The 48673-nt window shown below is 63.3% G+C and carries 43 protein-coding genes (1 of these 43 running past the window's edge); 22 read left to right on the top strand and 21 right to left on the bottom strand.

All coding sequences use genetic code 11. The features are described from left to right. Positions 1-1282: autotransporter family protein (locus D7S89_RS27985; RefSeq protein ID WP_245983194.1), on the top strand; the 1282-nt coding region annotated here is incomplete at its 5' end. A gap of 173 nt (positions 1283-1455) precedes the next feature. On the opposite strand, the gene D7S89_RS23510 is transcribed toward D7S89_RS27985, so the two are convergent. Continuing rightward, entirely contained in the window at positions 1456-2586 is a 1131-nt protein-coding gene (locus tag D7S89_RS23510) for a branched-chain amino acid ABC transporter substrate-binding protein (protein ID WP_245983210.1), read from the bottom strand. A gap of 240 nt (positions 2587-2826) precedes the next feature. Here D7S89_RS23510 and D7S89_RS23505 point away from each other — a divergent pair, with 240 nt between their 5' ends. Beyond that, complete coding sequence (locus tag D7S89_RS23505; RefSeq protein WP_121281272.1) at positions 2827-3810, top strand: LysR family transcriptional regulator; 984 nt, start codon at positions 2827-2829, stop codon at positions 3808-3810. Between the two features lie 17 nt (positions 3811-3827). Here D7S89_RS23505 and D7S89_RS23500 read toward each other — a convergent pair whose 3' ends face one another. Genes D7S89_RS23500 through hflK form a run of 4 tightly spaced genes read right to left on the bottom strand, consistent with a single transcriptional unit; the run spans position 3828 to position 9807 of the window. Next, positions 3828-5807: a heavy metal translocating P-type ATPase gene (locus D7S89_RS23500; protein WP_121281271.1), complete on the bottom strand. Its 1980-nt coding sequence runs from the start codon at positions 5805-5807 to the stop codon at positions 3828-3830. Further along, the gene (locus D7S89_RS23495) at positions 5804-6853 is read right to left on the bottom strand and encodes an SPFH domain-containing protein (RefSeq protein ID WP_121281270.1); all 1050 of its coding nucleotides are present in this window, start codon (positions 6851-6853) and stop codon (positions 5804-5806) included. The genes D7S89_RS23500 and D7S89_RS23495 overlap by 4 nt, the downstream gene beginning before the upstream one ends. Next, positions 6850-7899: a protease modulator HflC gene (hflC, locus tag D7S89_RS23490; RefSeq protein ID WP_121281269.1), complete on the bottom strand. Its 1050-nt coding sequence runs from the start codon at positions 7897-7899 to the stop codon at positions 6850-6852. The genes D7S89_RS23495 and hflC overlap by 4 nt, the downstream gene beginning before the upstream one ends. 9 nt (positions 7900-7908) lie before the next feature. After that, a complete protein-coding gene (gene hflK / locus D7S89_RS23485; RefSeq protein WP_121281268.1) occupies positions 7909-9807 on the bottom strand; it encodes a protease modulator HflK in 1899 nt (632 codons plus the stop codon). A 255-nt stretch (positions 9808-10062) separates the two neighbouring features. Here hflK and D7S89_RS23480 point away from each other — a divergent pair, with 255 nt between their 5' ends. From D7S89_RS23480 to D7S89_RS23400, 17 genes are all read left to right on the top strand, one after another. Continuing rightward, positions 10063-12177 carry a TonB-dependent receptor gene (locus D7S89_RS23480; protein ID WP_245983192.1) on the top strand — a complete coding sequence of 705 codons (2115 nt, stop codon included), beginning with the start codon at positions 10063-10065 and terminating at the stop codon, positions 12175-12177. Between the two features lie 25 nt (positions 12178-12202). Next, positions 12203-12403 carry a hypothetical protein gene (locus tag D7S89_RS27595; protein ID WP_183085331.1) on the top strand — a complete coding sequence of 67 codons (201 nt, stop codon included), beginning with the start codon at positions 12203-12205 and terminating at the stop codon, positions 12401-12403. A gap of 215 nt (positions 12404-12618) precedes the next feature. Then, the gene (locus D7S89_RS23470; protein WP_121281266.1) at positions 12619-13659 is read left to right on the top strand and encodes a LacI family DNA-binding transcriptional regulator; all 1041 of its coding nucleotides are present in this window, start codon (positions 12619-12621) and stop codon (positions 13657-13659) included. Positions 13660-13810: 151 nt separating this feature from the next. After that, entirely contained in the window at positions 13811-15772 is a 1962-nt protein-coding gene (locus D7S89_RS23465; protein ID WP_147426751.1) for a hypothetical protein, read from the top strand. A gap of 72 nt (positions 15773-15844) precedes the next feature. Then, positions 15845-17035, top strand: a complete 1191-nt coding sequence (locus D7S89_RS23460; protein ID WP_121281264.1) for an ABC transporter ATP-binding protein — start codon at positions 15845-15847, stop codon at positions 17033-17035. Continuing rightward, positions 17032-18273 (top strand): ABC transporter substrate-binding protein, encoded by a 1242-nt coding sequence (locus D7S89_RS23455; protein WP_121281263.1) that lies wholly within the window; start codon positions 17032-17034, stop codon positions 18271-18273. The genes D7S89_RS23460 and D7S89_RS23455 overlap by 4 nt, the downstream gene beginning before the upstream one ends. Before the next feature lie 41 nt (positions 18274-18314). Beyond that, positions 18315-19226: a carbohydrate ABC transporter permease gene (locus D7S89_RS23450; RefSeq protein WP_245983208.1), complete on the top strand. Its 912-nt coding sequence runs from the start codon at positions 18315-18317 to the stop codon at positions 19224-19226. Beyond that, positions 19227-20078, top strand: a complete 852-nt coding sequence (locus tag D7S89_RS23445; RefSeq protein WP_121281261.1) for a carbohydrate ABC transporter permease — start codon at positions 19227-19229, stop codon at positions 20076-20078. Positions 20079-20081: 3 nt separating this feature from the next. Continuing rightward, a complete protein-coding gene (locus D7S89_RS23440; RefSeq protein WP_121281260.1) occupies positions 20082-22223 on the top strand; it encodes an alpha-galactosidase in 2142 nt (713 codons plus the stop codon). A 99-nt stretch (positions 22224-22322) separates the two neighbouring features. Beyond that, positions 22323-23543, top strand: coding sequence for an NRAMP family divalent metal transporter (locus D7S89_RS23435; protein ID WP_121281259.1), 1221 nt, complete (start codon positions 22323-22325; stop codon positions 23541-23543). Positions 23544-23904: 361 nt separating this feature from the next. Further along, positions 23905-24159: a BufA1 family periplasmic bufferin-type metallophore gene (locus D7S89_RS23430; RefSeq protein WP_121281258.1), complete on the top strand. Its 255-nt coding sequence runs from the start codon at positions 23905-23907 to the stop codon at positions 24157-24159. Between the two features lie 46 nt (positions 24160-24205). Beyond that, positions 24206-25087, top strand: coding sequence for an MNIO family bufferin maturase (bufB, locus tag D7S89_RS23425; protein WP_121281257.1), 882 nt, complete (start codon positions 24206-24208; stop codon positions 25085-25087). Continuing rightward, positions 25071-25940, top strand: coding sequence for an HvfC/BufC N-terminal domain-containing protein (locus D7S89_RS23420; protein ID WP_121281256.1), 870 nt, complete (start codon positions 25071-25073; stop codon positions 25938-25940). Before bufB ends, D7S89_RS23420 begins: the two co-directional genes overlap by 17 nt. 226 nt (positions 25941-26166) lie before the next feature. After that, positions 26167-26622, top strand: a complete 456-nt coding sequence (locus D7S89_RS23415; protein ID WP_121281255.1) for a four-helix bundle copper-binding protein — start codon at positions 26167-26169, stop codon at positions 26620-26622. 293 nt (positions 26623-26915) lie between these two features. Then, positions 26916-27308 (top strand): DUF2946 domain-containing protein, encoded by a 393-nt coding sequence (locus D7S89_RS23410; RefSeq protein WP_121281254.1) that lies wholly within the window; start codon positions 26916-26918, stop codon positions 27306-27308. Between the two features lie 101 nt (positions 27309-27409). Then, complete coding sequence (locus D7S89_RS23405; RefSeq protein WP_245983190.1) at positions 27410-28309, top strand: transporter family protein; 900 nt, start codon at positions 27410-27412, stop codon at positions 28307-28309. A gap of 44 nt (positions 28310-28353) precedes the next feature. Then, entirely contained in the window at positions 28354-29259 is a 906-nt protein-coding gene (locus tag D7S89_RS23400) for a CopD family protein (protein WP_121281253.1), read from the top strand. Positions 29260-29341: 82 nt separating this feature from the next. Here D7S89_RS23400 and D7S89_RS23395 read toward each other — a convergent pair whose 3' ends face one another. The 3 genes from D7S89_RS23395 to metE form a co-directional block, all read right to left on the bottom strand. Then, positions 29342-30082: an SDR family NAD(P)-dependent oxidoreductase gene (locus D7S89_RS23395; RefSeq protein WP_121281252.1), complete on the bottom strand. Its 741-nt coding sequence runs from the start codon at positions 30080-30082 to the stop codon at positions 29342-29344. Positions 30083-30240: 158 nt separating this feature from the next. Continuing rightward, positions 30241-31149 (bottom strand): LysR family transcriptional regulator, encoded by a 909-nt coding sequence (locus D7S89_RS23390; RefSeq protein ID WP_121281251.1) that lies wholly within the window; start codon positions 31147-31149, stop codon positions 30241-30243. 343 nt (positions 31150-31492) lie between these two features. Next, complete coding sequence (gene metE / locus D7S89_RS23385; protein WP_121281250.1) at positions 31493-33787, bottom strand: 5-methyltetrahydropteroyltriglutamate--homocysteine S-methyltransferase; 2295 nt, start codon at positions 33785-33787, stop codon at positions 31493-31495. 127 nt (positions 33788-33914) lie between these two features. Between metE and D7S89_RS23380 the strand changes: the two genes are divergently transcribed. Beyond that, positions 33915-34823 carry a LysR family transcriptional regulator gene (locus D7S89_RS23380; protein ID WP_121281249.1) on the top strand — a complete coding sequence of 303 codons (909 nt, stop codon included), beginning with the start codon at positions 33915-33917 and terminating at the stop codon, positions 34821-34823. A gap of 22 nt (positions 34824-34845) precedes the next feature. On the opposite strand, the gene D7S89_RS23375 is transcribed toward D7S89_RS23380, so the two are convergent. Then, the gene (locus D7S89_RS23375) at positions 34846-35565 is read right to left on the bottom strand and encodes a CbtA family protein (protein WP_121281248.1); all 720 of its coding nucleotides are present in this window, start codon (positions 35563-35565) and stop codon (positions 34846-34848) included. 13 nt (positions 35566-35578) lie between these two features. Next, complete coding sequence (locus D7S89_RS23370) at positions 35579-35788, bottom strand: CbtB domain-containing protein (protein WP_121281247.1); 210 nt, start codon at positions 35786-35788, stop codon at positions 35579-35581. Between the two features lie 225 nt (positions 35789-36013). Here D7S89_RS23370 and D7S89_RS23365 point away from each other — a divergent pair, with 225 nt between their 5' ends. Then, the gene (locus D7S89_RS23365) at positions 36014-36616 is read left to right on the top strand and encodes a histidine phosphatase family protein (protein WP_121281246.1); all 603 of its coding nucleotides are present in this window, start codon (positions 36014-36016) and stop codon (positions 36614-36616) included. Here D7S89_RS23365 and D7S89_RS23360 read toward each other — a convergent pair. After that, positions 36606-37865, bottom strand: coding sequence for a glycosyltransferase (locus tag D7S89_RS23360; RefSeq protein ID WP_121281245.1), 1260 nt, complete (start codon positions 37863-37865; stop codon positions 36606-36608). The genes D7S89_RS23365 and D7S89_RS23360 overlap by 11 nt on opposite strands. Before the next feature lie 99 nt (positions 37866-37964). On the opposite strand from D7S89_RS23360, the gene D7S89_RS23355 reads away from it, so the two are divergent. Then, the gene (locus D7S89_RS23355) at positions 37965-38606 is read left to right on the top strand and encodes a TetR/AcrR family transcriptional regulator (protein ID WP_121281244.1); all 642 of its coding nucleotides are present in this window, start codon (positions 37965-37967) and stop codon (positions 38604-38606) included. 130 nt (positions 38607-38736) lie between these two features. On the opposite strand, the gene D7S89_RS23350 is transcribed toward D7S89_RS23355, so the two are convergent. The 10 genes from D7S89_RS23350 to D7S89_RS23310 all read right to left on the bottom strand — a co-directional run. Next, complete coding sequence (locus D7S89_RS23350) at positions 38737-39822, bottom strand: DUF3466 family protein (protein WP_245983188.1); 1086 nt, start codon at positions 39820-39822, stop codon at positions 38737-38739. A gap of 440 nt (positions 39823-40262) precedes the next feature. Beyond that, positions 40263-40448: a hypothetical protein gene (locus tag D7S89_RS27265; RefSeq protein ID WP_147426750.1), complete on the bottom strand. Its 186-nt coding sequence runs from the start codon at positions 40446-40448 to the stop codon at positions 40263-40265. After that, positions 40448-41602, bottom strand: a complete 1155-nt coding sequence (gene nudC / locus D7S89_RS23345; RefSeq protein WP_220702199.1) for an NAD(+) diphosphatase — start codon at positions 41600-41602, stop codon at positions 40448-40450. The genes D7S89_RS27265 and nudC overlap by 1 nt, the downstream gene beginning before the upstream one ends. Before the next feature lie 45 nt (positions 41603-41647). Beyond that, positions 41648-42484, bottom strand: coding sequence for a carboxylating nicotinate-nucleotide diphosphorylase (gene nadC, locus D7S89_RS23340; RefSeq protein ID WP_121281242.1), 837 nt, complete (start codon positions 42482-42484; stop codon positions 41648-41650). 63 nt (positions 42485-42547) lie between these two features. Continuing rightward, the gene (locus D7S89_RS23335; protein ID WP_121281241.1) at positions 42548-43852 is read right to left on the bottom strand and encodes an MFS transporter; all 1305 of its coding nucleotides are present in this window, start codon (positions 43850-43852) and stop codon (positions 42548-42550) included. Between the two features lie 50 nt (positions 43853-43902). Next, positions 43903-44637: a bifunctional nicotinamidase/pyrazinamidase gene (gene pncA, locus D7S89_RS23330; RefSeq protein ID WP_183085329.1), complete on the bottom strand. Its 735-nt coding sequence runs from the start codon at positions 44635-44637 to the stop codon at positions 43903-43905. 58 nt (positions 44638-44695) lie between these two features. After that, positions 44696-45409 carry an ABC transporter ATP-binding protein gene (locus D7S89_RS23325; protein WP_121281239.1) on the bottom strand — a complete coding sequence of 238 codons (714 nt, stop codon included), beginning with the start codon at positions 45407-45409 and terminating at the stop codon, positions 44696-44698. Positions 45410-45464: 55 nt separating this feature from the next. Beyond that, positions 45465-46265, bottom strand: coding sequence for an ABC transporter ATP-binding protein (locus D7S89_RS23320; RefSeq protein WP_121281238.1), 801 nt, complete (start codon positions 46263-46265; stop codon positions 45465-45467). Further along, on the bottom strand, positions 46262-48181 hold the full coding sequence (locus tag D7S89_RS23315; protein WP_121281237.1) for an ABC transporter permease: 1920 nt from the start codon (positions 48179-48181) through the stop codon (positions 46262-46264). Before D7S89_RS23315 ends, D7S89_RS23320 begins: the two co-directional genes overlap by 4 nt. A gap of 33 nt (positions 48182-48214) precedes the next feature. Next, a protein-coding gene (locus D7S89_RS23310) for an ABC transporter substrate-binding protein (protein ID WP_121281298.1) crosses the window boundary here: on the bottom strand, positions 48215-48673 show its end. Its footprint extends 747 nt past the window's final position; 459 of the gene's 1206 nt are visible here — the last part of the coding sequence; its start codon lies off the right edge, out of view; it ends in the stop codon at positions 48215-48217.

Raw genomic sequence — 48673 nt, 5'->3', positions numbered from 1 at the left:
TGGCGGGAGCGCGACGGGCTCCACGACGCTGGCCATCACGAACGTCGGCGGCACGGGGGCCGCGATCACGAGCAACGGCATCGAGGTCGTTCAAGCCGCCAATGGTGCGACGACCAATGTCGGCGCATTTCAGCTGGCCGGTGGGACGATGAAGGCCGGTGCGTACCAGTACTACCTGACGCGAGGCGGGGTCACGGGTGCCGATACTTTGCAGAACTGGTATTTGCGCGATACCGCCATCAATCAAGGCATAGGTGCGGGCGCAGGCGCTGGAGCTGGAGCGGGCGCTGGTGCCGGCAGCGGATCCGGCGTGGGCGATGCCACCCCGCTGTACCGTGCCGAAGTGCCGATTTATGCGGAAATTCCCGCGGTGGCCCGCCTGCTCGGCAGATTGCAGGTCGACAACTTTCACATGCGGCAAGGCGATCAATCGCTGTTGACCGAAGACGGCACCCTGCCCGCGGCATGGGGGCGCGTATGGGGCGGCCATACCGTGCTGTCGCAGAGCGGCGATGTCAGCCCCGAATTCGACGGCTCCGTGACGGGCATGCAGGTCGGTCACGACATCTACGCCGATACGAGCGCCAGCGGACATCGCAATCACTACGGCTTCTTCCTCGGCTTTGCCCGTGCCACGGGCGACGTCACGGGCTTTGCAGGCGGCGTGCCGAACGCGGCGGTCGGCGAACTGGCGATGGACGCCTACAGCGTGGGCGGCTATTGGACGCACGTCGGCCCGGGCGGATGGTATAGCGATGCGGTCGTGATGGGCAGTTCGCTGGTCATCAGTCCGTCATCGCGCGACGGGGTCAACACGTCGACGCACGGCAAGGCGCTGACCGCTTCCGTCGAAGGCGGCTTGCCGTTCGCGATCGGTTACGGGCTGACGCTCGAGCCGCAGCTCCAGTTGATCTGGCAGTACAACACGATCAACGACTTCAACGACGGGATTTCGAACGTCACGTTCGACCACGGCAGTAGCTTGATTGGACGCTTGGGTGCGCGTCTGGCCGGCCACTATGATGTGATCGGCACGACGTTGCAGCCTTACGTGCGCCTGAACTTGCTGCGCGAATTCGGTAGTGACAACCAGACGACGTACGGCGACGGCACCATGATCGGCACGCACGTCGGACAGACGATGGGGCAAGTCGATGCGGGTGTCGTCGCGAAGCTCACGAAGCACGGCAGCGCATTCTTGACCGTCAGCTACTTGACGAACCTGGGCGGCGATCATCAGCGGACGGTGACCGGCAACGCCGGCGTACGCTGGGCTTGGTGATCGGATGATGGGGTAATGCGGTAGGCCAGTAACGGGCACAAGCGCGGGTACAAACACGGGTACAAGCGCTGCCATAAGCGGAATCGTTCGCTTCGGCAGCGCCCTTCCCTTTCCTGCTGGGCAATCGCCGGGCCAGCAAAATCGATGCAGGCCCGGCTCGACGAGCGACGCAGTTACATCTTGACTTCGTCGAGGAAGGTCTTCTTGCCGCTCTTATAGCCGTACAGCGAAATCACGCCGTGCTTCAGATCGCCCTTCGAGTCGAAGGTCGTTTCGCCGATCACGCCCTTGTAGTCCGTCGCCGGCATGGCAGCGAGGATCTTCGCCGGATCGGTCGAGTTCGCACGCTTCATGGCGTCCACGAGGATGTACACCGAGTCATAGGCGAACGGTGCATTGAACTTCACACCCTGGCCGAAACGCTGCTGGTATTTGGTCACGAACGCTGCGCTGCCCGGCATCTTCTCCATCGCCGCGCCTGCTTGCGAGCACACGACGTTTTCGGAAGCCGCGCCAGCGAGGTCGGACAACTGCTCCGTGCAGACACCGTCGCCCGCCAGGATCTTCGCCCGCAGGCCGAGCTGCTTCGCTTGCTTCGCGAACGGGCCGCCCGTTGCATCCATGCCGCCGAACATGATCGCGTCGGGGTTCTCACCCTTGATCTTCGTCAGAATCGCGCGGAAGTCGACGGCCTTGTCGTTGGTCGCGTCGTGCGACACCACCTTCAGGCCGAGCGCTTTCGCCTTCTTCTCGAACTCGTTCGCGAGGCCCTGGCCGTAAGCGGTCGAATCGTCGACGATGGCGAGGCTCTTGAGGCCCTTCGATTGCGCGTATGCTGCGAGCGCCGGGCCCTGCTGCGCGTCAGTCGCGACGACGCGGTAGGTCGTCTTGAAGCCCTGTTGCGTGTAGGCCGGGTTGGTCGCTGCCGGCGAGATCTGGACGATGCCCGCATCGCTGTAGATCTTCGAGGCCGGGATCGAGGTGCCCGAGTTCAGGTGGCCGATGACCGCGACGACCTTGTCGTCGACGAGCTTCTGCGCAACCTGGGTCGCGGTACGCGGGTCGGCTGCGTCGTCGAGCCCTTCGAGTTGCAGCGTGATCTTCTGGCCGCCGATCGTGAGCCCCTTCGCGTTGATTTCCTCGACCGCGAGGCGTGCGCCGTTTTCATTGTCCTTGCCGAGGTGGGCGATCCCACCCGTCAAAGGCTCAACGCTGCCGATCTTCACCGTTTGATCAGCCATTGCATCCGTTGCCGCGGCGACCGACATGATTGCCGTCGCGCCGATCAGCATCTGCCTGAGCATTTTGACTTTGGCTTTTTGTTCCATCTACTCAATCTCCTAAAGGTGAAACGCGTTTTCTAATACGCATCAAGGGACTTGCTAGGGAAACCGTCCAAACTGATGGGCGCGTCGCGCATCTAATAGGACGGAATTGTACGCATGCCAGCGATCGGCAACAACTTGGCCGAAAGAGAGAGGATATTCGAGAAACGGTAAGGCTTGCCGAAGTCATCGATAATCCGCTATCGAATCGGAGCGAGCATGGATAGATTGACGAGCATCGGGATCTTCGTCGCCGCCGTGGAGGAAGGTAGCCTGGCGGGCGCGGCGCGGCGTTTCGGGCTATCGGCGGCGATGGCCGGAAAACACGTGAGCGCGCTCGAAGCGCAACTGAGCGCGCGGTTATTGCAACGGACGACGCGCCGCTTGACGCTGACCGATGCCGGGCACGGCTACTACGAACGCTGCAAACGCATTCTCGACGCGCTCGACGAAGCGGATCGGGACGCCAGCGATGCGCACCATACGGCGCGCGGCATACTGCGAATCGCCGTGCCCGTCGCGTTCGGCGCGATGCATCTCGGCGGTGTCGTGGCGCGTTATCTGGAACATCATCCGAACGTCAACGTCGAGGTGTCGCTCAGCGATCGTTACGTCGACCTGCTCGACACCGGTGTGGACGTGGCGATTCGGATCGGGCGCCTGCCCGATTCCGAACTGGTCGTGCGCCGCATCGCGCCGTGTCGAATGGTCGTGTGCGCCTCGCCCGAGTTTCTCGCCAGACATGGGGCGATACGCACCCCCGACGATCTGCAAGGCGTACCGCGTCTCGCATTCAGCGACGCCGTGTCGGTCGGCGACTGGACGCTGATCGATTCGAAACAGCGCGTACACGTGATCGACGGGCCCTGCCGGATGGCGGCCAACAATACGCAGATGTTGCTGTCGGCCGCTCTCGCCGGCGCCGGCGTGGCTTATGGCCCGACATTCGTGTTCGGCGAACCGATCGCGCGCGGCGAATTGGTCGCGCTGTTGCCGACGTATCGTACGTCGGAGCTCACGATTCAGGCCGTCTATCCGAGCGCGCGTCATATTCCGCTGAAGGTGCGGCGGTTCGTCGACTACCTGATCGACGAACTCGGCGACGAGCCGCCGTGGGATCGGCTACCCGCGCGGCGCACGTCGTCCGCTAAGTCGAAGGTGGCAAGCGCGCGTGAGAAAGCGAGTCGCCGCGTCGGGTTTTGACGGCGCCCGCCTCTGCGCTAACGCTGTCGACGAGGTGCCTGCGACATCTCGTCTTCGTCGATACGCAGCAGCTTGCCCGCGTTGGCGATCACGATGAAGGTTCCCAGGTTGTGCAGCAGCGCGACGGACACCGCGCCGAGCACACCGATCGCGGCCAACGCGATCACGGCGACGGTCCACCCAAGACCGATCGCGGCATTGATCGTTGCCGTGCGGCGGCAACGCCGCCCGAGCCGGACGCAGGTGGCAATACGCCGCAAGTCATCACTGAGCAGTACCACGTCGGCGGAAGCGACCGCGATGTCGATGCCGCGCTCGCCCATTGCGATGCTCGTTGCGCCAGCCTTGATCGCGAGCAAGTCGTTGAGGCCGTCGCCGACCACGAGCGGATGATATCCGGCTTCCATCTCGTGCATCACGAAGTCGAGCTTGTCGTGCGGCAGCGCCTGCGACACCACGCGCTCGATCCCAACCCGCGCGGCCAGTTCGTCGGCCACCGAAGCGCGATCGCCGGTCAGCAGCGCCTGCCGTCTGAGCCCGACTTCGCGCAGACTGGCCAGCGCTTCGGGAGCTTCGGCACGCAACGTGTCGGCAAACTCGAACCACGCCAATAGCTGACCGTTCAGCGCCAACCCCACCGAAGGCCCACGTGTCGACTCGGGCGGCGCAGGCAACGCAGCGATGTGTTCGGCGAGCAGCGCATGACGCCCCAGCACAGCCATGCCGTGCGGCGTCTCGCCGAGCACGCCTAAGCCGCGCAACTCTCGCGTTCGCTCGAAAGGTGTCTTGTCGACCGGGTGCGTCGCGCTTTCGTCCGCATAGCGCACGAGGGCGCGGCTCACAGGATGCGCACTGCTTTCGCCGAGCCGCGCCGCGAGCCACACGACCTGTTCGAGGTCGGCCCCCGGTTGCAGCAGCACGTTGGAGACGCGCAACTCGCCGTACGTCAGCGTGCCGGTCTTGTCGATCACGAGCGAGTCGATTTCGGCCAGCTTGTCGAGGAATGCGGCGCTCCTGAACAAGATGCCGTGCCGCGCGCCCACGGCGATTCCGGCAATGGCCGTGGCGGGCGCCGCAAGCACGAGCGCGCACGGACACGCTGCTACGATCACGGCCAGCATCGCCATGGCATTGGACGACGTGAACCAGACGATCGCGGCGATCAGCAGCACGAGCGCCAGATAGCCGCCCATATAGCGCTCGAGGACCTGCGTCACGGGCGGCTTGGCCCGTTCGGCGCGTTGCATGAGCTCGATGATCTTGCCGAGCGTCGACTGCTTGCCGACCTGCGTGACCTCGATGCGCAGCGGGCCGTCGAGATTCATTGCTCCGCCGAATACGGTACTTTGCGCTTGAACGTCGACTGGCACCGATTCGCCTGTAATCGGCCCGTTATCGACACTCGACAGGCCGTGCCGCACGATGCCATCGGCCGGGATGCGTGCACCGGGCACGACTTCCACGATGTCGTCGACTCGCAGTGACGAGAACGGCACTTCCTCGACCTGCCCCGCCGGTCCGACACGGCGCACCCTGGTGTCGGTCAGACGGCCCAGCGCGCGGATCGCTTCCTGCGATCCCAATACGCTGCGCTCCTCCAGCGCGTGGCCGAGTGTCATGACGATCGGCAGCAACGCGGCCGTCGTCATGTCGCCGGTGGCCCATGCGGCCAACATCGCCAACGCGATCAGACGGTCGGTCACGCCATGCAGGCTCGGCGATGCGAGGCTGCGCCACGCCCCCACGAAGACAGGCCCTGCGACGATCAGCGAAGCGAGTCCCGCCAGCATCTGCGAAATCGCCTCACTGTCCTGGTTCAGATAGCGCCACAGCATCGACAGCACGAGCAGGCCGCCGGCCGCTAGCGCGATCGCGATCTGCCGCGTCGCGGCCCGTTGCTCGTCGGCCGACAGCGAGATCGACGACGCATGAGAAGGCTGAACCTCTGCCTCGTCCGCGCCCAATTCGACATCGATCGGTTCAGACCTGGTGTTCATTTGGCGTTTCCTGGCAGGATCAGGCTCGACGTATCGCGCGGATCGATAGTCGTCACGCGCGCCTTCGAGAGAATTTGCTGCATGCGGTCCCGATACAGGCGAGCGACGAGGCCCGGATCGTCATGGCCCTGCTGCGTCTGCACGAACTGCCGGATATCGGCGGTGCTCGCCTGCGCTGCCGCGAGACGTTCGGCCGCGCTTGCCCTTGCGTCCTCGAGGATGCGATCGGCATCCTGTGCTGCCTCCTGACGCCGCCGTTCAGCGAAGGTCCGCGCGTCGGCAATGCCGCGCTGCGCGTCTTGCAGCGACGTCAGCACCGAATTGAAGGCATTCATGGCGGCTGCCGGAAACGCCGTCTGCAAATCGACACGCACGACTTCCACACCAAGGCCCGCATGCCCTGCCTCGAGCGCGGTCAGATGACGCTCTACCTCACTCGCGAGATCGTCGCGCAATTGCTCGCGCTTGAGCGCCATCGTCTGATCGGAAGCGAGTTGTTCGGGCCGCGCGACGAGAATCGCATCGAGCTCGCGCTTGGCGGCGACGTCCACGGCCGATGCGGACACAATGCGTTCAAGCGCGGCGTCGAGCCGGTCCCGCTGCAACATGTAGGCATACGGATCGACGACGCGGTAGTACAACGTCGCGCTGAGCTGCACGACTCCGTTGTCGCCAGTCAGCACATAACCGGAGCCGGCCAAGGCGTCCGGCAGAACCTTCTCGCTTGCAGGAGCCGGATCGGCCGCCCGTGCTCGCACGTCGCGTTGTAGCGATTGGATCGGCAAGGCAAGCACGCTCGCGCTGCCGGGGACGAGTTGCACCGTTTCGAACGGCCTAGGCCAGGCGATCAGCAAGCCGGCGTCTTGCGTGCGCACGAACGCACCGAAGCGCATGACCACGGCACGACTCTCGGCCGGAATGCGGCGCACGTTCGAAAACGCCCAGGCGCAGGCCGCCAGTGCGGCAATGGCGGCAACGAACCAGAACGACAAGCGCACCGCCTGTGCGGTAGGGCCAAGCGAAGCAGTCATATCGCGGCGTGTCATGGCGCATGCCTGCCGCGTTTGGGCGAAGACGAGGCTGCCGGGGCCGCGCCCGTGTCGGCACCGGCAGGTCCGCGCACGAGTGCGCTGAACGGTGCCGCATCCGTTCGCAGAATCAGGTTGGTGTTGCCGTTGACGATGGAATCGAGCGTATCGAGCGAACGCAGCATGGTGTAAAGCTGGGGATTGCCGGCATACGTCTTGCCGTAGATCTCGGCGGCATCCTTGCGCGATTGCGCTTCGATGTCGGCTGCTTTGACCGTCGCGTCGGCGATCTGCACGCGCGCCTCACGATCGGCATCGGAGCGGATCTGCGCGGCCTCGCGTTTGCCGTCCGCCATGCGTTGCGCGGCCACGGTCTCGCGCTCGGCACTCATGCGCTCGACCGTCGCGGAGAGCGTCACGGCCGGCAACGTGAGCCGCTCGAGGCCGACCTGCACCACGTGAGCCCCATAGGCGGCATGCAATTGCGCATCGACTTGCCGGCGCAGCGCATCTTCGAATTGCGCGATCTTGACCTGTGAAGGGTCCGTGTTGACGAGCGAGGACAGGTCGAAACCGGCCGACGTCGTCTGCAAGGCGGAACCCACCAACGAACGGATTTGACGCGCGGCTTCGTCGGGCTCGTTGCGAACGGCTTTTACGAAGTGCACGACATCGTTCGGCTCGGCATCGACGCGCCATGCGACATACGCTTGCACGATGACGCGCAGGCCGTCGCGCGTGCCGACATCCTGCAGGCCGCTCGACGTGGTATGCAGACGCAGGTCGACCGGCATCGCTGCCTCGATCGGCGCGGGCAGCCGCCAAGCGAGGCCGGGCTCGAGCAGGATGCGCACCGGTTGTCCGAAGCGCGTGATGACCGTGGCCTGGCCTGCGCCGACCTGCACGAGACTCGCCACTGCGGCAGCGACGACGACGCACAGCAGCGCCAGGGTCACGCGCAGATAGAAGCGCCCGGGAGGCTGCGGCGCGCCGTGATGCTCGTGCCGATGGCTTCCGTGACCGTGATGTTCATGGTCATGAGCATGCGAATGGAAAAGACTCACGATATCGGCTCACTTGTTGCGCTGAATGCCGGCCAGGTCGCCGGTCGGATAGGAACGAAGATCGAGCGTCGCGCGGCCGCCCGAGGCGAGTCTGTCGTCGATGACGGTGAGTTGTGCATGACGAAGCCCATTTTGGAGGTGACGCAGGTAGTACTCGAGCGCGAACGCCGGGCCGCCAAGGCGCGATGCGCCGACATCGGCGTCGAACTCGATCTGTTGTGCCTGCGCGCGGGCGAGCGTTTCGGCGGCCCGCCCCCCCGCTTGCCCTACGTCTTCCAGCGCCTCTCGCTGCGCGTCGCCGAGCTCGCCCGCCGCATAGGCCTGTGCTTTGGCCACGCTCGCCTGCGCGCGAACTTGTGCTGCCTGGACGCCGTGATAGGCTGCCGCGGCCCCTGCGGGCGGATGAATACTTTCGATCACGACCGCCAACACGTCGACACCGGCCCCGAGTTGGTCGAGCCGCTGCTGAACCGCACGGCGCACGGCGTCCGCCATGACCGTCTGCCTTGTCTCCAGCAGCGATTCGAGCGTATGCGAAGCCAGGTAATGGACAACCTCGCGGTTGGCGATCGAGCGCACCATGCCTTCTAGGTCGTCCGCGCGATACAGTGCCGCGCGCGCGTCGGCGTCCGCCGTTCCCACGCGATAGTCGAGCCGCACGTCGGCATTGACGATCTGGAAGTTCTGTTGCCCACCGCTCGCGCCGGCAATGACCTGCGTGGTTTCCCAGGGATGGGCGATGTCCCAGAGGCGATTCAGTTGATCGGGCGTGCTGCCGTCGGCCGGCACCGTCGGGCCGGTTACGCTGCTGTTGTCGGCATTGCCCGAGACGATCAGTTGATGGACTGCTCCGTTGTCGACGGGGCGCGCCTTGCCGAAGGGCCAGGGCAACCCCACGTGAGGACCGCTCTGCCAGACCGCGACCGGTTTGCCGAAGCGCTCGTAGACCGCGCGCTCGTTCGGCCCCAGTATCGATACGGACGTGAGCAGCCACCCGCCTACGACGACGGCGGCCACCGCCATCGGCAACAAGCGCACGACGGTTTGCAGGACCCAGTTCTGCCGCAAATCGATGCCGTATTGCGTGCGCAGCGCGTCACCGAGCGCGGTGATCGGCGACGGCTGCCAACGCACGATGCTGGCGATCGCGCTGCTCGCGACGCGCGTGGCGCCGGTTCGTCTCGCGGGCGGAGCAAACCACAGCAAAGCGGCGCGCACTGCGAGCTCGACGGCGATCGCCCCACTGAACAGCGCGCTAGCATGCAGCAGCCAGTCGGGTGTCGTTCCCGCATACAGCAGCCACGCGGCCGAGGCCGCCGCGACGAGCGTAGTCAGCAAGACGACGCGCAACAGGCGGGCAAGTGAAGCCGCGGCCGCTGAACGATCTGCCTTCGCGTCGTGATAGCGCTCGGCAATCAGCGTGAGGAACGCGAGCGTCAGCAGCACTACCGCGTTGCTGGCGAGCGGCACCGGTGACACCATCGCGCGGATCAGCGTGGCAGGCGCGATCGGCTGCCACACCGAAGCGGTCGCCGCAACGGATGCAAGTGCGCAGGTGACGATTCCCCAGGGCTCCCAGGGGATCACGCGCATGACGACGAGCACGATCGCCCCGCTTCGTCGGCGCCGCATGCTGTGCCATAGCGTACGAACCAGCATGCGCCAATTGCGCTGACGAGCAGGCCTGGCCGGTCCTCGAAGCACGAGACGAGCGCTGTTCGCCACGATGAACAAGTCTAGCCAGGCACTTGCGAGCGGCGCATACCAGCGAACGTCGACAGGGAGCCCGGGCACCGCGCTCAGGAACGCGAACGCGGCGGCGAGCCCTGCGGCAATGGAGCCGATCCAGGCGAGGCCCACGGATTCCGGCCGCACGTCATCGCTTTCGCGACCCGCGAGATATGACATCGCGCCCTCTTGTTTGCCTTGTTTGAATAGTGAAAGCCGTATGTCCGAGCCGCATCGATCCGGCCAGCCATCATGGCAATGTGGGAGCCGAATGTAGCCCGTCGACGGGTGAAACTCAAGGTGGTGGTGCGCAGGTGCGACTTGTGATGCATAAATGATATGTTATATCATTGCGCCGCCATTGACGGCGGCAGAGCTTTCGTTCCCCTCGGGGCTTTTGTGAAAGATACGTTATATCGTTGCGTTGAGAAAAAAATGAACCGCCTGATACCACGCACCAGCGCCTTGCTCATCGGCCAATTGTTTTGCACCCACGTGTTCGCCGCGGACACAAGTGATGCCTCGTTACCCCCTGTCGAGCTCGAAACAGTTACGGTTCAGGCACAACGGCTCGATCGAGCGCGCAACGGGCTCTCGCCTGACGTGGGCAGCAGCGTCTACCGGTTTTCTCAAACCGACATCGATGCGTTGCCGCAAGGCGCCGACACGCCGCTCAATCAGGTTTTGCTGCAGGCGCCCGGCGTAGCGAACGATTCGTTCGGCCAGCTGCATGTGCGCGGCGAGCACGCGAATCTGCAATACCGCCTGAATGGCATCATCATTCCCGAGCCGATCAGCGGCTTCGGGCAATCGCTCGATACGCGCATCATCGATCAGGTCGATCTCGTGACGGGCGCATTGCCGGCGCAGTACGGCTATCGCACGGCAGGTGTCGTCGACATCCGCACGAAGTCCGGCAATACAGGCAACGGCGGCTCGATCGATGTCTACGGCGGCAGCCATGAGACGATTAAAACCACCGCCGATGTCTTCGGCTCGAGCGGGCCGCTCAGCTATTACTTCGCCGGCACGCTCGGCGAAAACAATCTCGGCATCGAGGCGCCCACCTCCAACGGCAATCCGCTTCACGACCACACGCGGCAAGGCAGCGGATTCGGCTATCTGTCGTATCTGATCAATCCGCTCACGCGCATCGGGCTCATGTTCGGCGCCACGAGCAACCGGTTCGAGATCCCCAACACGCCTGGGCTGCCGGGCGCGTTTACGCTGAACGGCAGCGCGTCGTTCGATTCCGCCCGCCTCGACGAATCCCAGGCCGAACTGACGAACTTCGCCGTGCTGGCGCTGCAAGGGACGAACGGTGCCGCGCTCGACTATCAGGTCGCGTTGTTCACGCGCTATACGCGCACGAAGTTCAATCCCGATCCGACCGGCGATCTGATCTTCAACGGCGTGGCATCGAACGATTTCCACAGCAATCAGGCGAACGGCGTGCAGGCCGACACGACGTACCGCCTCAACGACAAGCACACGCTGCGCGCGGGCGCCATGTTCGAGCAGGAGCATGCCGTCTTCGACAACAGCGTGGCCGTGTTCGCGACCGATGCGTCGGGCAACCAGCTGTCCGACCAACCGTTCACGATCAACGATTCGAGCAGCAAGACCGGCTATCTGTACAGCCTCTATGCGCAGGATGAATGGAAGCTGACGGACAAGCTCACGCTGAACTACGGCTTGCGTTACGACCGCATGGACGAATACGTGCAGGCCGGGCAACTGAGCCCGCGCATCGGCCTCGTCTACGCATTGACGAACGCCACGACGCTGCATGCAGGCTATGCGCGCTATTTCACGCCGCCGCCGTTCGAGCTCGTTTCCAATTCGACAGTCAACCTGTTCAACGGCACGACGAATCAAAGCCCGTCTTCGCAGAACGATCCGGTCAAGCCGGAACGCAGCCACTACTTCGACATCGGCGTAACACAGCGCATCACCTCTGCGCTCACGGTCGGGCTCGATGCGTACTACAAGAAGTCGACGGACCTGCTCGACGAAGGGCAGTTCGGCACCGCGCTGATCTTCACGCCGTTCAACTATCGCGAGGGGCACACGTATGGCCTGGAGTTCACTGCGAACTACAAGCACGACAACGTGTCGGCTTATCTGAACGTGGCTTACAGCAACGCGCAAGGCAAGGACATCGAATCGGCCCAGTTCAACTTCAGTCCCGATGAGCTCGCCTACATCGCGAATCACTGGGTCTACCTCGACCACGACCAGCGCATCACGAGCTCGTTCGGCGGTGCGTACACGATCGCGCGGACCACGCTGACGGCCGATGCGATCGTCGGCAGTGGCCTGCGCCGTGGCTTCGCGAATACCGACAGGCTGCCTTGGTACGCGCAGCTCAACGTCGGCGTGAAGCAGCACTTCGACGAGCCGATGATCGGCAAGTTCGACGCGCGCGTCGTGCTCGTCAATGCGTTCGGCCGGGTGTATGAGTTGAGGGACGGGTCGGGTGTCGGCGTCGGGGCGCCGCAATTCGGCCCTCGCCGTGCGATCTATGCCGGCGTGACCAAGCAGTTCTAAGTCTCTGATACGAGGAAGGTGAGCCATGAACGCCCGGACTAGCTTCACCGATGCGCTTCTCCTGGGCGGTTGGGTCGTCTATCCGTTGTCGGTGTTGGCTGTTGTCGCGCTGCCGATTACATTCGATCGCGCGTACGTCGCCACCCAGTCGAAAGCCGGCAGGATGTGCGCGTGCATTTCAATGTGGATTGACGAGCCCGCGGGCCAGCAGCCGTTGGAGACTTAACCAAACCCGAGGGCAGTTCAGGAAATCGCCTCGATCGCAGCTCCTGCCCGTTCCGAATACAGGTCGCTACGGCTAGGGAAACTACTCATGCCGCATCGGCTTGACAGCGCGTCCATCGGCAATAAACTAACAGGTGTCAGCGAGTATCACCGTCAAGCGCTGACATATTTTTTAACGACGAACTAACGCGAGTTAGTTCGCTTGCCTGGAAATCCATGACCCGCGTCACCAGCACTCAAGTTGCCAAGCTCGCCGGCGTATCGCGTACGACGGTGTCCTTCGTGCTCAACGAGGTGCCAGGCATGGGCATCAGCGAGGAAACACGCGAACGCGTCCTCATGGCGGCGCGGCAACTCGGCTATGTGCCCAACGCGCTGGCGCGCTCGCTCGTCACCGGGGCGACCAAGACCGTCGCCCTGCTGTTGCCGCACGGCGACCACGTTCACATCGATGTCGATGCCTATATCCCCCGCTTCGTCGCCGGGCTGAGTCTGACGTGTCACACCAGCGGATACAAGGTTCTTCTAGAACCTGTCGCGGAGTCGAACCGACCTGGGGCGTTCGTCGACCTCGTCGATAGCGGACGCATCGACGGCCTCATCGTGCTGAACCCGCGCCATATCGATGAAGCCTACCTTTACGAGCTGGCAGGCAACGGCTTTCCGCTCGTCGTATTCGGATCGAACCTGCCCGAGCAGCACGGCATTTGCCGCATCGGCGTCGACAACCGCGAAGCAGCGCGACGGGCCACCGCGCACCTGATCGGCTTGGGCCATGAGCGAATTGCGCATATCGGCTTCGCTTCCGACGACTATCAAGTCGTGCGCGACCGCCTGCTCGGATATCGACAGGCGCTCGAAGAACATGGCATCGGCGAGCGCGCGGGCTGGATCGGCTATGGCAATTACAGCGCACAAAGCGGCTACGAAGCGATGCGAGCGATGCTCGAGCGCGCACCTGGCATGACAGCGCTGTTCGCCGGCAACGACACGATCGCGTTCGGCGCGCTCGCCGCGCTGCGTGAAGCAGGGCTGCGCACGCCCGAAGACGTCGCGGTCGTCGGTTACGACGACATTCCGCTCGCCGCCTTCGCCTGCCCTGCCCTCACGACCATGCGCACCGACCCGTTCAAAGAGGGAAATGACGCCGCCGCAACACTGCTGCGCGTCATCGGGGGCGGCCCACCGGAAGAAACCAGCGTCATGGAAGTCGCGCCGTTGATCGTCAGGCAGTCCTGCGGCGCGCATCTGCGCTGAACACCCGGGTAACATGCGCGGCACCCGGTGCCGTCACTACGACATGAGAAAACGAAAGTTCACGATGCAGGGGTAGTAACTATCTATGTAGTTCGCAGTCCTTATTTAACGTTTTTGGCAATGAGTTTCCCTTTTACCAAAGGAGATTCAGATGAGCGCTTCACGCAATGCCACGTCACATCATCCGCTGCTTCACCCACGTCACCGTTATTGGGGCGTAGGCATGCTTGCCCTGCTGGAGCTGGGACTCGCCGGCTGCGGCAACAGCACGAGCAATCCATCGGCGGCCGTCGCCAACTTTGCCGCCAGCGCGAAGACCGCGGCACCCGTCAACCAGAATCTCATCTACGCGACCTCGAACGAGCCTGCTCCGACGGCAACCGATCAAGCCAACCTGGCTGATGGCTTCAACGCATCGGTCAACGAAGCGACGAAGCTCGTCTTCTCCGACGCCAATTACAGCTGGCTCAGTAGCCAGGGCTGGAGCACGGATACCGCTACCGATCCCTTCGGCAATCCGGTCGATTGCAGTCAGTCCTCGATGGATGCGGCGCTCGCGAACGGCGGGAACGGCTACCTGGCCAGCATTGCGAACCGCTGCGCCTACTACTCGCGCGATTTCGCCCACTATCTGACCGGTGCCTACTACATGGGGTATTCGGCGCAGAACCTCAACATGGCCCAGCATTTTGCCGAGAACCTGCACCAGAACTCCGGCCTCGGCATGCCCTATTGGGCGTTCGGCACGAACGGCAAGGCGTACGAGCAGCGAGACGAACAGCCGGCCGTGTTCGAAATCGGCCAAAGCCTCATGACGCTCTATAAGCTGACCGGCGATCAGGCACTCGTCGCCACGCCGCTCAAGAACTACATCGACTACATCAACAACCAGTACTGGACCAATACTTACTACAACAACCAGCCCTACCAGAACGCCGACGGATTCCGGCTGTCCCGCAATCAAACGGGCGAAACGGGTACGTACAACGAGTTCGCGTACGACCCCGTCGAAAGGCAGTTCATCCCGAGCGGTGACGATATTTTCCTCGGCGCCGATTCAGCGGCAACCGAGGTGGCCTACTACTGCCAGCTTGCGCAGCGCCCGGAATTCCTGCTTGATCCGACGACGCAGCCGCAGTACGCCAATCGCTGCTCGACGCTGCAAGCCAACTTCAATTCGCACTGGTGGGGCGGCAGCCACCTCTACGCCGCGCTCGTCGGGACGCAGGGCACCGTCTATACGACCGCTAACGCGTCGGGCTTGTCGTACGTCGACGGTTACGTCGAAGAGCCGAATATCTTTCCGCTTTACAAGAACGTCGTGACGTACTGGCAAAACGCGGAAAATCAGGCCGACTTCATCGACAGCAACGCGGAAACCAAGTACACGAACAACAACCACAACTACACGCCTGGCATCGAAAGCTTCACCTATCTGCCGAGCGCGTTCTTCAACGTGGGCGATGGCTCCGTCAGCCGTTACGACGATGGGTGGAAGTGGCTGCGCCGGCTGGCCAACACGCAGGTGACCAACGCCAACACCGCCTCCGACGGCTATGCGCGGACCTATCCGGAGGTGCCGTTCGTGATGATCGCCGACACGATCACGAAGATCATCGGTCTCGACTTCGACGGCGTGCACAACAGCTTTACGACGCTGCCGCGTTTGCCGTCGAACTTCGGCACGAGCAACTACCTGACGGTCCACCATGTCCCGCTGTACAGCAATGGCGCAAACGGTTCCTACACGCTGCCGGTGGACATCACGGTCAAGAAGGTGGACAGCACGAACGGCTCCGCGATCCAGCTCGCCTTCACCAGTACGAAGCCGTGGCAAGTCACGGGCTACTCGGGCTCGCTGACCTGGACGCCGCACTTCCCGGCTGCGATCGCCGCTACGTCCTGTGCCATCAACATCACTTACGACGACGGCACGACGAGTACGAATTACTACTCGGCGACGCAGACGAATTCGCCCGGCTATACGTGCTCGTCGCCGACGATCTCGATCCCGGTCGGTACATCGGCAAGCCAGCACATTGCGAAGATCGTGGCACTCACGTACGACAGCGCTCAAGCACCGGCGGAGCTGCTCAACGGTCTGCCAGACTGAGAGGCATGTAACGGAGGCGGTGCACGATCGGCCGCCTCCAAGCCGCTAAAGACGGCATAGGAGGAGACATAGATGGCAAGCGTAGTCATGCGAAAGGTTTCAAAGGCTTACGGACGCACGCGGCCGGTCGTGCAGGACGTCGATCTCGACGTGGCGCCGGGCGAGTTCTGCGTCCTGCTGGGTGCATCGGGCTGCGGCAAGTCGACGCTGCTACGCATGATCGCGGGGCTGGAAGACATCACGAGCGGCGAGTTGCTCATCGACGGCAAACCGATGAACAGCGTGCCGGCCGCACGACGCGGCGTAGCGATGGTGTTTCAGAGCTACGCCTTGTTCCCTCACATGACGGTCTATGAAAACCTGTCGTTCGGCTTGACGCTCGCCAAGGTCGATAAGGCCGTGATTCACGAGAAGGTCCTTGCGGCGGCACGCTCGCTGCAACTGGAGACGCTGCTCGATCGACTGCCGAAGGCGCTCTCGGGTGGACAGCGGCAGCGCGTCGCCATCGGGCGGGCGATCGTGCGCGAGCCGGGTGTGTTCCTGTTCGACGAACCGCTGTCGAATCTCGACGCCGCGCTGCGCGTACAGACCCGGCACGAGATTGCGAGAGTCCACCAGCGCATCGCGCGAGCCTCGACGATCTACGTCACGCACGATCAGGTCGAAGCCATGACCCTCGCCGACCGGATCGTCCTGTTGAACTCGGGCGACGCGCTACGGGAGCAAGGCAGCCTGGCCCAATGCGGATCGCCGCTCGAGCTCTATCACCATCCGCGCAATCGATTCGTCGCAGGCTTCATCGGTTCTCCGACGATGAACTTCATTGCGGCCGAGCTTGTCGATGCGCGCGAGCGTCTGGCCCGCGTCCGCCTGCCCAGCGGCGAATTACTCGATGTGGCGGTCGAGGCCGGCCATCTGCCGCCCGGCGCGCCGCTCACGCTGGGTGTGCGCCCGGAGGACGCGGGCGCGAGCACCGACAGCCAGTACGTGGTGCGCGAGGTACGGTGGCAAGAACGGCTCGGCGATGCCACCTATGTTTATCTGCAAGGCGACAGCGCGCAGGCGCTGTGGATCATGAAGCTGCCAGGCGCAGCTAACGTTCGGCCTGGCCAACGCCTGCCCGTCGTGCTGGCGCCGCAGTCGCTGCACGCGTTCGACGACAAGGGTAATGCGCTCGTGCGCTGCATCGAAGGTGTCTCGCCCACGATGCCCGGCTTCACAACACAACGAACAAAGACGTCAACCAGTGAGGAAGCAGTATGAACCTACGACTACACATCGCCCAACGCGCGCTACCCGCCATTTTCATGACGACGTTCGCCTTGCAGGCGATGGCAGGCACGCTCGTCATCAATACCGACACCTCGGATACGGCCGTCAAGGCGGCGTTCACGCAGGCCGTCGAGGGCTTCGAAGCCGACAACCCGGATGTGCACGTCAAGGTCAACACGTTCGATCACGAGGGCTACAAGACCTCGATCCGCAACTTCCTGACTGCCGATCCTCCCGACATCGTGACGTGGTACCCCGGTCACCGTATGACGCCATTCGTCAAGGCCGGCTTGTTCGACGACGTATCGGATGTCTGGAGCCATAACGGTCTCGACGAAAAATTGAAATCGGCGGCACAGGCGACGACGATCGACGGCAAGAAATGGGGCGTGCCCTACGTCTACTATCAATGGGGCATCTACTATCGAAAGGACCTCTTTGCCAAACTCGGCATCGAGCCACCGAAGACGTGGAACGCCCTGCTCGATGCATGCGCGAAGTTGAAGGCCAATGGCATCACGCCGTTTGCGATCGGCACGAAGCAGCCCTGGACCACCGCCGCGTGGTTCGATTATCTGGACTTGCGCGTGAACGGCTACCGGTTTCATATGGACCTGACGAACGGCACGGTGCCTTATACGGACAAGCGCGTTCAAGCCGTGTTCGATCGCTGGGACGATCTGACGAAACACGGCTACTTCCTCGCCGATCACGCGTCCTACACGTGGGAGGAAGCCGTGCCCGCGATGGTAAAGGGCGAGGCAGCCATGTACCTGATGGGCAACTTCGCCGTCGCGCCGATGAAGCAGGCAGGGCTCGGCGAAGACAAGCTCGGCTTCATGCCATTCCCGTCGATCGCGGCGAGCGTGCCGGATGCCGAGGAGGCGCCGATCGAGACGATCCATATCCCCGCGGGCGCCAAAAACAAGGCCGACGCGCGGCGCTTTCTCGCTTATATGGCACGAGCCGACGTGCAAGCAAGGTTCGGTCGCATGACCGAGGAATTGCCGGTCAACCGCGAAGCGCCGCCGCCGTCCGATCCTTACCTGAAGGCTGGCGCCGCACTGCTCGCGAACGCTGACGGCTTGTCGCAGTTCTTCGATCGCGATGCCCCCGCCGAAATGGCGAAAGCCGGTATGGACGGCTTTCAACGCTACATGCTCAAGCCCGAGACGCGCAGCGATGTGCTGGCTCGCCTGGAGCAAGTGCGCGAGCACGCTTACAAATAATCGCCACGACGTCCCGCTGCGGAGGCTCCTTGCAGACGACCATCACCGAACGTAACGCTTCCGGGGCATCGTTTTGGGCGCGTCATCAGCGCTCAATCGCGCCCTGGCTATTCCTGACCCCGGCGTTGGTGCTCTTTGCCGTCTATGTGCTCGCACCCATCGTGCAGTCGATCGCCTTGAGCTTCTACGAGTGGGACGGGCTCGGCAAAGCGCGTTTCGTCGGCCTCGCCAATTACATCGAGCTGGCCGGCGACGTCGATTTTCGCGCGGCGTTGAAGAACAACGTGATCTGGCTCGCGGGCTTCATGCTGTCGATTCCCGCGGGCCTGTTCCTCGCCCTGTTTCTGAACCAGTCCGTGTTCGGGATGCGTGCCGTCAAGTCGCTGTTCTTCTTCCCGTTCGTCATTTCACAGGCCGTGATCGGGCTCGTCTTCAGCTGGTTTTACGACCCGGCCAACGGCCTGCTGTTTCACGTGCTCCACTGGTTCGGCATCGGCCGCGTGGCGGTGCTGTCCGACGAGCGCTATGTGACTTACGGCATCGTCGTGGCCGGTCTCTATCCGCAGATCGCCTACTGCATGATTTTGTATCTGACTGGGCTCAACAACGTCCGTGCGGATCTCATCGAAGCGGCACGTCTAGAGGGGGCGAAAGGATGGTCGATGTTGACGCGCGTCGTGCTGCCGCAATTGCGCCCTGCGACCTTCGTCGCCGTCGTGGTGACCGTCGTCGGGGCGCTGCGCAGCTTCGACATGGTGTCGATCATGACGCAAGGCGGTCCGTACGGTTCTTCGCGCGTGCTCGCCTACTACATGTACGAGCAGGCGCTCAGCGAGTACGGCTATCGCATGGGGTACGGCTCGGCCATCGCAACGGTGTTGTTCCTGATCATGCTCGTCTACATCGCGTTCGTGATCGTGCGCATCTATCGACAAGAACAGGAGCGGCACTAAGTGTTCCCGACACCGATCCAGCAAGCCGCCCGGCCCACACAATGGCTCTATCGCATCGCCCTGCCCGTTGCGCTCGTGATCTGGCTGCTACCGCTGATCGCCGTCGCGCTGACGTCGATTCGCGGGCCCGCCGACATCCTCGCAGCCAACTACTGGGGCGTGCCGACGCAGTGGCATGCAGCCGTCAACTACGCGAGCATCTTTCATGACACGCCGCTCGCGCGCTATCTGGTCAATAGCGCGCTGATCGCCATACCGGCCACGGCAGGCGCCGTGGCGCTCAGTTGCCTGTCGGGATTTGCACTCGGCGTCTATCGGTTTCGATGGAATCTGCCGGTGTTCTTCCTGTTCGTCGGCGGCAACTTCGTCCCGTTTCAGATCCTCATGGTGCCGGTGCGAGCGTTGAGCTTGCGCCTGGGACTCTACGACTCCGTGCTCGGTCTCGTGCTGTTTCACGTCGCATTCCAAAGCGGCTTCTGTACCTTCTTCATGCGCAACTTCATCCTCGAGCTGCCCCGCGAGCTCATCGAAGCGGCACGGATGGACGGTGCAACCGAGTTCGACGTTTTCCGCAAAGTCGTGTTGCCGCTCGTGCAGCCGGCCGTTGCGGCGGTATCGGTGCTCGTCTTCACGTTCGTCTGGAACGACTATTTCTGGGCCACCGTGCTCATCGAAGGCGATCACGCGATGCCCGTAACCGCTGGCTTGAAGGCACTGAACGGACAGTGGGTCGCCCAATGGCAGCTCGTCGCGGCAGGCTCGATCGTGGCGGCGCTGCCCCCCGTCTTCATTTTTTTCCTCAAACAAAAGCACTTCATCGCCGGCCTGACGATGGGTGCCACCAAGGGTTGAAGCATGAGCGAGACATCGCTTATCCACGTCGACGGCACTACCGTCAGCCTCGTGTTCGAACGGACGGCCGGCATGCCGCCGGCATGGCGTCACTTCGGCGCGCGGCGGCATGATGTCGAGCACGCCTGGCCCATCGCGGGTGTTCGGCCGCATCCCCCTACGCTGCTAGACGGCGACCCTGTGCTGACCGTCTTGCCGACGCACGGCTTCGGGTGGTTCCAGCAGCCCGCCCTGGCGGGCGGCCGCCCTGCCGGTCATGGAGATCTCGACTGGGCGCATGCGTTCTGCCTCGAAGACGTCTGCTGGGAGCCGCACGCGATCGTGTTCAAGCTCGCAGACAAAACAGCGATGCTGGGCCTGACCATAAGCTATGCGATCGATCCCGAATCCGACGTTGTGAGCGCGTGGGCTGAACTCGAGAACCGCGGTGATGTCCCGTTTCGCGTGGATTGGCTCGCGGCGGCGTGCGTGCCGTTGCCGGCCGACATGGATCAGGTGCTTGGGTTCACGGGCCGCTGGACGCTCGAATTCCAGGAGGCGCGGGAGCGACTGGGTGTGGCCACCTGGCGCCGAGACAACCGACGCGGACGCACGTCGAACGATTCGTTCCCTGGCGTCATCGTCGGCACCGCGCTCGATGACGACACGGGTGCGGTGCTCGGCGCGCATCTGGGCTGGAGCGGCAACCACACGATATTGATCGAGCCGTTGAACGACGGTCGCCGTCAGTTGCAGATCGGCGAATGGCTCGCACCCGGCGAGGTCGTGCTCGGCTACGGCGAGCGCTACCGCACGCCCACTGCGTATTTGTCGTTCGGCACCGACGGGTTGAACGGCTTGGCTTCCCACTTCCATCGTTTCGTCAGAAAGCGGCTGCTCGCCTGGCCGCACGGGCGCATGAAGGCAAGGCCCGTGCATCTGAATACTTGGGAAGCCGTCTATTGCAATCATGATCTCGACGATCTGAAATCGCTGGCCGACGCTGCGGCACGACTCGGCATCGAGCGCTTCGTGCTCGACGACGGCTGGTTTCATCGACGCGATCACGATCGCGCCGGGCTTGGCGATTGGTGGCCCGATGCGCGCCACTATCCGCACGGCCTCGTGCCGCTGGTCGACCATGTGCAACGCCTCGGCATGCAGTTCGGCTTATGGGTCGAGCCTGAAATGGTCAACCCCGATAGCGACCTGTACCGCGCCCATCCCGATTGGGTGTTGCGGCTCGACGGACGCCCGGTCGTGACGGGGCGTCATCAGCTGGTACTCGATCTCGCCAACGCGGCCGTGACCGATTATCTGTTCGACAGCCTGGCCCGTTTGCTGAGCGAGCAGCCGATCGCCTATCTGAAGTGGGACATGAATCGCGACCTCGCCGCGGCTGGGCACGGCGGGCGCGCGGCTTATCGACGCCAAACGCTCGCGTTCTATCGATTGATCGGGCGTGTGCGCGAGGCGTTTCCGACAGTCGAGATCGAAAGCTGCGCGTCAGGTGGCTCACGTGCCGACTACGGCGTACTCGCACATACCCATCGCATCTGGACCAGCGACTGCAACGACGCGCTGACACGCATCGATATTCAGCGCGGCTTTCTACGCTTCTTCCCGCCCGAGGTGATGGGCGCGCACATCGGGCCATTTCACTCGCATACGACCCATCGCTGCCATGCGCTGGCGTTTCGCGCCGCGGTCGCGCTGTTCGGGCATCTGGGTATCGAAATGGATGTGCGTACCTTGCCTACGGAAGAAGCGGCCGAACTCGCCTACTGGATCGCCGTGTTCAAGCAGTGGCGGCATGTGGTGCACGAGGGCGTGCTGCGGCAAGGCAATCTCGGCGATTCGCTCGCCTGGGTGCAAGCCACGAGTGCCGATGGCAGCGCGTCGTTGGTGGCCGTCTACCGCAAGCGCGAGGACACGGCGCGCTACATGCCGGCGTTGCCGCTGAAGGGCCTGCTCGACGAGCGGCGCTATCTCGTGCGGGTACTGCATCAGCCTGCCGCCCCGCATTTCGTCAAGAAGACCGACTTGCTCACGTCGTTGGCGGGCGATGGCGTCGTGTTGACCGGCGCGACGCTGCGCGAATCGGGCATACCGTTGCCGCCGATGCCGCCGGAATCGGCTACCGTCATTAGCTGTCGAGCCGTGTGAGCGCGTATCGTCGATAGGACGGGTGCCTATCGACGATACAATCGCGGGCTCGCCGTCCGTCGATCGGATGGCATCCCTCATGCGATACGCGCACACCCTATGAAACTCGCCCGTTCGTTCAGAGCAGTACCCGCCTTGGGCAGCGGACTACTCGTCATGCTGGCCGACACCGATGCCGGCAACGTGGTCACGGCCGCTCAGGCCGGGGCGCAATGGGGCTATCGCCTGCTGCCGCTGCTGTTGCTGCTGACGCCGGTGCTCTATGTCGTGCAGGAGCTGACCGTCCGACTCGGCATCGCGACACGCCGCGGCTACGGCGAACTCGTCAGGGAGCATTTCGGAAAGGGAGCGGCATGGCTCGCTGCCGGTAGCCTCATCGTCGCGACGATCGGCTCGCTGATCACCGAACTCACTGCCATTGCCGGCATCGGTGAACTCTATGGCCTATCGCGCGTGGTGACCTTGCCGCTTAGTGTGGCGGTACTGATGGCCGTCGTTGCGACGGGTTCGTATCGACGTGCAGAGCGCGTGACGCTGTGGATCGGCGCGTGCTCGCTGGCCTTCCTTGCCGTGGCATGGCTGGCGCATCCTGATCCCGCAGTCATGCTGCGGCATGCCGTCGACATTCCCGTACGGGACAAGTCGTTTCTGTATCTTGCCTCAGCACTGATCGGTGCCGTCTTCAATCCCTGGATGATCTTTTACCAGCAAGCGGCTGTGGTGGAAAAAGGCTTGTCCGACGAGCAATACCGTGCGGAGCGACGCGATACGGCGATCGGTGCGGTGCTCACGCAGTTGCTCACGGGGGCCGTGTTGATCGCGATGGCCGCGACCGTCTCGAGCAGCGGCATGCCGCGCACGTTGACGAGCGTCGGCGAAATCAGCCTCACATTGGCCGATGTCCTGGGCAATCCGCATGTCGCCCCGCTCTTCAGCGTCGGCGTGATCGGCGCAGCGATGGTGGCTGCGGTCGTGGCGTCGCTTGCGTTGGCATGGGGGCTTGGCGAAGTCACCGGCTATCGTCGGTCGCTCGAAATGCATCCGTTTTCGGCGCGCTGGTTTTACGGCGTTTACGCAGCGTGTATCGCAGGATGCGCCGCGGTCGTGTGGTATGTACCGAACCTCGTGTGGCTCAACATTGCCGCGCAAGCCTTGAATGCGTTGCTGCTGCCGATCGTCATCGGCTTTCTCGTGACGTTGGCCGTCAAGGCCTTGCCCGCGCCCTATCGCTTGCGCCGATCGTCGCTTTGCCTGCTCGTGCCGGTGTGTATGGTGGTTTGCGTGGCGGGCCTCGTCGGCGTCATTGCTGGCATCATTTGATCGAGTATCCGTATTGGGTGCTTAATTCCGGCAGTCTCTGCTGCATCGCAAGAGTTGGACTCGCGACCGTGCGGCGCTCGGCGGGCGTATTTCGACCCAGTCCGGACCGTCGCGGCGAACGTCCGCTGAGTAGCCGCGTACCGGACGCTCGTAGACGGCATACGGCGGGATTGTCCCCATGGCCGTGTAGGACCTTGCTCGAGTGCGTCTATAAAGCGTCGTGTCATACTCGTTCTGGCGGCGGCAGAAGTGTGCAAACGGCGTTGTGCCAGCTCAATGCTCGCGAGCGCAGGTTACCTGAGCGATGCCCAGCTCCGACACCATCGATAACCACATGCCGCCCCTACCTTGGAGAAATAGGATGCAATCGAAATTCAACCGGCAGGCCCTGCTTGCCGTGGCACTCGCCAGCATTGCTGCGACAGCCAGCGCCGCTACCCAGACGGAAGAGAAGGTGGCGTGCTATGGCATCGCCAAGGCTGGCCAGAATGACTGCGGAAGTAAGACCGGCGTGCACGGATGTGCGGGCGAGGCCAAGGTCGACAACGACAAGGGAGATTTCAAGGCCTTACCGAAAGGCACCTGCGAAAAATTGGGCGGCAAGATCGAATCCTGACACGCAGCATGTCACGAGGCTATCGCTGCTACATCCCGGAGTTCGAATGATTGCCGCCGTTCCGGCAGCTTGTGCGCCGTCCGGCGTCGGGGTCGGGTTGCGCCATGCGCACTACGCCGATTTTCTTACCTCGCCACCTGTGGTCGACTGGGTCGAGGTACACAGCGAAAATTATTTCGGCGAGGGCGGTTACGACCTGCACGTGCTCGACAGCGTGCGGCGGGATCTGCCGGTCAGCCTGCACGGCGTCGGCCTCGGGCTCGGCTCGGCCACGCCGCTCGATGCGGGGCATCTAGGCAAGCTGAAGCGACTGGTCGAGCGCATCGAACCGGAGGTCGTCTCCGAGCACCTGTGCTGGTCTGCCACTGCCGCCGGCCATCTGAACGACCTGTTGCCGATGCCACTGACCGACGCAGCGCTCGATCAGCTGTGCGCGCGCGTCGGCGAAGTGCAGGAGGTGCTCAGGCGGCCGATTCTGCTCGAAAATGTTTCCACCTGGCTACGGTTCGACGGCGACCGCTATGGTGAGACAGCCTTTCTCGCCGAACTCGCGCGCCGCACTGGATGTGGCGTGCTGCTCGACGTCAACAACCTGTACGTGAACCAGTGCAATCACGGCGAGGACGCGATCGCGGCGATGAACGAGCTGGCACCCGGCGTGGTCGGCGAGATTCATCTGGCCGGCCATCGTGTCACAGAAACCGCCGTCATCGACGATCATGGCTCACGCGTCGCGCCGGCTGTCTGGCACCTCTATGAATATGCGCTGCGCCGCTTCGGCGACGTGCCGACGTTGATCGAATGGGACACGGCAATTCCGCCGTTGAGCGTGCTGATCGATGAAGCCCGGCTCGCGCGCGATTTGCAGAGCAGAGTCTACCCGTGCAGACGGCCGGGAGGGAACGCGACTGATGACTGTGCAGTTTGAATCGGTCCACCAAATCTTCGCGACGACGCTCGACGATCCGCGGTGCGAGCCGTCACTGCTCGCACTCGCCAAGCCGTTATCGCCGGTCTCCGGCGCCACAGCCGCACAGCCCGCCGAAGGTGCGGTAGGTAAATCGCCGCCTCCCGTAGCCGCCGGTTCCGATGAGATCCTGCGCCAGCGCATCGGCCTGTACCGCGGCAACGTCCGCGCCCACTGGCGCGCGGCGCTCGCGAACGCGTATCCCGTGCTGCTCGCGCTGGGCGGCGACGCGTGGTTCGATGCACTGTCGCTTGCGTATGCGCGTGAGCATCCGTCACGCAGCGGCGATCTCAATCGCTTTGGCGATAGGTTGCCGGCCTTTGTCGGCGAGTATGAGCGCGACTCGCGCTTTCGATACTTTGTGGACGTCGCCCGCCTCGAATGGGCGCTGCACGACGCTTCTTTCGCAGCCGATGTCACGCCTTTCACGCCGCATCAATGGCTCGAACTAGCCGATGAGCGCCTGCTCGACGCGCGGCTCACTGTGCATCCGGCATGCGTGGCCATTGCATCGGACTACGCGATTGCCGACGTCTGGTTCGCGCATCAGTCAGGCGGAGTCTTCCCGCAGCGGCTCGACGGACCTGCATGGGCGCTCGTCGTGCGTCCCCTGTGGCAACCCACGGTGCTCGTCCACTCAGAGGCCGCGCATACGGCCTTCATCGCACTACAACGAGGACGCACGCTGGCAGAAGCGCTCGACGCTGCGTTTGCGATCAATCCGCAATTCGACTTCGCGACTCAATGGCGCGCGTGGATAGCGGCATCGGCGGTTACCGGCGCGTCCGCAGGCACGGCATCTCGGCCGGCCTGATGGGCGTTCGCGTGACGGCTGGCTGATTGTCGCTGCGTCTATGCGTGGAGCGCCTGTGCACCCATGCATTGATATTGATGCGTCAGGCACGAACGACAGCCGGAATAATTCAGCAGCGCTCCATTGATGTTAGGATTTGGCGGTTCCTGCCGCACTCCCCCGCGGCTGCGAATGCGGGACTTCGAACGTGTTGTCGTTGCGGTGAATTTTCTCTGGAGATTCTCACATGGACAGACGTGACGCACTATTCGGTACCGGGCTGCTGGCGCTTTCCGCACTGGCCACGATGGAACGGGTCTCGGCCCAGGAAAGCGCTCCCGCGGAAACCTCTCACCTGCACCATGGCGGTCACTACCAGGCGCTTGCCGATTCGGCGGGCGTGTGCGTATCGAAGGGACAAGCCTGTGTAAGCCACTGCATCCGTCTTCTGGGCAGCGGGAACCAGGACCTGGCCGCCTGCGCAACCAGCGTGTCGCAAATGCTTTCCCTTTGCACGGCGATGCAACAGCTTGCCAACCAGAACTCGGCCCATGTTCCGGCGCTTGCCAGGGTCGCACTGGATGCATGCAGCGATTGCGCGGCGGAGTGCGCTAAGCATGCGGACCAGCATGAGCCGTGCAAAGCATGCATGGAATCATGCCGCGCGTGCGCCAAAGAGTGCCGGGCGGCGCTGGCGACCTGATAGCGGCAACGTATTCGCCCCGCTATCGCCGAAACACTTCTACGGGGCCGGGCGAAGGCTATGCACTTATTCAGATTAGGGGAGCGGCGTCTCGCCACATTTCAATTAACCGGTGCGCTAAATTGCCGCTATACGATGGGGGAAGCTCACGATAGGCGACAGATTTGGTGCGCTCCGCCACCTACTCATCGCGCGGCTTGTTGCAGACTGGCCGCGCTCGACCAGCCGCCGGTGACGAGCGGCGACGGGTCGGCCATTCCTCTGCCAATTTTTTAACGTCTCGCTGATTCGCCATGCTCAACCGCCACCGTCAAAAGATCGGCGCCTGGCTCGGGATGCTTGCCATCCTGCTGAGCGTAGTCGCGCCGACGGTGTCCCAGGTGCTGCGCAGCGCTTATGGCGGCGTCGAGCAGCATGCGCATCATTTACATCACCATCATCCGGTCGCCGAGGTTGCGTTAGATGCCCATGCCGGGCACCACCATGGCGTCGATTCGTCGTTGCTTTGCGATGCGTGCCCGTATTGCGGGCTGATCGCGCACTCGCCGGTCTTGCCTAGCGTGGCCGTTGCATCGAGCGTCGCGCCGCTGCGCCCCTTCTTTCCTCCCCCGCTCGTCGCTGCTGCGTTCCGCCCGTACACGGTGCTGACGCCGGCTCTGCCGCGCGCTCCTCCCGCCTGGTCCTGACCTTCGCTGAGGTTTTCTTGCGGTGTCGATGACCGACGTCGCAGGTCGTCGCGTGTCTATCGCGGCTGCATCGCTCAATAATTCAAAATCGGGACCTTATTATGCGAACCACTCTCAAACGGGCCGCCGTTGCATTGTGCGCGCTCGCGTCAACCCTTGCGTCATTCGAAGCCGCCGCTCACGCGGTGGTCGGCGACCGCGTCTTTCCGGCGACGATGGCCGTCGACGATCCCGGCGTCGGCGATGAGTTCAACCTGCAGTACAGCCACATCAAGACGCCTGACAGCAATGGCAACGACATGAACGTCAACTCGGTGTCGTACGAGTGGGACAAGCTGATCACGAAGAATCTCGCGTTCAGCATCGCGAGCAATTACACGAGCCAGAACTCGCCGGACGGCAGCGCGAAGGGCTGGGATAATTTCACGCTCGGCGCGAAATATCTCGTCTACGCGAATGCGAAGCATGAATTCATGGCGTCGGTCGGGCTTCTTGCAACCCTCGGCGGCACCGGCTCGAAAGCGATCGCGAACGCCTTTTCGACGTTCACGCCGACCGTCTATTTCGGCAAGGGCTTCGGCGACCTGCCCGCGTCGCTCGGCTACCTGAGGCCGTTCGCGATCACCGGCACGATCGGTCCGAACCTCACGACCGCTTCGTCGGATACGGGGCCGAACTCGCTCGGCTGGGGCTTGACGCTGCAGTACAGCATTCCGTACCTACAGCAGCAGGTGAAGGATCTCGGGCTGCCCCAGCCGTTCAGCAACCTGATTCCGGTCGTCGAATTCCCGATGAGCACCTGCACGGCTGGCGCGTGCTCCGGACAGACAACGGGCACGATCAACCCCGGCGTACTCTGGATCAATCGCTACGGGCAGTTCGGCGTCGAAGCGCAGATTCCCGTCAATAGCAGGACCGGCGCACACACGGGCGTCTTGGTGCAAGCCCATATCTACTTCGACGACATCTTCCCGAATTCGATCGGCAAGCCGCTGTTCTGACCTGAGAGGAGTCCTTTCATGAAACTGCACACGGTGAAGTGACCATGGAGCCGCTCGTCGCCGCGCAGATCGCTGTGGCAGCCATGCAGAATATGCTGTTCGCGACGGCGGCCGGCTCGCTCGCGTGCGCCGTGATGGGGACGCGAAGCGGCATGGGCACGCCGGCCACGTTGCGCGGTTGGCAGGCGGGTCTCGCGCTCGCCTTGACGCTCACGGCCCTCGCGTACCTCTGGCTGCAGGCAGCCGTGATGAGCGGCACGCCGCTTGCCGAGGCAGGCTCTGCGGTCACCGCCGTGCTCAAGGAGTCGCACTACGGCGTCGCGTGGTCGGTCGGGTTCATCGGCGCGCTGCTGGCGACGCTGAGCCGCCTCCTCGAGCGGCGCGGCCTGCCGCTGTTCGCCGTGGGCCTCCTCGCTTGGGCGGCCGGCAAGGCGGCAGCCAGCCACGCGGCTGATTCGGGCGACTTCTCGGCGCGAGAAGCTATCCATGTCGTGCATCTGTGCGCGACGGCGCTATGGGCCGGCAGCGTGATCGTCGCGGCAGCGACGCTGCGTTGGTCCGCGCCGAAGGCTCAAGTAGCGGCCGAGCAAAGGGTGGCTTTCTGCACGGAGCTGTCGCATCTGGCAACAGCCGCACTTCTGATCGTTCTGATCACCGGCTTCTATAACGTGATGCAGGACACCGCGCAGGCAAGCGGGCCGCTCTTCGGCACGGCCTGGGGCTGGATACTCGCGGCGAAGCTCGTGTGCGTCGCCTCGGCGGTGGCATTGGGCGGCTGGAACCGTGTGGTGGTCCTGCCCGCTCTACACGCTCAAGCTCATCAGGACGGCCCGGCTCTCATGGCCGCGCAAGGCCGCTTCAACGCTTGGCTGTCCGTTGAAGCGCTCGTCATGTTGGCCGTTCTCGCGATCGCGGCCGTGTTGGGACATACGTCTCCGACGGGCGGCTGACGAGGCCTGCCTTTGGGCGGCCGAGGTGAGCAATGAAGCGGCGGCATCGTCAAGAAGTCAACACCGGCTTACTGCTGGCGCATCAATTCGTGAAGCCGCCATCGGTCAGAATCGTGCGACCCGTGACCCAGCGCATGTCATCCGACGCCAGCGACGCGATTACCCCCGCGATATCCTCCGGCTCGGCGAGCCGCTGCAACGGCGTCTGCGACGCGAGAACCGCACGTACGTCATCGGGAATGCCAGCCGTCATGTCGGTACGCGTAACGAACGGCGCCACCGCATTGACGCGGATATTGCGCGGCCCGAGTTCGATCGCGAAGGCACGCGTGAGCGTATCGACCGCGGCCTTGCTGGCCGAATACACGCCGTTCTGTGCTTGCGGCGCGCGCGCCAGATTCGACGAAACGTTGATGATGCTGCCGCCGTTCGCGCTGAAATGAGGAGCAAATGCCTGAGTCATCAGCAGCACGCTCAGCACGTTGTTGTTGAACTGCTCGGCGAAGAATGCCGCATCGAGGTCGGCGATCGCGCGCTCCCCATAGACCCCGGCGTTGTTGACCAGCACGTCGACGCGGCCGAAGCGTTCGGCAACTGCATCGGCCAGCGAGCGGACCGACTCGCTGTCTGTCACATCGGCCTGGAATGCCTCGGCTCGACCGCCCGCAGCGGCGATTTCAGCGACGACGGCGGCTGCCGCCTCACGCTGCACCCTGAACACGACAGCCACGGCCGCCCCTTTTGCTGCGAGCGCTTTCGCAGTTGCACGCCCAATGCCGCGCGACGCCCCCGAAACCACGGCCACTTTCTGCTGCAAGTCCATCGTCGACTCCCATCGATAGCGAGCGAGCCACCGAGCCCACTCCATGGGTGTCGAATCTACTGAGGCACTTACTGACCGTCGAGCGGGCGTAGCGCAACGCGGCGTGCTGAAAATGGAACGACAACAGCGCGATACGCAATGTCACGCATCGTAGAGCGTCATTGCGCTTCGTCAGAGGCAGGCCACCGTGCGTGCAGGAAGTCGAGCAACACGCGCGCGGCCTTGGCCATCCCGCGCCGCGACGGATACATCGCGTAGATCGTGGCGCCCTGTGAACGAATGCCGTCGAGCACCCTCACGAGTTGACCTTCCGCCACTGCGTCGGCGCAAATATGGTTGGGCAGCTGCGCAAAGCCTGCACCGGCGATCGCCAACTCACGGATCGCGATCAGATTGTCGACCGCGATGACAGGCGTAATGCGTCTATCGATCGCCTCCCCCTGCTCGCCAATAAATTGCCATGGCCGCGGTGACACCAGCGTGCCTTGTGCGAGGCACGGCAAATCGTTCAGCGCATCGAGCGATGCAGGTGGTCCGTATGCAGCGATCAACGACGGGTGGCCATAGACTGCGGAACCCGTTTGCGCAATCGGCCTGGCAATCACGTCTTCCGATGCAAGCGGACTCACCGCCGCGCGAATCACGATATCGATTCGCTCCTCGACCAGATCGACGAAGCGATTGGACAGTGTCAACTGCACTTGCACGCGCGGATGGGCACGCGCGAATTCGGCAAGCATGGGCGCTAGTATGGTCTCGCCGATCAGCAGCGACGAGTTCAGATGCACGACGCCAGAGGGCTCGTCACGCATGTCGCTTGCGAGCAAGCCGATCTCTTTGACTTTCGCCAGCGCCTCGCGTGCGTGCGCAACCACTTCTTCCCCAAACGCGGTCAGGCCGAATGCATGCGCGGACCGATGCAGGAGCCGCACGCCGAGCGACGATTCAAGCATCGCGACACGTCGCGACAGACGGGATTTGGTGATGCCCGTGCTGCGTTCGGCAGCGCTGAAGCCGCCTGCGTCGACTACCTGAACGAACAGGAAGAGATCGTCGAGATGTTCCATGGGTGAATCTTCTTCTCTTCTATATGAAGGGCGGCGTTGAACGGGCGGCTAGGCGTTGGAGTTGGAATTGGCTTCCGACTCTGCTCAATGCGCCCAATAGCGGAGGGACCGCGAACGTGCATTCGCGCAACAGCATATCTGGGTTCTGGGCTTACGACCGAGGTTTTAGTTTTATCGTGGATCGACCGGGATTCGGAAAATGTTCGCCTGAAGCGACTTAAATCGCTGACGTGAAAGAGAAATGCAGCGTCCCGGGACAGGCCCGGGACGGACTGGACTCGATCGGTACGATGCCCGCTGCCGCATCGTCGATTTGCGACGGCGGGCGCCAAACGCTCTCGCGTTATTGCACCTGGCTGCGCAGCGTCTTCGCGGCCGCGACCATGTTCGTCAGCGCCGGAATCACTTCGGCCCATTGGCGCGTCTTCAGCCCGCAGTCCGGGTTCACCCACAGACGCCCTGCCGGGATCCGCTCCGCCGCCTTCTTCATCAGGCCGACGATGTGCTCCTGCGTCGGGATGTTCGGCGAGTGGATGTCGTACACGCCAGGCCCGATTTCATTCGGATACTTGAAATCGTCGAATGCGTCGAGCAGCTCCATGTCCGAACGCGACGTCTCGATCGTGATCACGTCGGCGTCCATGTCGGCGATCGACGCGATGATGTCGTTGAACTCCGAGTAGCACATGTGCGTGTGGATCTGCGTGTCGTCCTGCACGCCGTTCGCGGTAATGCGGAACGACTCGACCGCCCACTTCAGATACGCGCCCCATTGCGAGCGGCGCAGCGGCAGCCCTTCGCGCAGTGCGGCCTCGTCGATCTGGATCACGCGCACGCCGGCCTTCTCGAGGTCGAGCACTTCCTGGCGAATCGCGAGCGCGAGTTGGTAGCACGACACCGAGCGCGGCTGGTCGTCACGGACGAAGGACCAGTTCAGGATCGTCACGGGGCCGGTCAGCATCCCCTTCATCGGCTTGTTCGTGAGCGACTGCGCGTACGTGATCCACTCGACCGTCATCGCCTTCGGACGGCTGATGTCGCCGAACAGGATCGGCGGCTTCACGCAGCGCGAACCGTACGACTGGACCCAGCCGAACTGGCTGAATGCGTAGCCGTCCAGCTGCTCGCCGAAGTATTCGACCATGTCGTTGCGCTCGGCTTCGCCGTGCACGAGCACGTCGAGCTCCAGCGCTTCCTGCTCGCGGACGCTGCGTTCGATTTCAGCCTGCATCGCGGCGCGGTAGCCTGCTTCGCCCAGTGCACCCGCCTTGAACTGGCTGCGTGCCTGGCGGATTTCGCCGGTTTGCGGGAACGAGCCGATCGTCGTCGTCGGGAACGCCGGCAGGCTCAAGCGTGCCGACTGCTTCGGCGCGCGCTGCGGATACGGGCTGATGCGGTTGCCAAGCTGCGCGTCGATGCGCTCCATCGCGGCCTTCACCGTCGGGTTGTTCACGCGCGGCGAGCGACGGCGCGATTCGATCGCGGCGGCATTCGCGGCGAACGCGTCGACCACCTTGTCGCGGCCCTCGTTCAGCGCCATGGCGAGCACCTTCAGTTCATCGAGCTTCTGGAGCGCGAATGCCAGCCACGAACGGATCTGAGCGTCGAGCTTCTCTTCGCTCGCGAGATCGACCGGCACGTGCAACAGCGAGCACGACGGCGCAAGCCACAGGCGTTCGCCCAGTTGCTTCGCGAGCGGCTCGAGCCAGTCGAGCGTTGCGTTCAGGTCCGTCTTCCAGATGTTGCGGCCGTTGATCGCACCGACCGACAGCACGCGGTCGACCGGCAATTCGTGAACCAGCGCGACGACCTCTTCGCGTGCGTTGATCGCATCGATGTGCAGGCCATCGACCTGCAGCGAAGCGGCGAGCGTCAGGTTGTCCTGAAGCTGACCGAAGTACGTCGCAAGCAGCAGCTTGATGCGCCGCGTTTCCAGCGCCGCATAGGCGGTCCGGAACGCTTGCCGCCATTCGGCGTCGAGTTCGGTAACGAGAATCGGCTCGTCGATCTGCACCCACTCGACGCCCTGCGCGGTAAGCGTGTCGAGCAGCGCGCCGTATACGGGCAACAGCTTCGGCAGCAGTGCGAGGCGGTCCGAGTCGTCCTTCGACTTGCCGAGCCACAGATACGTGACCGGGCCGATGATCACCGGCTTCGCCTTCACACCCTGTGCCTGCGCTTCAGCCAGTTGCTGGAGCAGGCGCGATGGGTCGAGCGAGAAGTTGGTATCGGCGTGAAATTCCGGGACGATGTAGTGGTAGTTCGTGTCGAACCACTTCGTCATTTCACCGGCCGCGACGCCACCGCAGCACGTTGCGTGCTCCTCCGCCGACTGAGTCGAGCGGCCGCGCGCCACGCGGAAGTAGTTATCGAGCGCATCGCCATGGAAGCCTTGCACACGCTTTGGCAAGTTGCCGAGCGTGAAGCTCATGTCGAGCACGTGGTCGTAGAACGCGAAGTCGCCGATCGGCGCAAGCCCCAGTTCGCGCTGGTCGTTCCAATGACGCTGGCGCAGCTCCGCACCGAGCGCCTTCAGTTCGTCGCGCGACGATTCGCCTTTCCAGTAGCGTTCGAGACCGAACTTGAGTTCGCGCTTGGCACCAATGCGCGGGAAACCGAGATTGTGTGTCGTAACCATGGGTTGCCGTCCAGGAGAAATGGTGAGATCCGGCAGCCATGATAGGGATTTCAAACAATGAAATAAAATGGCATTATTTCATTCATCCATTAAATCTGTTCATGTATAGGTTGAGTGAGCGATAGTCATGCTGGAACGATTCCATCTCGTCGTCATCCGTGAAGTCGAGCGCCAGGGTTCGCTGACCGCGGCCGCCAACGCACTCCATCTCACGCAGTCGGCGCTCAGCCATACCGTCCGGAAAATCGAGCAGCAGCTCGGCACGCCGATCTGGAATCGGGAGGGACGCGGCCTGCGGCTCACGCAGGGTGGGCAGTATCTGCTGAGGCTGGCGAACCGGCTGCTGCCGCAGTTCGAGCTGGCCGAGGAGCGGATGAAGCAGTACGCGAAAGGCGAGCGCGGCACGCTGCGCATCGGAATGGAATGCCACCCGTGCTATCAATGGCTGCTGAAGGTGGTGTCGCCCTATCTGTCGCGCTGGCCCGACGTCGACGTAGACGTGAAGCAGCGCTTCCAGTTCGGCGGCATCGGCGCGCTGTTCGGCTACGACATCGACGTGCTCGTGACACCCGATCCGCTGAAGAAGCCGGGGCTGCGCTTCGATCCCGTGTTCGACTATGAGCAGGTGCTGGTCGTCGCGGACGCGCACCGGCTCGCGCATGTCGATTACGTGACACCCGAGCAGCTCATCGATGAAATCCTGATCACCTATCCTGTCGAAACCGACCGGCTCGACATCTACAACCAGTTCCTGACGCCAGCCGGCATCGTGCCGAGACGGCACAAGTCGATCGAGACGACCGACATCATGCTTCAGATGGTGGCGAGCGGGCGCGGCGTGGCCGCGCTGCCGAGATGGCTCGCCGACGAATATGCGGACAGGATGCCGGTCGTGGCGATCAAGCTCGGCAAGAAAGGCATCGCGAAGCAGATCTTCCTCGGCATCCGCGAGGCGGATGCGTCGATCGACTACCTGGCCGCATTCGTCGACCTCGCCCGCGAATCGACGTGGAGCGCGCCCCGGATGTTTCGGTAGGCGCGTCCGGCAGGAACGTGCGTCAGGCGTACGCCGCGACGCGTTCGCTGCGTTCGACCCACGCGCCAAACAGCAAGCCGATCGTCGTCCACATGATCACCTGCATGCCGATCGCGGCGACGCGGAACTTCCACAGCACCACGGACGGGAAGGCGGCAGGCACCTCGTTGATCGACGGCAACCCGAGCTGCACGGCCGCGATGATCGCGACGAACACGAGCCCCGCGACGATCGACGCGTTCCATTGACCGAGCTTCGCCAGCAGATGACGGCGCACGCTGATGGAGAAGACCATCGTCGCGATCGAGATCACGATCATCAGGAAGAACAGGCCTGTGCGATAGCCGATCGTGTCCGGATTGCCGACCGACGGCGGGTTGGCCGGGTATTTGATGTTTGGCACGATCACCAGCGCAATGAACGCCGCCAGCGCGAGCCAGGCCGCAAGCGGCCGCGCCGAGAGGCGGCCCACACGCCCGTATGCGTAGGCGAACGTCAGCGCGAACAGCCCACCAAACGCCGCGCCGTATGTGACGACGCCCGTCAACAGACCGATGCCGGCCTGCGTATGACGGCTGACCAGTTCGGGGTCCGGCGCCTCGCCTTTGGCGGCGTCGAGCTTTTCTTCGAAGGAGATCGCCTGATCGACTTGCGGTTCGCCGACCAGCTTGGCGAAACTGAACGTGAGGAGACCTGCGGCGATGCCTGCGAGCATCCCGCGCACGAGCAACTTTCCAATCATCACGTTCTCCCTGTCAGTGGCAGGGAAAGCCGAGGAGGTGCCGGCCGTCATGCACGAATTCGTGGACGTACATGCCGGGGATGATCGACGTCGCACCTTCCTCTGCGCCGACGAAATAGATCGCCATCAACAGGATCAGGCCGACGAACACGGCCCAGGGCAAAAGTTCTCGCACGGGGATAGGGGCCGGCGCGATGACGGGCTTCAGGACTGCTTCGTTCATGATGTAACCTCCGGGGGGACCGCGCCCCGATCAATGGTTGTTGGGGGAGACGACGGCAGGTCTGGCTTCCGGGATCGGAGATCACCGGTTACAGTGGCGCGACCGCGCCGGTCTTGCACCGGCTTCCGCACATCGTGTGCGGAGGATTGTACGCGTGATTATTCGAGTATTGAAAACAGATCACATGGACCGTTCGGGCTTTTGCCAGATGGACCGCATGGAGGCTTGAGCGTGCATGCTTCGCTTTATCTGATCGCACACGCCCCTACCCATGCGATGCGCGCCGGACAATTCCCGGATGACGACCCGCTAGACGCGCGCGGCCTGGCTGAGGCCACCGCTGTTCGCGATCAATGGCCGGTAGTGGCCTTAGTGCTATCCAGTCCGGCGCGCTGCGCGCTGCAAACCGCCGCCGTCTTGGGACTACATGCCCGCGTCGAAGAGGCGCTCCGCGATGTCGACTATGGGAGCTGGCGCGGAAAATCGCTTGCCGAGTTGGCCCGCGAGATGCCGGAGGCGCTCAATGCCTGGATAGTCGATCCGCGCGCGTCGTCGCACGGCGGTGAATCACACGCGGATGTATTGGAACGGGTCGGTACTTGGTTGGGCCAGCTGCAGCGCCAGGTTCAGGGGAATATCCTGGCGATCACCCACGCTGCGATCGTTAGGGCCGCGCTCGCACACGCCCTTGGCTCGGGACCACAGGCCATGGCCAGAATCGAAATTGCCCCGCTGTCACTGGTCGAGCTCAGATCGACGCACGACGGCTGGAAGTGGATAGCGCGATCCTACGAACACGGCGACACGATGAATAGACTCAGCCGCTAACGGTCTCCCGCACACGCGAGTCCGCCATCAATCTTTCAATGGTGCGGACGGCATGCCTCAATCCGTCCTCCCCCGCCATCTTCGCGCCTATTGCAGTCGAGCGAGCTCTTACCTCTTCACGATCGGCGAATGCGATAGCCCGCGCCAGATCCTCGCTCCTAATTCGCTTGCCAAGCACGGGCTTCCCCGCCACCCCCAAACGCTCGAGCCGATTCGCCCAAAAGAACTGATCTCCGGCGAACGGGACGACAACCGACGGTACACCGGCTCGTGTGGCCGAATGCGTCGTTCCTGAACCGCCATGGTGGATGACCATCGACGTCCGAGGGAACAGCCAGTGATGAGACGTCTCGCCGACGACGAAGAAGTTCTCGGGTAGCACGGACGCATCCACGCCGCTCCATCCGGGATAGAACAGCGCACGACGTCCGGCGACGGCCGTAATGAGCGTCTTCACCAACTGGCTCCGGTCAAAGCCGGCCATGCTCCCGAACCCGATATAAATCGGCGGCTCCCCCTCTGCCAGGAAAGCCTCGAGCTCGGGCGGAGGCGTCCATTCCGTATTGGCGATGCTCCATTGACCGCATACGTAGGCATGGGTCGGCCAGTCATGCGGCCGAGCCAATAAGGTGGGCGACACGCCATACAGCATCGGATGGTCGGTCCACACACTTCGTCGAGCAGGCAACCCGCAGATACTCGCTCTCGCTGCATTGGTGGTCTTGCGGAACGCCTGCCACAACGCACCGTTCACAAGACGATGGCTGAATCGATTGAGCCAGCGCGGAATCTTGTCGGGAGGAAGGAACGGCGAGGGAAAGTCGGCGGTCGGCGTGATCGGAAACAGGCCTGTGCCGATCGCTCTGATGCCGCGATATTCGGCCACCGACAGCCCGACGAAGGCTGCCAGCCCCGAGGCGATGATGGCATCGCACCCTTCCGAGGCGTCGACCACTTCCCGCATCCAGGCTACGGCGTGGGTATTGGCTATTTGCGCCAGCGCCTTTGCCGTACTGTTGAATCCACTCGCTTGGTTCACTACGGTCGAAAGGCCTTCGCCCGGCATGAGCGCGCCTCGAATATCGCCTGATAGTGGTGCCGAAGGGACGCCCAGCGCCGTGGCAGAACCCAACGTCCCGCTATCCGCCAAGAGCGTCGGAGCGTGACCGGCATTCATGAGTGCTCGACAGAGCGCCGCAAGCGGGCGCGTGTCGCCTTCGGTTCCGTAAGTCACGACAGCAATCTTCATCGCTCGATCCTTGGGCGCCTCTCGGCAGAAGAGATGGATGTGAAAATGTATACGACGTATACTAATGCATATCGTATATTAATTGAAACGACTTGCGCTATGAACACCCCCTCCACCGAAGTGGGACGTCGAGCACGCAAGCGCCTGCAAATGCTGGAGCATTTGGCCAACACGGCTGCGCGCTTGTTCGAGTCCCAGGGCTACGAATCTGTAACGATGGAGCAGGTCGCCGAGGAGGCCGACGTCGCCAAGCGGACGCTTTACAACCACTTCCCGACCAAAGAGGCTGCGCTCGCGTATTGGCTAGATGCCGAGTTGGAGCGCGACCTCGCCCACCTGCAAGACGATGTGGCGAAGTGCAAGACCTTCCGTTCGCGGGTCACGTGCGTGCTGGATGCGTCGGCTGATTGGTGTGAGAAGCACCCTACCTACCTGGCGGCCTATCTCCGGCATCGGCTTCTGAGCGTTGGGGGCTCAGGGGGCGATGAAGGCAGGTCAGACGGGAGCGACATCGCGCTCGCGTGGCAGCATCTGATCGCGGCCGGCCAGCTGGCGGGTGAGTTGAGCAAGGCGTTTCCGGCAGATCAGCTCGCCACTTGGTTCCACCACCTCTACCTTGGAGCGTTACTGCGCTGGCTGAACGTGCCGGGGCTAGCCCTCAAGAAGGAATTTCAGGCCATCACCAAGCTGTTTGTCGAGGGGGCCGGGGCGAAAGTGAAGGTGCCGAGATCGCGACAGTAGGCGATACCGGAATAGCGTCGGGGAGACGCGAGAGACAGCCGCCTCCGCGATCTTGGTGATAATTTTCTGCGATCGTTTAGTTATACGTATCTTTTATCCATCTGCTTGGACAGTGGCGGCAATACGCTTCCTACTTTGTCCAGAGGACAGCGTGAGTGGACGAGCTGACAGTATGCGAGTCATTCCCGTCGCCGACTACTTGGCCACTGCCGTTGATCCCGAGGGCTTCGCTGTATGTTCCACCGGGCAGTGTGCCAAGGTCAGTCATCACTCCATCTGAAAATAAAAACGCGTGACTATATCCGCTAGCGCTCTCGGATACGCCGACTATGTCGCCTCTCTCGTTAATCCCATAGGCGGCGCTGAAGCTGCCACCCGGAAGCGTGCCAAGGTCGGTCATCTGCCCTTGTTGATACAAAAAAGCGTGCTGGGCACCGCTCGCGGTGTCCGCTAAGCCGACCACTTGCCCTTTATTGTTGGTCGCAAAAGCTTGGCTATAGGTGCCACCGGGGAGCGTACCAAGATCTGACATCACCCCGTTTTCATTTGAAAAGGCGTGGTTGGTCAAGGGAGGCCCAGCCACAATGGTCGACAGACCGACCACTTGGCCACGATTGTTGATCCCCGTGGCGTCGCTGTTGTTGCCTCCGGGAAGCGTGCCGAGGTCGGCCATCACGCCGTTGTCGAACAGAAAGGCGTGTTGGCCACCACCAGCGGGATCGGCGGAGCCTACCACCTGGCCGCGATTGTTGATCGCGGTAGCCTGGCTGTAGGTGCCACCAGGGAGCGTACCGAGGTCGGTCATCACTCCTTGGTCATAAAAGAAAGCGTGGCCAGGCCCGACAGTATTGGTCCTCGAAAAACCGACTACTTGGCCGCGCTCATTGATTGCCAGCGCCTCACTGTAGTTGCCTCCAGGGAGTGCGCCAAGATCGGTCATGACGCCTTTTTCAAACAAGAACGCATGAAATATTCTGTTGTGAGGCGGACTAAAGGGAATGACTCCGGCCGCAGGGGCCGAATAGCTCGAATAGCCGACCACTTGCCCGCGGCTATTGATGCCGGTAGCAAAACTATCGCGGCCCCCCGGCAGCGTGCCGAGGTCATTGATGGTCAAACTCTGGCCGATAGCGGGCTGGGATGCGGCGGCGGCCAATACGGCGAAAACCGTCAGGGCGCGGACAGCGGCGATGCCCTTGCCGATGTTCTTGAACAAGCCAAGGCGAACCGCGAAGCGTGAGCGCACAGTCATTTTGTTAGCTCCTTCACAGAGAGTGGCTAAAACCAGAGAAGCTGGGAAGCGAGCAACATGCCAAGACCGTCGGTGGCTGGGCGGACGGGGCGCGGTTGATGACGGGAACCCCTTTGCCCTGCGAAAAACGCGGATTTCGTTTCAGGGGGAAAACATTTCATGGGGTCGACTGGCTTGGTCGACGCCGCGGCCCGCCGCCAGGAACACGCGAGGGCTTCTGCAAGCCATGTCTGAGCTGGGTGTCGCACTCCGGATTGGTCGCCGCGACGTTAGCGAATCACAAATACGTTTCAGCGATGAAAGCGCCCGTTCGCCAGCCTGACGTCGAGCCATGATGCACTGCTTCTACCAAGTCGAGCTCGGGGCCTTCAACTATCGGTGCTATTGTCTGCTAGCATCTAGCATCATTTCTTTTTTGCATTATTTGAATAATCAAGAAACACATCACTTAGCACTATACCTGCAATAACTGAGGCGAAAATTCTCCATGCGTCGGGCAAGTCGAGCCTTCCTAATATCGTATGCATCGCGACCCCCAGCAGAAAGATCAGAACTATTTTTGCAATAGCATGACTTAGATTGAAATTCATTACCCACTCCCACGTCGTTCACCCGGCGCAATGAAGTTCATTCTCACATCGCCCCCCCCAGTCCGCCCCGCCAACACGTCACCCAAATCAATCCCAGCCCTCTGCAGAAGCCAGTCCGAGATCAGACAATACGACACCGAAAGCGGCGTTGGCATGCTCAGCTCCCCCGCGTCCAGCCCCGCCACGATCTGTCGAGGCGTGAACCAGCGCACATCCTCCAGTTCCTGATCGCGCGGCTCCATCTCCCGACTCAGCGCAACAGCGGAAAAGCCCAGCATCAGCGACGCAGGCATCGGCCAAGGCTGAGACGAGTGATAGAAAACAGCACCGACCTGCACCCCCGTCTCTTCCGCCACCTCCCGGCGCACCGCCGACTCCAGCGTTTCGCCGGGATCGACGAATCCCGCAATCAGCGAATAGCGCCCCGGCGTCCAATTCGCGTGGCGTCCGAGCAGGCACGCCCCCTCGTGTTCGACGAGCACGATGATCGCCGGGTCCGTGCGCGCGTAATGCGGTTGCGCACATTCAGGCGCAGTGCACTGAAGCAGATGGCCCGCATGCCGGCGCTCGACGCGAGCCCCACAGCGGCTGCAAAAGCGCGTGCTCTGCTGCCAATGAAAGAGCCCTTTCGCATACGCGAAGAGGCCGGCGTCGAGCGTTGGCAGGCTCAAGCCCTCCTCACGCAGATCGACGGCCCGCGCTGCCAGGCGTTCCTGAACCACCTGCTCAAGCGCGTCGACCCGCAGCGCGAAATAGGCGTGGCCCTCGGCCTCGCCGAGAAAACTTGCATTTGCATCGCGTGGCAGCAACGCATCGCGCGCTTGCGTATCGAGCCGCAGCAGCCGCAATCCATCCGGCGTCAGACAGGTATAGGCACGCAGGTCCGCATCAAGGACGATATAGCGCGCCGCGGGCGAGGCGGCGATCGCGACAAGCCACGCGTCGTCATCGCGCCGCTCGGAATAGCGATTCAAGCCGACGCCGATTCCGGCAAGCGGATTCGTACCAGTGGCGATCACCGGCGTGGTGTCGCGGCTTTCAGTTGGCGTGTCAGCGTCAGTAAGCATTTGGGAGACGAAGAGGCATTGAACTTCTCGGGCCATGCGATCCTGTCTTGACAGACCCGCACATCGATCCATCTCGACGTTCGACAAGGGCGAGACCGCACGGCGATAGACTTCGGATGCCGAACGATGAATTTAGTCCGGACTGTCGAGACCAATATCGACGGCCGGTGCTGCCTGCGTGATGCGGCTCGTCGAGATGTAATCCACACCGGTTTCCGCGATCGCGCGAATCGTATCGAGACGTATCCCTCCCGATGCCTCGAGTTTCGCGCGCCCTGCCGTCATCCTGACCGCTTCAGTCATATCCGCTATCGACATGTTGTCGAGCATGATGACGTCTGCGCCCGCCTCGAGCGCATCGCCGACCTGATCGAGCCGATCGCATTCGACCTCGATCTTCGTCAACACGGGCGTCATCGCGCGCGCACGGGCCACGGCTGCCTTGATGCTGCCGCACACGGCGATATGGTTGTCCTTGATCATGACGCCGCTGTCGAGGCCGAGCCGATGGTTCAACGCCCCGCCGCACGTAACAGCGTGCTTTTCGAGCATGCGCATGCCCGGCGTGGTCTTGCGGCTGTCGAGCAGCTTGACGCCCGTCCCTTCGATCTTCGCGACATATCGTGCGGTCTCTGTCGCGATGCCCGACAAGCGCTGCACGATGTTCAACGCCGTGCGCTCCGCGGTCAGCACGCTGCGCGCGCAGCCACTCACGCTGAGCAGCCGCGTACCAGCGGCGACGCGCGTGCCGTCTCGCACATGCGTCTTCACATCGAGCGTCCGGTCGTAGCGTCCGAAGATGCTCGCGGCCACGTCGATGCCCGCGACGACGAGCTCCTCGCGCGCATTCATATAAAACTCGGCCGTCTGATCGGGATCGAGCATCGATTGGGCGGTCAGATCGCCGTGCCCGATGTCCTCGGCGAGCCAAAGGTCGATCGTTCGTTCGATGCTCCAGGAATCGTACATAGTGTTCTCCTCCAGCTAACTGATACGTTGAAATGGATGGGTTCGGCCCACGCGCGGCACGGCTCAGGTCTGCGTCGACACCAGCGCGGGCGCCACGGCTTGTGGCTCGGGCGGAAAGAGCGGTCGATCCGGGCGCAGGAACAACCACAGCAACGTCCCGCAAGCGGCTGCGACCGCATTGAGCGCAAGCGCTGCCGACCAAGCCCCCGTCATCCGTACGGCGAGCGCCATCGTCACCGGCCCCGCAACGTTCGCTGCCGCCCCCCACAGGTTGGTCCAGCCCGACATGACACCCGCGTGCTCACCACCGAGATCCTGCGCGGTGGACCACACCGTCACTTGGACGAAGCCCACGGCCGCGAACGACAGGCACAACCATGCAACGGCGCCCGGTGCGGATGTCGCGCGCGCCGCGGCAAACATGCCGAGCGCGCCGAGCACGAACCCGGCCATCGCCACAGGCACACGCGCGAACCAGAGCGAGCGGGTCCGTCGATGAATGCGATCGCAAACGACGCCCGCCACATAGACGGCTATGACAACGGCGACCCACGGCAACGATGCCTGGATGCCCATCGCCTGCAACGACAACCCGCGTGCTTTCATCAGGTACGTCGGCAGCCAGGTCGTGTAGAAGCTCTGAATCAGCACGAGCAGGAAATACTGGATGCCGAATACCCAGAAGCGTGGCGCGCGAAAAAACTTCATCCATTGCGCGCGCTGAGTGACCTGCCCCAGCTCGCGCCCTGCCGCAATGTACTCGGCCTCGGCACGCGAGATCCGCGGATGACGCTCCGGCTCGTCACGATAGCCATACCACCACGCGAGCCCCAACAAGAGCCCGATCCCGCTGTAAACGCCGAACAGTACCCGCCAGCCGGCCCGCTCGATGATCCACGCCGACAGCGGCGCGGAGACGATCGGTCCAAGATACAGGCCGGCCAGGAGCAGCCCATTGCTGGTCGCACGCTCGCGGCGCGGAAACCAGCGCTTGAGCGCAACGACGCCGCTCGACCAGTCCGCCGACTGCGCAGCGCCCAGCAGCGCGCGGCACCCGAGCAGCCAACCGAAGGAAGCGCGCAGCGGCGTTGCGGCCATGACGACCGACCAGGCGACCGACGTGATGAACAGCACCTTGCGCGGTCCGATCCGTTCGGCTGCGCGGCCTGCCGGCACTTGTCCCAAAGCGTAGGCCCAGAAGTAGATCGTCAGGATCAGGGACATGTCGACGAGCGAGAGCCCGAGCTCCTTCTGCACGATGGGCGCGGCGACGCTCATCGCCGCCCGGTCGAGCGTCATCACGGTCGTCATCGGCGCGATCAAGAAGGCGACGATTCGCCAGCGCAGCGTTCCTATGGCCCGTCTCATGCTCTCCCCTGTCGCTCGGCACGCATGCCGAGACTTCGACTTATTTCTGCCTAAGCCGGCAGCACGAGATCGGTCGATTGGATGCGCTTGACGCCAGCTTTCCGCATATCGGTCCACGCTTGGGCGAGCGAGCCGTTCAGATCGACAGCACGCGTCGCATCCTCGATCACATAGACATCGAAGCCGGCCGCGCGCGCATCGATCGCCGTGTTCGCGACGCAGAAGTCGGTCGCCAGGCCCACGACGAACACGTCGCGAATGCCATGCACGTTCAGGTAGGCCGCGAGCCCCGTCGACGTACGGCGGTCGGCTTCCATGAAAGCGGAGTAACTGTCGACTTCACGGTGGTAGCCCTTGCGAACGATGAGTTCGGCCTGCGGGAGATCGAGGTCAGTGCGCAATGCCGCATCGGTCGTGCCCTGGATGCAATGGTCCGGCCACAGCACCTGCTTGCCATAGGAGAGCTGCACGCTTTCGAAAGGCTTCTTACCCGGATGCGACGACGCGAACGAAGCATGGCCGCGCGGATGCCAGTCCTGCGTCATCACGACGTTCTCGAACGCTTTGCCTACGCGGTTGATGATGGGCACCACCTCTTCGCCGTCCTTGATCGCGAGCGTGCCGCCCGCAGTGAAGCAGTTCTGCACGTCCACCACGATCAATACGCTGTCCCTGCCTGGCTTGATCGGCCGGTGCTCTCCCGCGAGCACCGGCCGCGTGACGGTCTGCGCGAGCATCGCGAGCCCGCCCATTCCCGCGGCTTGGAGGAAAAATCGTCGCTGCATGTGTGCTCCTTTCGACATCGAAGATCCAGGAATCGGGACGACGAGGCAGACGCGGTGGCTACATGGACAGATAGGTGCGCTGCACGCTCGTGTCGGCGGCGAGCTCGGCCATCGACGCGTGATGACGGATGTGTCCGCTGTCCATCACGTATGCGCGGTCGCTGACTTCGGCGGCAAACGGCAGGTTTTGCTCGGACAGGAGGATCGCGAGCCCTTCGCGCTTGAGCTCGACGATCGTCTGAGCGAGTTGCTCGACGATGAGCGGCGCCACGCCCTCGGACGGCTCGTCGAGCAGCACGAGATAGGGATTGCCCATCAGCGTGCGCGCGATCGTCAGCATCTGCTGCTCCCCGCCGCTCATCTCTGAGCCGCGCCGGCTGCGCATGGCCCCGAGGTTCGGAAACAATTCGTAGAGCCGAGCGGGCGTCCAGGGGCGCAGGCCATCGCGAGGCGGCTGACGGCCGACCTCGAGGTTTTCCTCGACGGTCAGGTCCGTGAAAATCCGTCGATCCTCGGGCACGAACCCAAGCCCGAGCCGCGCGATCCGGTATGAATCGAGACGCCCGATGTCGTGCCCGCGAAAACGGCTGTGCGCACTCGAGCGGTCCGCGAGACCGATGAGCGCTTTCATCGTCGTCGACTTGCCCGCGCCGTTGCGCCCCATGAGCGCCACCACCTCGCCGCGTGCGACCGTCAGGCTCATACCGAACAGAATCTGTGCGCGGCCGTAAAAGGCGTCGAGCTTCGCGACGTCGAGCAGCGTCTCGCTCATGCGATCGCTCCTCTGCGGACACGAACCCGAACACAAGCGCTGACGTCCTGGCACTTCATAAGCTCTCCAACGGCACGTTGCTCGGCGTGCCCGTGCCCGCGCTCATGCACGGCTGCGCAAGCCTACCGAAATACGCGGCCCGCACGGCCTCATCGTTGCGGATCGTCGCGCTATCGCCCTCGGCGATCAGCTTGCCGCGCGCGAGCACGATCATGCGATCGGCGAACTCGAACACGATGTCCATGCTGTGCTCGGTGAACAGCACCGCCAGCCCGTCTTCGCGCACCAAGCGCTTGGTCATCGCCATCATCGCGTGACGCTCGGCCGGCGCCATGCCGGCCGTCGGCTCGTCCATCAAGAGCAGCTTCGGCCGGTTTGCCAACGCCATGGCAAGCTCGACGCGCTTGACGTCGCCGTACGAGAGCGTGCCGCAGAGCCGCCCTGCCTCGCCGGCCATGCCGACACGCTCGAGCAACGCGAGCGCCTCGCGTCGGTAAAAGCCCGCCGCGGGTGCCCAGAAGCGGAACAACCGCTTGCCGAACGAGAGCAACGCCATCTGCACGTTTTCGAGGACGGTCATAGAGCCGAACGTCGCGGACACCTGAAACGTGCGGCCGACTCCCAGGCGCCAGATGTCGCGCGGCCGTATGCCGGCGATCTCGTGGCCATCGAAGCGGACCGAACCGCGCGCGGGGCGCAGTTGTCCGTTGATGACGTTGAAACAGGTGGACTTGCCCGCGCCGTTCGGTCCGAGCAGCGCGAGCAGCTGTCCTGCGTGCAGCTCGAACGAGACATCGTCGACGGCCGTCACACTGCCGAACGCCATCGTGATGTTTTTCACCGAGAGGAGACTCATCGCGCCTCCCGAGCCGGCGTGCCATCGCTTGCGAAGAAGCGTGAGCGGAGCCGGCCGAGCACCCTGCCGGCCGTGCCGACGAGGCCGTCGGGAAACACGATCACGATGAGCAGGATGATGGCGCCGAGCAGCGCGTGCCAATAGCCGCCCGCGCGCGCGACCGTGTCGTAGAGCCACGTGAAGACCGCCGCGCCGGCGACCGGCCCCATCAACGTCTGCAAGCCTCCGAGCATTACCATGACGAGGCCGTCGACCGATTTGCCGACACCGATCGCCTCCGGCGAAATCCCGCCCTTCGAAAAGACGAACAACGCGCCGGCGAGCCCGCACCACGCGCCCGCTGCGCCGAATGCGAGCCAGCGGACACGCACGACGTCGATGCCGAGCGCTTCCGCGCGCAGCGCCGAATCACGGCATGCGCGCAAGGCGAGCCCGAACGGCGAGAACAACATGCGCCGCAGGACGATGATGCCTGCCGCGCAGACGGCTAACGCAAGCCAGTAATAGGCGGATGGCGTCGCGAGCCACGGCGCGGGCCACACGCCGATCAGGCCGTTGCTGCCGCCCAATGTGTCCCATTGAGACACGGCTGCCCAGATCAACTGTACGAGCGCGAGCGTGAGCATCGCCAGATAAGCGCCCGACAGACGCACGCAAAAGTAGCCGAAGAACAGCGCGAATACGCCGCCGATCACGGGCGCGGATACGAGTGCGAGCTCCATCGGCAAGTTGAACCGTGTCGCGAGCAGCGCGGCGCCGTAGCCGCCGATCCCGAAGTACGCAGCATGGCCAAACGTCTGGATGTTGCCCGGCCCCAAGATGAAATGCAGGCTCGCAGCGAAAAGCGCGGCCACCATCATGTCGACGAGGAGCACGCTCGCATACGGATAAGCCGATTGCGTGGCGGGTGCGCAGGCCAGGAGCGCGAGTGCGCCGAACGCGGCCATGCGCGCCTTGGTGCCCCAGGGCTCCAGCGGCTCGGCGGACGCCGGAACACGCTGCGCGGGCACCTGCCCTTTGCCGAGGAGCCCAGTCGGCCGAGCAATCAGCACGCACGCCATCGTCAGAAATTCCAGCACCAGGGTGAGCTTCGCGAGCGGCAAATCGAAGCCGGCTATCGCGACATGACCGATGCCGATGCACAGGACTTTCAGCTCGGCGATCAGCAGCGCGGCGAGATAAGTCCCGGCGATGGATCCGATCCCGCCCATGACGACGACAACGAACGCATCGCCGATCGTCTCGAGATCGAGACCGAGCGTCGCCGGTGCGCGGGGTAGCTGCAATGCGCCGGCGAGCCCCGCGAGAAAGCAGCCGAAGGCAAACACGCCCGTGAAGAGCCATGCCTGATTGATGCCGAGCGCTCCGGCCATCTCGCGGTCATGCGTGGCGGCTCGCACGAGGATGCCGGCGCGCGTTTTGTTGACGGCCCACCAGAGTGCACCGAGTACGACGGGAGCAATGAGGATCAGTACGAGGTCGTATTGCGGGATGCGCCCACCCAGCAATGGAATCGAGCCGCCCAGGCCGGGGGCACGCGGGCCGAACAGATCCTCGGGACCCCATGCGTAAAGCACGGCGTCCTTGACGATCAGCACGAGTGCAAACGTCGCGAGGAACTGGAACAGCTCGGGCGCGCGATAGATGCGCCGCAGAACGGCGATCTCGAACACGCCCGCAACGAGCGCCGCTACGACGCCGGCCAGCAGCATGGACGCCCAGAACCCGAGCGTACCGCCGATCCGCCCCGCGAGCGTGTAGGCCACGTAGAGGCCCAGCATATAGAACGAGCCATGCGCGAAGTTGACGATGCGGCTCACCCCGAACACGAGCGAGAGGCCGACCGCCATCAGGAACAGCGTCGATGCGTCGGCGAGCCCGTTGAGCAGCTGCAGCAGCAGGCTCGAGAGGCTCATGGCGAGCCTCCACGCGAAACGCGCGCGGCGCGCTCAATCGGCATGGCGCAGCTTCTTGACTTCGGCATCGCTCGGCTGCACGGCAGCACCGTCGACATAGGCAAAGCTCGTCATCACGGGTTTGCCGTCCTTGACGCCCGTGCGGCCGACATAGGCGCCCATCGTCGACTGATGATCCTGCGGCCGGTAGCGGATCGATCCCATCGGCGTGACGAGGGACAGGTCGCTGAACGCGGCGATCACCTTGTCCGTGTCCGTGCTGCCGGCCTTCTTCAGGGCCGTCGCGATCGACATCATCGCCGAATAACCGACGACGGACCCCATACGCGGCGTGTCGCCGTAGCGTTTGCGATACTCGTCGACGAACTTCTTGTTCTCCGGCGTCGTCACCGAATACCACGGGTAGCCGGTCACGATCCAGTTGGCGGGTACTTCGGCTTGCAGCGGGTTCAGGTACTCGGGCTCGCCCGTCAGCATCGAGACGACTTCACG

It is taken from the genome of Trinickia fusca, from assembly GCF_003628145.1.
Lineage (GTDB): Bacteria > Pseudomonadota > Gammaproteobacteria > Burkholderiales > Burkholderiaceae > Trinickia > Trinickia fusca.
This window is presented reverse-complemented; position numbering and strand designations above follow the sequence as displayed.

Coding starts and splice junctions, on each gene's coding strand:
- D7S89_RS23510 (WP_245983210.1), bottom strand. CDS start 2,586: ATGCTCAGGCAGATGCTGATCGGCGCGACGGCAATCATGTCGGTCGCC.
- D7S89_RS23505 (WP_121281272.1), top strand. CDS start 2,827: ATGGATAGATTGACGAGCATCGGGATCTTCGTCGCCGCCGTGGAGGAA.
- D7S89_RS23500 (WP_121281271.1), bottom strand. CDS start 5,807: ATGAACACCAGGTCTGAACCGATCGATGTCGAATTGGGCGCGGACGAG.
- D7S89_RS23495 (WP_121281270.1), bottom strand. CDS start 6,853: ATGACACGCCGCGATATGACTGCTTCGCTTGGCCCTACCGCACAGGCG.
- hflK (WP_121281268.1), bottom strand. CDS start 9,807: ATGTCATATCTCGCGGGTCGCGAAAGCGATGACGTGCGGCCGGAATCC.
- D7S89_RS23480 (WP_245983192.1), top strand. CDS start 10,063: ATGAACCGCCTGATACCACGCACCAGCGCCTTGCTCATCGGCCAATTG.
- D7S89_RS27595 (WP_183085331.1), top strand. CDS start 12,203: ATGAACGCCCGGACTAGCTTCACCGATGCGCTTCTCCTGGGCGGTTGG.
- D7S89_RS23470 (WP_121281266.1), top strand. CDS start 12,619: ATGACCCGCGTCACCAGCACTCAAGTTGCCAAGCTCGCCGGCGTATCG.
- D7S89_RS23465 (WP_147426751.1), top strand. CDS start 13,811: ATGAGCGCTTCACGCAATGCCACGTCACATCATCCGCTGCTTCACCCA.
- D7S89_RS23460 (WP_121281264.1), top strand. CDS start 15,845: ATGGCAAGCGTAGTCATGCGAAAGGTTTCAAAGGCTTACGGACGCACG.
- D7S89_RS23455 (WP_121281263.1), top strand. CDS start 17,032: ATGAACCTACGACTACACATCGCCCAACGCGCGCTACCCGCCATTTTC.
- D7S89_RS23440 (WP_121281260.1), top strand. CDS start 20,082: ATGAGCGAGACATCGCTTATCCACGTCGACGGCACTACCGTCAGCCTC.
- D7S89_RS23435 (WP_121281259.1), top strand. CDS start 22,323: ATGAAACTCGCCCGTTCGTTCAGAGCAGTACCCGCCTTGGGCAGCGGA.
- D7S89_RS23430 (WP_121281258.1), top strand. CDS start 23,905: ATGCAATCGAAATTCAACCGGCAGGCCCTGCTTGCCGTGGCACTCGCC.
- bufB (WP_121281257.1), top strand. CDS start 24,206: ATGATTGCCGCCGTTCCGGCAGCTTGTGCGCCGTCCGGCGTCGGGGTC.
- D7S89_RS23420 (WP_121281256.1), top strand. CDS start 25,071: ATGACTGTGCAGTTTGAATCGGTCCACCAAATCTTCGCGACGACGCTC.
- D7S89_RS23415 (WP_121281255.1), top strand. CDS start 26,167: ATGGACAGACGTGACGCACTATTCGGTACCGGGCTGCTGGCGCTTTCC.
- D7S89_RS23410 (WP_121281254.1), top strand. CDS start 26,916: ATGCTCAACCGCCACCGTCAAAAGATCGGCGCCTGGCTCGGGATGCTT.
- D7S89_RS23405 (WP_245983190.1), top strand. CDS start 27,410: ATGCGAACCACTCTCAAACGGGCCGCCGTTGCATTGTGCGCGCTCGCG.
- D7S89_RS23400 (WP_121281253.1), top strand. CDS start 28,354: ATGGAGCCGCTCGTCGCCGCGCAGATCGCTGTGGCAGCCATGCAGAAT.
- D7S89_RS23395 (WP_121281252.1), bottom strand. CDS start 30,082: ATGGACTTGCAGCAGAAAGTGGCCGTGGTTTCGGGGGCGTCGCGCGGC.
- D7S89_RS23390 (WP_121281251.1), bottom strand. CDS start 31,149: ATGGAACATCTCGACGATCTCTTCCTGTTCGTTCAGGTAGTCGACGCA.
- metE (WP_121281250.1), bottom strand. CDS start 33,787: ATGGTTACGACACACAATCTCGGTTTCCCGCGCATTGGTGCCAAGCGC.
- D7S89_RS23380 (WP_121281249.1), top strand. CDS start 33,915: ATGCTGGAACGATTCCATCTCGTCGTCATCCGTGAAGTCGAGCGCCAG.
- D7S89_RS23375 (WP_121281248.1), bottom strand. CDS start 35,565: ATGATTGGAAAGTTGCTCGTGCGCGGGATGCTCGCAGGCATCGCCGCA.
- D7S89_RS23370 (WP_121281247.1), bottom strand. CDS start 35,788: ATGAACGAAGCAGTCCTGAAGCCCGTCATCGCGCCGGCCCCTATCCCC.
- D7S89_RS23360 (WP_121281245.1), bottom strand. CDS start 37,865: ATGAAGATTGCTGTCGTGACTTACGGAACCGAAGGCGACACGCGCCCG.
- D7S89_RS23355 (WP_121281244.1), top strand. CDS start 37,965: ATGAACACCCCCTCCACCGAAGTGGGACGTCGAGCACGCAAGCGCCTG.
- D7S89_RS27265 (WP_147426750.1), bottom strand. CDS start 40,448: ATGAATTTCAATCTAAGTCATGCTATTGCAAAAATAGTTCTGATCTTT.
- nadC (WP_121281242.1), bottom strand. CDS start 42,484: ATGTACGATTCCTGGAGCATCGAACGAACGATCGACCTTTGGCTCGCC.
- D7S89_RS23335 (WP_121281241.1), bottom strand. CDS start 43,852: ATGAGACGGGCCATAGGAACGCTGCGCTGGCGAATCGTCGCCTTCTTG.
- pncA (WP_183085329.1), bottom strand. CDS start 44,637: ATGCAGCGACGATTTTTCCTCCAAGCCGCGGGAATGGGCGGGCTCGCG.
- D7S89_RS23325 (WP_121281239.1), bottom strand. CDS start 45,409: ATGAGCGAGACGCTGCTCGACGTCGCGAAGCTCGACGCCTTTTACGGC.
- D7S89_RS23320 (WP_121281238.1), bottom strand. CDS start 46,265: ATGAGTCTCCTCTCGGTGAAAAACATCACGATGGCGTTCGGCAGTGTG.
- D7S89_RS23315 (WP_121281237.1), bottom strand. CDS start 48,181: ATGAGCCTCTCGAGCCTGCTGCTGCAGCTGCTCAACGGGCTCGCCGAC.